Annotated in this window: 46 protein-coding genes (1 of these 46 running past the window's edge); 18 read left to right on the top strand and 28 right to left on the bottom strand. The window is 57.7% G+C overall.

What is annotated here, in order from left to right; genetic code table 11:
- The 3 genes from rpsO to RQ935_RS07825 all read right to left on the bottom strand — a co-directional run.
- Positions 1-36, bottom strand: partial view of a 30S ribosomal protein S15 gene (gene rpsO, locus RQ935_RS07835; RefSeq protein ID WP_282921900.1) — the 5' portion only. The gene continues 234 nt to the left of window position 1, outside the view; only the first 36 of its 270 coding nucleotides appear in the window; it begins with the start codon at positions 34-36; the stop codon falls past the left edge of the window.
- Positions 37-401: 365 nt separating this feature from the next.
- Complete coding sequence (locus tag RQ935_RS07830; protein WP_311497888.1) at positions 402-1,457, bottom strand: zinc-binding dehydrogenase; 1,056 nt, start codon at positions 1,455-1,457, stop codon at positions 402-404.
- A 78-nt stretch (positions 1,458-1,535) separates the two neighbouring features.
- Complete coding sequence (locus RQ935_RS07825; protein WP_311497887.1) at positions 1,536-2,954, bottom strand: cell wall-binding repeat-containing protein; 1,419 nt, start codon at positions 2,952-2,954, stop codon at positions 1,536-1,538.
- 153 nt (positions 2,955-3,107) lie between these two features.
- Between RQ935_RS07825 and RQ935_RS07820 the strand changes: the two genes are divergently transcribed.
- Together RQ935_RS07820 and RQ935_RS07815 are read left to right on the top strand one after the other, a co-directional pair.
- Positions 3,108-4,103 (top strand): bifunctional riboflavin kinase/FAD synthetase, encoded by a 996-nt coding sequence (locus RQ935_RS07820; RefSeq protein WP_311497886.1) that lies wholly within the window; start codon positions 3,108-3,110, stop codon positions 4,101-4,103.
- Between the two features lie 40 nt (positions 4,104-4,143).
- Positions 4,144-5,415, top strand: coding sequence for a CapA family protein (locus RQ935_RS07815; protein WP_311497885.1), 1,272 nt, complete (start codon positions 4,144-4,146; stop codon positions 5,413-5,415).
- A 58-nt stretch (positions 5,416-5,473) separates the two neighbouring features.
- Here RQ935_RS07815 and RQ935_RS07810 read toward each other — a convergent pair whose 3' ends face one another.
- From RQ935_RS07810 to rimP, 8 genes are all read right to left on the bottom strand, one after another.
- A complete protein-coding gene (locus RQ935_RS07810) occupies positions 5,474-6,904 on the bottom strand; it encodes a sodium:alanine symporter family protein (protein WP_311497884.1) in 1,431 nt (476 codons plus the stop codon).
- A 139-nt stretch (positions 6,905-7,043) separates the two neighbouring features.
- Positions 7,044-8,963, bottom strand: a complete 1,920-nt coding sequence (locus RQ935_RS07805; RefSeq protein ID WP_311497883.1) for a cell wall-binding repeat-containing protein — start codon at positions 8,961-8,963, stop codon at positions 7,044-7,046.
- 54 nt (positions 8,964-9,017) lie between these two features.
- Positions 9,018-10,076 (bottom strand): tRNA pseudouridine(55) synthase TruB, encoded by a 1,059-nt coding sequence (gene truB / locus RQ935_RS07800; protein WP_311497882.1) that lies wholly within the window; start codon positions 10,074-10,076, stop codon positions 9,018-9,020.
- Positions 10,077-10,183: 107 nt separating this feature from the next.
- Positions 10,184-10,621 carry a 30S ribosome-binding factor RbfA gene (rbfA, locus tag RQ935_RS07795; protein WP_295027438.1) on the bottom strand — a complete coding sequence of 146 codons (438 nt, stop codon included), beginning with the start codon at positions 10,619-10,621 and terminating at the stop codon, positions 10,184-10,186.
- Between the two features lie 97 nt (positions 10,622-10,718).
- Positions 10,719-13,502 carry a translation initiation factor IF-2 gene (gene infB, locus RQ935_RS07790; protein ID WP_307741457.1) on the bottom strand — a complete coding sequence of 928 codons (2,784 nt, stop codon included), beginning with the start codon at positions 13,500-13,502 and terminating at the stop codon, positions 10,719-10,721.
- 359 nt (positions 13,503-13,861) lie between these two features.
- Positions 13,862-15,097 (bottom strand): cell wall-binding repeat-containing protein, encoded by a 1,236-nt coding sequence (locus RQ935_RS07785; RefSeq protein WP_307741437.1) that lies wholly within the window; start codon positions 15,095-15,097, stop codon positions 13,862-13,864.
- Between the two features lie 287 nt (positions 15,098-15,384).
- Complete coding sequence (nusA, locus tag RQ935_RS07780; RefSeq protein ID WP_307741438.1) at positions 15,385-16,371, bottom strand: transcription termination factor NusA; 987 nt, start codon at positions 16,369-16,371, stop codon at positions 15,385-15,387.
- Between the two features lie 23 nt (positions 16,372-16,394).
- Positions 16,395-16,922, bottom strand: a complete 528-nt coding sequence (rimP, locus tag RQ935_RS07775; protein ID WP_307741440.1) for a ribosome assembly cofactor RimP — start codon at positions 16,920-16,922, stop codon at positions 16,395-16,397.
- A 74-nt stretch (positions 16,923-16,996) separates the two neighbouring features.
- Here rimP and RQ935_RS07770 point away from each other — a divergent pair, with 74 nt between their 5' ends.
- The 4 genes from RQ935_RS07770 to RQ935_RS07755 all read left to right on the top strand — a co-directional run bounded on the left by RQ935_RS07770 (position 16,997) and on the right by RQ935_RS07755 (position 22,352).
- The gene (locus RQ935_RS07770; protein WP_307741442.1) at positions 16,997-18,022 is read left to right on the top strand and encodes a hypothetical protein; all 1,026 of its coding nucleotides are present in this window, start codon (positions 16,997-16,999) and stop codon (positions 18,020-18,022) included.
- Between the two features lie 185 nt (positions 18,023-18,207).
- On the top strand, positions 18,208-18,681 hold the full coding sequence (locus RQ935_RS07765; RefSeq protein ID WP_311497881.1) for a MarR family transcriptional regulator: 474 nt from the start codon (positions 18,208-18,210) through the stop codon (positions 18,679-18,681).
- Between the two features lie 116 nt (positions 18,682-18,797).
- Positions 18,798-19,634, top strand: coding sequence for an ATP-binding cassette domain-containing protein (locus tag RQ935_RS07760; protein ID WP_307741444.1), 837 nt, complete (start codon positions 18,798-18,800; stop codon positions 19,632-19,634).
- Positions 19,635-19,637: 3 nt separating this feature from the next.
- On the top strand, positions 19,638-22,352 hold the full coding sequence (locus RQ935_RS07755; protein ID WP_311497880.1) for an FtsX-like permease family protein: 2,715 nt from the start codon (positions 19,638-19,640) through the stop codon (positions 22,350-22,352).
- A 12-nt stretch (positions 22,353-22,364) separates the two neighbouring features.
- On the opposite strand, the gene RQ935_RS07750 is transcribed toward RQ935_RS07755, so the two are convergent.
- The 7 genes from RQ935_RS07750 to RQ935_RS07720 form a co-directional block, all read right to left on the bottom strand.
- Complete coding sequence (locus tag RQ935_RS07750; protein WP_297587596.1) at positions 22,365-22,880, bottom strand: pilus assembly protein TadG-related protein; 516 nt, start codon at positions 22,878-22,880, stop codon at positions 22,365-22,367.
- Positions 22,870-23,334, bottom strand: coding sequence for a pilus assembly protein TadE (locus RQ935_RS07745; protein WP_311497879.1), 465 nt, complete (start codon positions 23,332-23,334; stop codon positions 22,870-22,872). Before RQ935_RS07745 ends, RQ935_RS07750 begins: the two co-directional genes overlap by 11 nt.
- The gene (locus RQ935_RS07740; RefSeq protein ID WP_295028318.1) at positions 23,331-23,687 is read right to left on the bottom strand and encodes a TadE/TadG family type IV pilus assembly protein; all 357 of its coding nucleotides are present in this window, start codon (positions 23,685-23,687) and stop codon (positions 23,331-23,333) included. Before RQ935_RS07740 ends, RQ935_RS07745 begins: the two co-directional genes overlap by 4 nt.
- Before the next feature lie 82 nt (positions 23,688-23,769).
- Complete coding sequence (locus tag RQ935_RS07735) at positions 23,770-23,955, bottom strand: hypothetical protein (RefSeq protein ID WP_295028316.1); 186 nt, start codon at positions 23,953-23,955, stop codon at positions 23,770-23,772.
- Between the two features lie 30 nt (positions 23,956-23,985).
- Entirely contained in the window at positions 23,986-24,897 is a 912-nt protein-coding gene (locus RQ935_RS07730) for a type II secretion system F family protein (protein WP_295028314.1), read from the bottom strand.
- 3 nt (positions 24,898-24,900) lie between these two features.
- Positions 24,901-25,788 (bottom strand): type II secretion system F family protein, encoded by an 888-nt coding sequence (locus RQ935_RS07725; protein ID WP_311497878.1) that lies wholly within the window; start codon positions 25,786-25,788, stop codon positions 24,901-24,903.
- Positions 25,781-26,854 (bottom strand): CpaF family protein, encoded by a 1,074-nt coding sequence (locus RQ935_RS07720; protein WP_282921931.1) that lies wholly within the window; start codon positions 26,852-26,854, stop codon positions 25,781-25,783. The genes RQ935_RS07725 and RQ935_RS07720 overlap by 8 nt, the downstream gene beginning before the upstream one ends.
- 252 nt (positions 26,855-27,106) lie before the next feature.
- On the opposite strand from RQ935_RS07720, the gene RQ935_RS07715 reads away from it, so the two are divergent.
- Entirely contained in the window at positions 27,107-28,177 is a 1,071-nt protein-coding gene (locus tag RQ935_RS07715) for a macrolide 2'-phosphotransferase (protein WP_311497877.1), read from the top strand.
- A 303-nt stretch (positions 28,178-28,480) separates the two neighbouring features.
- On the opposite strand, the gene RQ935_RS07710 is transcribed toward RQ935_RS07715, so the two are convergent.
- Both RQ935_RS07710 and RQ935_RS07705 read right to left on the bottom strand, forming a co-directional pair.
- Positions 28,481-32,056, bottom strand: a complete 3,576-nt coding sequence (locus RQ935_RS07710) for an ATP-dependent DNA helicase (protein ID WP_311497876.1) — start codon at positions 32,054-32,056, stop codon at positions 28,481-28,483.
- Entirely contained in the window at positions 32,053-35,463 is a 3,411-nt protein-coding gene (locus RQ935_RS07705) for a PD-(D/E)XK nuclease family protein (protein WP_311497875.1), read from the bottom strand. The genes RQ935_RS07710 and RQ935_RS07705 overlap by 4 nt, the downstream gene beginning before the upstream one ends.
- Before the next feature lie 129 nt (positions 35,464-35,592).
- Between RQ935_RS07705 and RQ935_RS07700 the strand changes: the two genes are divergently transcribed.
- The gene (locus RQ935_RS07700; protein ID WP_311497874.1) at positions 35,593-35,814 is read left to right on the top strand and encodes a DUF3107 domain-containing protein; all 222 of its coding nucleotides are present in this window, start codon (positions 35,593-35,595) and stop codon (positions 35,812-35,814) included.
- Between the two features lie 6 nt (positions 35,815-35,820).
- Here RQ935_RS07700 and RQ935_RS07695 read toward each other — a convergent pair whose 3' ends face one another.
- Positions 35,821-36,444 carry a ferritin-like fold-containing protein gene (locus RQ935_RS07695; RefSeq protein WP_311497873.1) on the bottom strand — a complete coding sequence of 208 codons (624 nt, stop codon included), beginning with the start codon at positions 36,442-36,444 and terminating at the stop codon, positions 35,821-35,823.
- A gap of 79 nt (positions 36,445-36,523) precedes the next feature.
- On the opposite strand from RQ935_RS07695, the gene RQ935_RS07690 reads away from it, so the two are divergent.
- The 5 genes from RQ935_RS07690 to RQ935_RS07670 all read left to right on the top strand — a co-directional run bounded on the left by RQ935_RS07690 (position 36,524) and on the right by RQ935_RS07670 (position 43,548).
- Positions 36,524-38,707, top strand: coding sequence for a cell wall-binding repeat-containing protein (locus RQ935_RS07690; protein WP_311497872.1), 2,184 nt, complete (start codon positions 36,524-36,526; stop codon positions 38,705-38,707).
- 120 nt (positions 38,708-38,827) lie between these two features.
- Positions 38,828-40,423: a DEAD/DEAH box helicase gene (locus RQ935_RS07685; protein WP_399532258.1), complete on the top strand. Its 1,596-nt coding sequence runs from the start codon at positions 38,828-38,830 to the stop codon at positions 40,421-40,423.
- The gene (locus RQ935_RS07680; protein WP_311497871.1) at positions 40,423-40,929 is read left to right on the top strand and encodes a transglycosylase; all 507 of its coding nucleotides are present in this window, start codon (positions 40,423-40,425) and stop codon (positions 40,927-40,929) included. The genes RQ935_RS07685 and RQ935_RS07680 overlap by 1 nt, the downstream gene beginning before the upstream one ends.
- Positions 40,930-41,043: 114 nt before the next feature.
- Positions 41,044-42,558, top strand: a complete 1,515-nt coding sequence (locus RQ935_RS07675; protein ID WP_311497870.1) for an aminopeptidase P family protein — start codon at positions 41,044-41,046, stop codon at positions 42,556-42,558.
- 111 nt (positions 42,559-42,669) lie between these two features.
- Positions 42,670-43,548, top strand: a complete 879-nt coding sequence (locus RQ935_RS07670; protein ID WP_311497869.1) for a PHP domain-containing protein — start codon at positions 42,670-42,672, stop codon at positions 43,546-43,548.
- On the opposite strand, the gene RQ935_RS07665 is transcribed toward RQ935_RS07670, so the two are convergent.
- Positions 43,545-45,686: an acyltransferase family protein gene (locus RQ935_RS07665; protein ID WP_311497868.1), complete on the bottom strand. Its 2,142-nt coding sequence runs from the start codon at positions 45,684-45,686 to the stop codon at positions 43,545-43,547. The two genes, RQ935_RS07670 and RQ935_RS07665, sit on opposite strands and share 4 nt — an antisense overlap.
- A gap of 90 nt (positions 45,687-45,776) precedes the next feature.
- Between RQ935_RS07665 and RQ935_RS07660 the strand changes: the two genes are divergently transcribed.
- The gene (locus RQ935_RS07660; protein ID WP_311497867.1) at positions 45,777-46,913 is read left to right on the top strand and encodes an Mrp/NBP35 family ATP-binding protein; all 1,137 of its coding nucleotides are present in this window, start codon (positions 45,777-45,779) and stop codon (positions 46,911-46,913) included.
- Positions 46,914-46,988: 75 nt separating this feature from the next.
- Here RQ935_RS07660 and RQ935_RS07655 read toward each other — a convergent pair whose 3' ends face one another.
- The 4 genes from RQ935_RS07655 to RQ935_RS07640 all read right to left on the bottom strand — a co-directional run bounded on the left by RQ935_RS07655 (position 46,989) and on the right by RQ935_RS07640 (position 49,814).
- Complete coding sequence (locus RQ935_RS07655) at positions 46,989-47,648, bottom strand: O-methyltransferase (protein ID WP_295028657.1); 660 nt, start codon at positions 47,646-47,648, stop codon at positions 46,989-46,991.
- Complete coding sequence (locus RQ935_RS07650; protein WP_004008170.1) at positions 47,648-47,815, bottom strand: DUF3117 domain-containing protein; 168 nt, start codon at positions 47,813-47,815, stop codon at positions 47,648-47,650. The genes RQ935_RS07655 and RQ935_RS07650 overlap by 1 nt, the downstream gene beginning before the upstream one ends.
- A gap of 117 nt (positions 47,816-47,932) precedes the next feature.
- Positions 47,933-48,655 carry a TIGR00730 family Rossman fold protein gene (locus RQ935_RS07645; RefSeq protein WP_311497866.1) on the bottom strand — a complete coding sequence of 241 codons (723 nt, stop codon included), beginning with the start codon at positions 48,653-48,655 and terminating at the stop codon, positions 47,933-47,935.
- 82 nt (positions 48,656-48,737) lie between these two features.
- Positions 48,738-49,814, bottom strand: a complete 1,077-nt coding sequence (locus RQ935_RS07640) for a sugar phosphate nucleotidyltransferase (protein WP_311497865.1) — start codon at positions 49,812-49,814, stop codon at positions 48,738-48,740.
- A gap of 62 nt (positions 49,815-49,876) precedes the next feature.
- Between RQ935_RS07640 and RQ935_RS07635 the strand changes: the two genes are divergently transcribed.
- The 4 genes from RQ935_RS07635 to RQ935_RS07620 all read left to right on the top strand — a co-directional run bounded on the left by RQ935_RS07635 (position 49,877) and on the right by RQ935_RS07620 (position 54,179).
- Positions 49,877-50,458: a 2'-5' RNA ligase family protein gene (locus RQ935_RS07635; protein WP_311497864.1), complete on the top strand. Its 582-nt coding sequence runs from the start codon at positions 49,877-49,879 to the stop codon at positions 50,456-50,458.
- A gap of 15 nt (positions 50,459-50,473) precedes the next feature.
- Complete coding sequence (locus tag RQ935_RS07630) at positions 50,474-51,634, top strand: YhjD/YihY/BrkB family envelope integrity protein (protein WP_311497863.1); 1,161 nt, start codon at positions 50,474-50,476, stop codon at positions 51,632-51,634.
- A 3-nt stretch (positions 51,635-51,637) separates the two neighbouring features.
- The gene (locus RQ935_RS07625) at positions 51,638-52,522 is read left to right on the top strand and encodes an exodeoxyribonuclease III (protein WP_311497862.1); all 885 of its coding nucleotides are present in this window, start codon (positions 51,638-51,640) and stop codon (positions 52,520-52,522) included.
- 148 nt (positions 52,523-52,670) lie between these two features.
- Positions 52,671-54,179, top strand: coding sequence for a peptidase (locus RQ935_RS07620; protein WP_311497861.1), 1,509 nt, complete (start codon positions 52,671-52,673; stop codon positions 54,177-54,179).
- A 317-nt stretch (positions 54,180-54,496) separates the two neighbouring features.
- On the opposite strand, the gene RQ935_RS07615 is transcribed toward RQ935_RS07620, so the two are convergent.
- Positions 54,497-55,453 carry a helix-turn-helix transcriptional regulator gene (locus RQ935_RS07615; protein WP_311497860.1) on the bottom strand — a complete coding sequence of 319 codons (957 nt, stop codon included), beginning with the start codon at positions 55,451-55,453 and terminating at the stop codon, positions 54,497-54,499.
- Positions 55,454-55,562: 109 nt separating this feature from the next.
- Positions 55,563-57,140 carry a YfcC family protein gene (locus tag RQ935_RS07610; protein WP_295028641.1) on the bottom strand — a complete coding sequence of 526 codons (1,578 nt, stop codon included), beginning with the start codon at positions 57,138-57,140 and terminating at the stop codon, positions 55,563-55,565.
- Positions 57,141-57,671: the final 531 nt, after the last annotated feature.

Below are 57,671 nucleotides of genomic sequence, written 5' to 3'. Positions count from 1 at the left end.
GATGATTGCTTGCTTTTCTTCCTTGGTCAGTGCCACAGGTTCTCCTTTTGTACTCGTTGCGCGCAGCGCCCAGGCTTTTCCTGGAGCATCGGTAGCGCGGCCGACATGACGGCTGTACAAGTTTAGCAAACACCCCGCATTCAAGCGAATTTTCTTTGTTTTTCAATAGCGCGGGTCGGCGCGGTATCGCTCGTGGGGGTCTCGCGGGGGACCTAGGGGGGTCACGGACCCCCCCCACGTTTTCGTTGCAAGGCAACGAAAACACACCCCCTAGTCCCCCGCCTGAGTACCCCCACTTTCGCTCAGCCGCGCCGTATTGCGAGAAACGTTGCACTTGCGGGGCGGGTTTTTTGGGAAAACTTGAATTTTTAGCTGGGCGGGCTGTTTAGCTTTAGGGCTGATTATTTGGCAAGAATCAATTTGCCGAAAGGACGGTTGGTTTTGGCTCCAAGGGCTTCGTGAGCTTGGGCGACTTTGGCGAAGGGGTACGTTTCGGCAATAACCGGGCGGATTTGGCCAGATTCGACAGCGGGCCAAACGTATTCACCAACTGCGTGAACCAGGTCAACCTTGGTGTCCGTATCTAACGCGCGAATGGTGGAACCTTGCAAGGTGGCCTGTTTTTGCAAAAAATATGCCAAATCGATTTCCCCGTGTGCTCCCTTTTGCAGTCCAATAACGCTTAAACGTCCTCCGGTCTTTAAAAGATTGAGATTCGATTCCAGCCCTCCGGCCCCGCTGACATCCAAGATCAGGTCAAACCCCAAACAGTCAGTCACGTCCTCGAACGCTTTTTTCAACGATTCTTCGTCACGGTAGTCCGCCACACCGTCAGCACCCAGCAGGGTCACTTTTTGGCGACGGGCTTCGTCCCCGGCGGTGGCCGCCACGTTGGCACCCAGCGCCTTGGCCAGTTGCACCGCAACGGTCCCGACCCCACCGCTTCCGCCTTGAATCAGCACGCTGAAGCCAACTGGGTAGCGCCAGCTTTCCCCGTACGGATCGCGGCCTGCCAGGAAGCCATCGTGCGGCCCATCCATCCAGGTTATCCGTGGTTCCAAGTTGACCAGGTTGTGCCAGGCCGTTACCGCTGCTTCCAGGAGGGCAGCCCCCGCGACATAGCCATTGAGACGCCCTGAGACGGGCAACGGCAAAGCTAAATCCGCGTTAGCGACACAGAACTGCGCTTGTGCCCCGCCCTCGACCAGAGCCACCGCGGCGCGACCCAGCCACGCCGAGTCAACGCCTGGTCCCACCTCCACGACGGTGCCGGCGGCCTCTAGCCCGAGCGTATTCGGTGCCCCGGCAGGGGGCGGATAATGGCCTGCCACCTGCAACAAGTCCGCTCGGTTCACTCCCGCGGCCGATACTTCAATGAGAATCTGGCCGGCACCGACCCGGGGACGGTCGGCCTCGACCAGGACCGGCACACCGTCAACGCCCTGCACTGCCCACATGAAAACCCCCTTGCTTTAAGTCTTTTCCAAGTCTAAAGCAAGGGGGTCGATGAAGTTAGCGAAGCAGCCCCGTGGACGTTATCCTTTGCCGTGGTCGATATAGGCTCCTGTAGAATGCGCTCCAGTCGTGGGAAGGCTCACGTCGCTGGGCCAGAAAAGACTGTAAGGCTTAAAGGTAACAGACGCCCGCACACCGTCGTATCCACGCCACGACTCCATGACAGCCTTGGGATCGGAGGTGTCCGCGAGCAAGACTATGTCAGCCTCGCGCGGATTAGTGGGGGCGCCTGGCCCAATATCCGAAGCATAGGAAATGTCGAATACCGCCGGTTCATCCAAAATGAGCACAGCGTATTCGTAGCCAGCGAGCACTTCGGACAACTCCGGTACATACTGGTGGTTCTCCATCTTGATAAGTTCCTTGGCACTTAGTATCCGAATGAGGCCTTCAAGCTTAAAACCCACGTTATTGGTTATGTAATGCGGATTACCGGGACCATCCGCACCTAAACCAACGCCGGCTGCCATAGCCAAAGTGCTCTGGGGCAGCACACCTTCTCCTCCGATAAACACGATCTTGTTAGCGCCCATAGACACGATTTGCTGGAAAGTACCTCCACCACCGGGGGGTGTCAGCAGGATAAAACCGTCCTTGGATGCCCCCGCCACCATCGCATCTTTCAGGGCGGTTCCCGACGCCACGTAGGCGACCTTTCGGGCCGGATCGTTGGCGGCAAACTTGGCGATTTCTAGGGCTGTGAGATAACGGTTCGCCCCCGCAAAACGTTGGGTCGCCGCACCGTTAGCGATTGTTTGGAGTACTGCGTCGGGAACCGCGCCCGGTCCGCCCAAAGCCACCAATTGTGCGCCGCCCGGCTGGCTCGCCGGCATCCGCATCGCCACGAACTGCTGTGCGGCACTGATGCTGGCCTCGTTCGTGTAGGTGATGATGGGTCCGTCACGCAGCACCGAACCGGCTACCGCGTCGGGGGAACCGGAACCGGCATTTTTGGTCAGATACATCCGGTTGGTGGGGCCGTTTACCTGTATCCAGCGGTCAGCGATAGCCTGTGCGGTCGCATTGCGGTCAGAACCAGCCAGGCGTTCCACGTTTTCTGCGCCGCAGGTTTGCCGGGCTTGCTGGGCAATGCTTTCAGGAACCGCGCCCGGTCCACCCAAGATTACGATGTGGCCGGGTTTGACCCCGCCGAGGTTCAGCTGTTTCCCATCGGTGAGTACCACAGGTCCGTCCCCGATAGTCGCCGCCGGTAGGGCATCCACCGGGTTACGGTTCGCGGCCACATAGACCACAGGCCAGTTTGTCCCCCAGGTGTGCTTGGCTACCGCCAGGGAGGTTCCCACCCCGCTGGGTCCCGCCAAACGTTCATAGTTCAACCCTTCTGCCTGAGACTCGCTGACGGCAACCAGGGCCATCATCGCTAAAGTCAAGGCTCCTACGGTGCCGGAAATGGCTCCGCGCTTTACCCATGCCTGCATGTCTGTACCTTTCCGTTGCAACAGTCGTTACCCAATCAGCCTATTGAGGCAGTTTGGTTAACTGAACACCCAAAAGGGTGAAAGCCCCGCCCTTTCCCCGCGCCGGGACAGGGGGCAAAATCGGAGCGGATAGCGTCATGCTAAGGTTGAGGGGTGCAAATTTTTCGTGACAAACCGTCAAGTTTCGGGCCGAGTGTCGTGACCATAGGTACTTTTGACGGTGTTCACACCGGACACAAGCGAATCATCGAGAAAGTCGTGGCGCTGGCTCACGAGCGCGAGGCGACCTCTGTTGTGTTGACGTTCGACCCGCTACCTCGCCAGGTTCACCATCCCGACCCCAAGAATAAGTTAATTTGTTCCCTGCCAGACCGACTGACCCGCATTGAACAGCTGGGGGTGGACGCGACCTGGGTTCAACAATATGACCTCGATTTTGCAGCCCAGTCCCCCGCCGAGTTTGTCCAAAACTACCTGGTCGCCCCCCTGGATCCCCTGGTGGTCGTCATCGGGGAAGATATGCATTTCGGATCTAAGAACAGCGGAGATGCCCAGACTTTACAGGAACTGGGGGAACAGTACGGTTTTACCGTCGTGACGGTGTCTAACATCGTCGATCCGATTTTTGGACGCCGCTGGTCCTCGTCTTGGGTGCGCGAGCTACTGGCCCAAGGCCGGGTTGACCAGGCAGCTTATGTTTTGGGTCGCGCCCATTCGGTGCGCGGTACAGTCATTCACGGCAAACGGCGCGGGCGCAAACTGGGATTTCCCACCGCTAATCTGGACGCGGAGTTTGTGGAGGCGATTCCCGCCGATGGTGTTTACGCCGGTTGGCTGCGGATGCCTTACCCGCCGCACTCTCAGAGTCCGACTTCACTAGAGGTGGTGCCCGCCGCCATTTCGGTGGGAACTTCCCCGCATTTTGGTGACGTGGGGCGCACTGTGGAAGCTCACGTTTTAGGGCGCGCAGACTTGGATTTGTACGGGGAAGAAGTCGTGGTCGAGTTCGTGCATCGGATTCGCGACAACCTGGCTTTTCATTCTTTGGACGCACTGCTGGAGCGCATGGATCGCGACCTGCTGGAGACGGCCGTGGTCCTGGGGGTTCCGAAATCCCAGCGTATCGACCCCGGCGCGGTCACAGTCTGAGTGAGGCGGATTTGTCAGCTTTGTTTGGTATAAAAGTTCCATGGTAAACAGTGACACCACCCGCAAATTTAGCCGGAAGACCGCAGCGATTCTGCTGGTGATGAGCGTGACCTGGGGGTTGTCTGGCTGCGACGATGCCGCCGGAAAATCTGACGCCAAAGAAATTCCTACCAAAACCTCCCTTTTGAACGTCACACCGAAACCGACCGCAACGCAGCCCCCGGACATCACCTTTACCGTCGCGGCCACGGGCGACGCCCTGACACACGATGCCCTTATGCCCGATGTGTCGCGCGACGCCGCGGGAAACACGCATTTTACAAATTTGATGGCTGGCATCAAACCGTTTCTCGAGGGGGCTGACCTGACGATTTGCCACCAAGAGATTGCTTTTGCCAAGGACGGAGCCCCCTATCAGGGATTTCCCAATTTTGCTATGCCTACGAGCTGGGCGAAAGATATGAAAGACTTGGGCTACGACGGCTGCTCCACCGCTTCCAACCACACGACTGACCAGGGCATTGAAGGCGTCTATCAGACGCTCAATGTGTTGGAAAAAGCCGGCATGGGAGCCACCGGTTCTCGGCGCAGCGCGGAGGAAAAACCTTATCAGATGTACAGCTTGACCAAAGACGGACGCACCATCAGGATTGCTCACCTGTCCTTGGGCTGGGGAAAGCTGGGCGGGATGCCCTACATTAGCGAAAAGCCTTGGCTGGTCAACGTAGACGATATGAGCGACATTCTCAAGTGGGCCGCCCAGGCTCGCCAAGAGGGCGCCAACGTGGTGATTTTGTCGGGCCATAACGGGTTGGAATATGAGTTGCAGCCCTCCGGCTGGGCGCGTAAATGGGCGCAAGAAGCAGCCGATAGCGGACTGATTGACCTCTATATCGGTCATCATCCGCACGTTCCCCAGGGCATTGAGAAGCTACCCGGCGGTGTGGACGGCAAAGGTATGTGGACGTATTGGAGCGTAGGGAATGTCATTTCGGATATGCGTCCCCTGACCACGATGCATACGGATTCGGAACAAATCGCCTGGGCCACGATTAGGGTTCCAGCTCAGGGCAACGCCGAAGTTATCTCCGCCCAGTGGGTGGCAATCGGGCTGGAACCAGATTCACACATGGTGGTGCCGCTAGCCGCGGCCGCGCAGGGACAAACTCCGCCTGGTAGCGCCATGAGCGCGAGCAAAGCCGCGCGGTATCGGGAGTTTTTGCAATCCCTGGTGGGGCCCGAAACTCCTGAACTCACCGAGCCGCCCGCGGTGCCCTCCCCCGCCAAAGTCGAAGTACTGCCTAAGCAATAGGCGTCCCGATTGCTTCTGCATAGCTTTTCGGCTTTGGCACGAGGCCGGTGCGGAAGGGTTACTGGGATTCTTGCAGTTTCGGGTCGCGCTTCAGGTATGCCCTGGTTTCGCGGGCAATCAGACCGGAAGCCAGGATGAGACCAATCAAGTTAGGCAAAGCCATCAACCCGTTCGTGACATCCGCCAAGGTCCACGCCACTTTTAGCTCCGTGATGCAGCCCACGAAAACAACTATGGCAAACAACAAACGATAGACGACGACGGCTCGGAGGCCGAACAAACGCTGTACACAGCGTTCCCCGTAGTAGGCCCAGCCCAGCACGGTGGAAAACGCAAAGAACACCAGGGAAACTGCCACCACAAAGTGGCCCTGGCCGCCGGGGAAACCGATGTTGAAGGCCTGGGCAGTGAGGGGCGAACCATCCAGCGCCTGCCCGTTGGCATCGGTCTCTTGCCAGGCTCCCGTAACGACGATGACCAGCGCCGTCATGGACACCACGATGATGGTGTCGATGAAGGTTTGCGTCATGGACACGAGCCCTTGCCGGACCGGTTCGCGAGTACGCGCCGCAGCCGCAGCAATCGCGGCGGACCCCATCCCGGACTCGTTAGAGAAAATTCCGCGCGCCACCCCGTACTGGAGCGCCACCATGAACGTGGAGCCCACGAAACCGCCCGTCGCGGCACTGCCCGTAAAGGCATCGTGAACAATCAGCGCTAGGGCGCCGGGGATTTTCGTGGCGTACAGACCCAGCACAATCAGTGAGGCTCCCACGTAGAGAATAATCATTATGGGGACAAAAGCCGAGGTCACCCGGCCGATGGATTTCACTCCGCCCAGCAGGACGATACCTGTCAAAGCCGCCATGAACAGGCCGGTCATCCACGGATTCACCCCGAAAGAAGCCTGTAACTGGGTCGCAACCGAGTTCGCTTGGGTCAGGTTGCCGATACCGAACGAGGCAATAATCGCGAAAATCGCAAAGGCGATGGCTAGAGTCCGGCCCAACCACTTCACTTTCGTGACGTGTTCCAGGTAGTACTGCGGACCGCCGCTCATCTCACCTTTGGCATCTTTGGTGCGGAAACGTACCGCCATGAAGGCTTCGGAGTATTTCGAGGCCATACCCAACAGTCCCGTGACCCACATCCAGAACACCGCTCCGGGTCCGCCAATGTGGATAGCGGTGGCGACGCCGGCGATGTTTCCGACCCCGACGGTAGCGGCCAGGGCGGTAGTCAGCGCTTGGTAGTGGGAAATGTCGCCCTCGATGGTGTCGTCGAGCGGTTGTTTCCCCTCGGGACTTTCCCCGGTGCCCTCGTCACGTTTCAGCAGGGCGAGGTGCATGGCGGGACCGAGTTTGCGGAACTGGATTCCCGACAGCCGAATGGTCAGCCACAATCCGGTTCCCAGCAGCAGGGGAATCAGGACAAACGGCCCCCAGACGAAAGAGTCTATGGTGTTGAGAACCTCTAAGAACTTGTCCATAGTTTATTGCCTCAATATTTTCGGAAACGAACTTGTGGCAAGTTTAGCGAGTGAGTCCGGTTATCCATAATTCGGCACCATTGTCCACTATTCGAGACGGGCGACAAGGCCGGTGGATGGGGGCGGTGCTTTCGGCCGGTTACCGCGCTGTCAGCAGGGCGCCAAGCTGGTTCGCCACGCCTCGTGACACCGCCCCGGCACCGCCGGCGATGGTGTAAGAAACCTGCGGATGAGCCTGCACGAAACTTTGCAGGTTCACGTCCAGGGCGGCCGGGCGGCTGAGCAAAATGGCTTGGTTTTTTGCGTGCGCGTAGCCGGAGCCAGCCAAACCATCAGCAAACACGCTACCGGAAGCAATCAGATACCCCGTAGCGTTAGGAAAGAAGTTTTGGGCCAACAGGGTGGAGGTCTGGAAACGATCTTTACCCACGATGTTCTTAACCTCACCCACGGCACTGCCCCACGCCATATCAGCGTTGGCGGCTGTGGCAGCCCTGCCGCCTACGCCCCAGATGCGCAGCTTGCCCCCCTGCTTTACCATCGTATTCGCCAGGTTAGAAATCGCTTGGAGGGTAGTTGGGGGAATGCTGTTCGAGCGGGTAAAGAGGATGACACCGTGGGTGTTTGCCACGGCGGGACCGGCGGCAATGGCGTCGGGAATGTTGGGGTCGCTGGTGGCGTCGACCAGGAAGACGTCAAGAATCTTTGTGCTGGCTACAGTCGACGCGTTTTCCTGAGCCGCCCGAGCCGCGACCCGGCTGGCCGTGTCGAAGCGGTCCTGACCCACCAGGTCGGTAATGGATATCCCCGCTTGCTGCAGTTCAGCGCGTTGGGCAGCCGAGAGTTTTACTCCCCCGCCAACCACATAGAGAGTCTTGCGCTGTGAAGCCTTAATGGCAGAAATCACAGCCGGTTCCACCGGGTTGGACAACGTGAGCAGCACCGTCGCGCCTCGTGCCCCCACCAAAGCCGCCGAACTCAAAGCATCCGGAGCGAGCCGCCCGGTGGTCAGCGCAATCGCGTCCCCGCTGGTCCCGCTGGCTGCGTGCAACGCCAAGGCTGTCGAGACACGGTCGGCTCCGGCAATCCGATTCAATCGAGATTCATAAGGATATTCAGCCGTGTTTCCTGAAGCTGCCCCCAAGGTCACCCCAGTGATGTCTTTCAGCCAAGAAGCTAAGGGAATCACGGAACCAAAGTAAGCACCCTGATCATTGCCCCCAATCAAAGTACCTATGACCTGGTTACCCACCACCAGGGGGCCGCCAGAGTCCCCATGTTCAGTTTTCACACCCGGCCACGAAGTCTTGTAGCTAAGCTGACCTGGAGCGCTGGGAACGTTGCAGTTCGCCGCAAATTCACCCTGTTTATCGCCCTTAACCACCGTGAAACAGGTCGAGACAATTCGTTGCGACGTAGACAGGAGGGCATTAGTGGTGCCGCCCCAGCCATACTCCACCGCCACATCGCCGACGTTGGCTTGCCCGGAGGCTAAAGTGACGGGGGGGATGGTATAAACCGGGGTCTGCAGGTGCATAACCGCGGCATCATACTGGGGGTTGGCTTTGTAATCGTTCACGGCACTGGTCAACTGCCGGGTCGGCCCAAAACTAATGTTGATATATCGGGGCTTATTGGCCACGCAATGTCCTGCGGTCAAAACCCAGGAGGGATCAATGAGCACTCCGGTACAAATTGAACCGGTGTTGTCCCAATTGCTGATACTGATAAAAGCCACCCAGCTGGCCTGCGCGGCGCCTGGAGCAGCCCCTCCTCCAATCATCAAATCGCCGAATTCCCAACCGGGATAAGAATCGGTCGCAACGGAGGGCTGACCACTGGCGGCGGAGGTGAAGTTATCAGGAAGTTCGGGAAACTCGCTGGTCTCATCCGCGGCCGGGACCTCCGCTGCCGCGGTACTGGAAATGGCTGGGGTGTGAGATGGCGCAACAGGGTTGGTGAAACTCATCTGGGCAGGACCGCCGAGCAGGCCCAGAAATCCTAACAAACCGAGCATAACCATCGGCCACCATGATTTGAGATACGTGTTCTGTGTCATTTCTTCACTTCCCCAAGATGAAATCGGCTCCTAACTAGTTTATGTCTTTACTGGTCAGGAATTTGCAGGTCTCAACACCCAAATCGGTTTCAGCTCGTCGTTTTCCAGCTGCACCAGCGCGACGACACGTTTTTCACCCGTGTCTGAGTCGGTCGTCGCTTCGGTCACAGCCAGCAGCGAACGGGTGGATGCATTTTGGATAGGGCTTGTCGTCTCCAGGGCGGTGGCGGCGGCGTCACGGATTGGGCCGGTCAGCGATTGCCCGAAAGACAGCGCCCGCACCTGGGCTTCGTCGCCGGGCAGTGCGGGGAAAATCCCCAAGATTGCCGCATCCAGCCCTAACGGACGCAGCACCCCGCTGCTCTCGACTTCTGTCCCCAGCTCGGACAGGCTTTGCGCCTGGTCCAGCCCGTATGAACCGACCGAAATGCGTCGCAACGCCGTCAGATGCGCCCCCACTCCCAAGTCCGCTCCGAGGTCCCTAGCTAGGGCGCGCACGTAGGTTCCTGCTGAACAGTGCACCAGAAGTTCCGCATCAGTAACGCTTACCGAAGGGTTTGAGTCGGCTCCCGCCACCGTTTCGACGACAGGAGTGCCTCTCAGCTCGAGCCGGTGAATGGTCACCGGACGAGGCTGGATCTCCACGTTTTTGCCGGCACGCGCCAGGTCATAAGCACGTTTGCCGCCAATCTTAATGGCGGAAAACTTGGCGGGGATTTGGTTGACCGGCCCGCGCCACGGCACTAAAGCCGCCGCGATGTCCTCCGGGGATAATACGGCACCCGCACGAGCCGTGACCTGACCCTCGGCATCATCAGTATCCGTAGAGATACCAAACCGCACCCGGGCGGTATAGACCTTGTCATGGGCCGTTAGGTATTGCAAAAGACGCGTGGCTTTACCGATGGCGCAAATGAGGATTCCCGTGGCCAGCGGGTCCAGGGTGCCGGCATAACCGACTTTCTTTTGCCCTGCCAACCGGCGAATCCGTGACGCCACCGCGTTGGAACTCAACCCGCGCGGCTTGTCCACAATGACCAGTCCGGGCGGACAGGTTTCGCCCCGATGCAAATCCGCGGGACAGTCGGGCAAGAAGTCCGGCGCGTCAAACATCGCAGCCCGCCCGGGGAACCTCGTGAACCCACCGCCCCGCGCCGGCCACGTCCCTCGGACCGCACCCGATGCGGGTCCGTCCGTGACCGGACATCAGACCGGAGGCGTTAGGATTCCTGGTCATCTTCGGACTCACGGGGAGTTTTGTAGGGATTGGCTTCCCCGGCATACTGGGTGCCTTTACGGGCGGCCAGCTCGGCATCAGCCGCGCGAGCCTCCGCCAGCGCCGATTCCAAAGCCGCAGCTTGCTGGGGCACCGGATCGGCCACAAATTCCAAGGTCGGAGTCAGGCGCGTGCCCAAATTCTTGCCCACGTGGGAGCGAATCAATCCCTTCGCGGACTCCAAAGCCGCGCCGGAAGCGGTTCGCTCCGTGTCACTACCATAGGCCGTGTAATAGACTTTGGCGTGCTGCAAATCGCCCGTGACCTCGACCGAAGTAATGGTGACGAAACCTAATCTGGGGTCTTTAATCTTGCCAGCCAACATGCTGGCCACCGTGGTCAAAATGTTCGCGGCGACTTTTTCCCGCCGGGTGTCATCCATGGTTTCTCCCATCTTCGTGTGTTGTCCCGGCGCCCCGGCCACGCCTGGCGGTAAAACGCCGCAGGCCGGCCAGGGACCCCGGGTTTGGTTAGGGATATTAATCGCGCGGAATCTCGCGCATTTCCCAAGTTTCGATGCGGTCGCCCACCTGGATGTCCTTGAACTCCAGACCGATACCGCATTCGAAACCTTCGCGAACTTCGGTGACATCGTCCTTTTCGCGGCGCAAGGAATGCACCTCTAGCTCTCCGTTGACGACCACACCATCGCGAACCAAGCGAGCCTTAGAGCCGCGCTTGATGGTGCCCGACTTAATCAAGCAGCCCGCGATGTTGCCGAACTTGGAGGACTTAAAGACCTGGCGAATCTCGGCGGAACCGAGTTCGTGTTCCTCATAAATCGGCTTTAGCATACCCTTCAAGGAGTTTTCAACGTCCTCAATGACCTGGTAGATGACGGAATAGAACTTCATCTCCACGCCTTCGCTGTCGGCCAGTTCCGCCACGCGCTCGGCAGGACGGACGTTGAAGCCGATAATGATGGCGTTGTCCACGGTCGCCAAGTTGACATCGTTTTGGGTAATCGCGCCGACACCGCGGTGAATGATGCGCAAGCCGACTTCCTCGCCCACGTCAATCTTCAGCAGGGAGTCCTCCAGAGCTTCGACCGAGCCGGACACGTCGCCCTTGATAATCAGGTTCATCATGTCGACCTTGCCGGCCTTCAGGGCTTCATCGAAGGATTCCAGGGTGACGCGCTTGCGGCGCTTGGCCAGCAACGCAGCGCGTTCCGCAGCCGCACGTTTGTCTGCAATCTGGCGGGCCGTCCGGTCGTCTTCGGCGACCAGGAAGTTATCGCCGGCTCGCGGCACCGAGGTCAGACCCAGCACCTGCACCGGAGTGGAGGGGGTGGCCTCCTCCACGTTTTGGCCACGCTCGTTGAACATGGCACGCACCCTGCCGTAGGCAGTTCCCGCCACGATAGCGTCGCCGACACGCAGAGTACCGCGCTGCACCAGCACGGTAGCGACCGTGCCGCGTCCCTTGTCGAGGTTCGCTTCAATGGCGACGCCGCGGGCAGGAGCGTGTGGATTGGCCTGCAGATCCAGCACCGCGTCAGCTGTCAGCAACACTGCATCCAACAAATCCTCAATGCCCATCCGCTGTTTAGCCGAAATCGGCACAAACATGGTGTCGCCGCCGTATTCTTCGGGCAACACGCCGTATTCGGACATCTGGGCTTTGACCTTGTCCGGATTCGCGGTAGGTTTATCAATCTTGTTGACTGCCACCACTATCGGCACGTTTGCGGCCTTGGCATGGTTGATAGCCTCCACGGTCTGGGGCATCACCCCATCATCAGCGGCGACCACGATAATCGCAATGTCGGTGACCTGGGCACCACGGGCACGCATCGCGGTAAAGGCTTCGTGACCCGGCGTATCGATGAAGGTCAGTTTGCGGCCTTTATCAGCCTTTTTCAGGGTGACCATATAGGCGCCGATGTGCTGGGTAATTCCGCCATACTCGGTATCAATGACGTCAGTATTACGGATAGCGTCCAGCAACTTGGTTTTACCATGATCGACGTGGCCCATCACCGTCACGACCGGAGGTCGGGGTTCCATAGCCTCAATGTCATCGAGTTCTTCGGCTTCCAAATCAATATCGAAGGATTCCAGCAGTTCGCGGTCCTCGTCCTCCGGCGAAACCACCGTAATTTCGTAACCGAGTTCTGCCCCCAGCAACTTGAAAGTGTCCTCGTCCAAAGACTGATTAGCTGTGGCCATCTCGCCCATGTGGAACAGCACGGTCACCAGCGCGGCAGGATTGACGTTAATCTTTTCTGCAAAATCGGCGACAGATGCTCCGGAACGGATCCGAATCTCTTGGCCATTGCCTTTCGGGACGGTGACCCCGCCAATCACGGGCGCATTTTGCTCCTCGATTTCCTGACGCTTAGCCCGGCGGCTCTTGCCTTTCCGGGATTTGCCGTGACCGAAAGCACCCTGGGTAAAGCCGCGCCCGCCGCGACCGCGAGGCGGCGAAGGCGGACCGCCAAATGCGGGAGTGCCGCCAAAGCCGCCGGCTGCCAAAGCCTCAGGACTGGTGCGAGAACCACGACTGCTCCGTCCACCACGTCCTGCGGGACCGGAGTCACCGCGGGGCGAACCCAGGCGGTCTCCCGGCTTGGGACGCGGACCGCCGCCCTGCCCCGGACGGGGAATCCCCTGGCTCATGCCTTGGGCGGAAGCGAACGGATTGTTGCCCAGCCGTCCCCGGCGCGGACCCGGCTTCGCTTTGATTCCACTGGTGCCGCCGGGACGCGGCATTCCCTGAGCGGAAGCGAACGGGTTGTTGCCCGGACGCGCACCCGGCTTGGGAATTGAGGCGCCGGGTTTGGGAATATCGGGGTGAGCACTGGGTTTCGCCTGCGGCTTGGCAGGGCTGGGACTCGGTGCTGATTTCTCTGGTTTTGGCTGAGGAGTAGCGGAAGCAGCAGGAGAGGAAGCCGCCGGTGCGGGAGTCTCTGCGTCCAAAGTGTCTGGTGCGGGCGCAGTCTCCGGGGTCGGCGACTCCGTAGCGCTGGCTGGCGGCGTCGATTCCGCATCAGCAGCAGGCTCCGCGGCCGACTTCTGACTTTTCGAGGTTGTCTTGGCAGCCGGCTTCTTCGCTTTCGCAGCCGCTTTTTCGGCTTTCTTGGCGGCTTCCGGGCTAAACTTGCCCAGCTTTTCCTTTTCAAAGCGTTCCATCATCCGCTTCACAACCGGGCTTTCCACCACGGAGGATGCAGACTTTACGAACTCGCCGGCATCTTTCAGATACGCCAGCATTTCTTTGGATTCAATACCGAGCTCTTTTGCAAGCTCGTGCACGCGCATTCGTGCCACTTTTCTCCTGTCCTTCGCCACCCCACCCGGCGAAGGGTGAGAATGGATTAATCGTTGGTACTCATCGGGTACTCATCGGGTGCCCAACATCTTCCAACCCGCTCCTAGGTCATTGCGAACACAGTGCCGCGGGATAATGAAATCCACCAGTAGCAAAGTATCCTCAGCTAATAAGTTCATGTGCCGGAACGCGGCTGTTGGAGCCGCGAAAAGCACCGCTCTTGATTATACCCGACTTTTCTCTATGCATTTGAATCGGGGCCTCCAGCCCGGCAAACTACCGGGCAAAAGATTGGGGTGGAACCGTCCGTGACGGCTCCACCCCCTAAGTTATTGGCAGATCCTTGAAATCAATACCAGCCACGGGCACAGAAATTCGCCCAGGCAGCAGCGGGACTGCCGTAGCGACCCTTGATGTAGCTCAATCCCCAGCGGATTTGAGTGGCCGGGTTCGTCGCCCAGTCTGCACCGGCAGAAGCCATTTTGCGGCCGGGATTAGCCTGCGGAATCCCGTAGGGACCACCGGGGCGTCCAGCATTCGTACGCCATCCAGATTCACGAGCCCACAGCTTGAACAGGGGCTGCATCTGATCCGGTCCCCAACCGAACTGACCCAGCATGTCGTAAGCGATGCCCTGCGCAGTGCCGGCTCCCCACGGATTAGCCGCCCGCGCCGCGGCTTCCTGGGCTGCCTTCTCAGCTGCGGCCTTTGCAGCTGTCTCGGCCGCCTGCTGCTCACAGGTTTTCGCCGCGAAATTGTCGGCAATAGCGCTGGTGCCACCAATAGCGGTGAGATGTTTTCCACCCAGGTCTTCCAGCACCGCTTGGGGCGCACAGGAAGTCTGAACCAACACTACCGAAGCATTATTTTTCTTTGCCAAAGGGGCCAAAGTCAGGGCATCGACCGGGTTCTTGCCATTGACCAACAGATAGTTTTGCGAGCCGATAGCTTGCGCGGCGGCCAGCGCGGTGGTGTAACGGTTATCTCCGGCTATCCGGGAAACTTTTTTCCCGGTCAGTTCTTCAACCTGAGCTTTAGTTTCCTCGCTCACGACCGCGGTGCCACCAATGATTGTGATGCTTTGGGGATTCAACTCAGCAATAGCCTGAGAGCCGTATTTGCCCAGCTGATCCGGCTCAGCCAACAAGAGGTTCGCTTCCAGATTGGCCGCGTAGGACGTGGCGGCCAGAATGTCTACCTCCGAGTTGCCGTTGGCGATAACCACGGGAGCATCCGCTTCGCCTTCCAAAGCGACTTTCGCGGCCGACTCGTAACGGTTAGTTCCTCCCAAAGAGGGAGCATCCGGGCTCATGACCGCAGACTTGTCATCGTTTGCTGCCTGCAGTGAACCAATGAGGCCATCAGGCGACTTATCGCTGACCAACACTGAACTCAAATCAGTTGCCTCAGACACCGCTTTTGATGTCTCATAACGATCTACACCAGCCAAACGAACGCTGGCACTGACAGTTTGATTTGTAATAGTTGCGGAACCCCCATCTTCCGCATTGGCAATCGGGGTAACCCCCGCTACTCCGATTCCAGCAATTGCAAATGAACTTGCCATCAGTTTAGAAATATTCATGATTGACCTATTCGACCGGCTCATTTGACCCAGCCAAATGCCCTCCTCATTTATTGAACGTTTCGCGACCCCACGCCGCGACGATTGATTATAACGTTTTGGTAACAACCATGTCCATTTTGGCGATTTTAAAGGCTTTCAACTGCGGATATACCTTCACAAGAGCGGTCCCCAACGTTGCCGCGCCTCCCCCGGAAACGCCGGCGCGGCCCTTGTGCACAGACAATTCAGCCCTCCGGGAAGAACCTCGGAGGGCTGGATGCGAAACCCCTCGCGGGGTTGAAAATCTAGGCCGGTGCGCCACCATTTTCGGTGTCGGAATGGATGTCAATCCCCCAACCTGTCAGGCGCGAAGCCAGGCGGGCATTTTGACCTTCCTTACCGATAGCCAGGGACTGTTGAAAGTCCGGGACCACCACTCGCGCCAGCCGCTTGGCCTCATCGATGACCCGTACCGAAATGACTTTGGCCGGGCTCAAAGCATTGGCCACGTAAACCGTAGGATCTTCGGCCCAATCCACGATGTCGATTTTTTCTCCGTTGAGCTCGTTCATAACCGCCCGGACGCGCGAACCGTTCGGGCCGATGCACGCCCCCTTGGCGTTGATACCTTTTTCGGTCGCCCGCACGGCAATCTTGGTGCGGTGTCCCGGCTCGCGAGCCACGGATTCGATGACGACTTCTTCCTTGTCGATTTCGGGCACTTCGCGTTTAAACAAGCCCTGCACCAAGCCGGGATGAGTTCGAGACAGCTCGATATGCGGGCCTTTCAAGCCACGCGACGCCGCCAAAACGTATACGCTCAGCCGCACTCCGTGCTGGTATTTTTCGCCAGGGACCTGTTCGGCCGGTGGAATAATGCCTTCCACATCTCCCAGATTCACGGTAACCAGCTTCGGATCGCGCCCGGAAGTCACCACTCCGGAAACGACTTGACCGACACGATCCTTGAAATCTCCCAGAACAGCTTTGTCTTCTTCCTCCTGGAAACGTTGAATAATCACGGATTTCACCGTGGCTGCGGCGGTACGTCCAAAATCTTTAGGAGTAATCTCGGACTCACCCAGCTCGTTGCCGTCCTCGTCCAGCTCCTTCACCAAAACTCGCACCTCACCGGTCTTGCGATCAACCTCAACCCGTGAATGATCTTTTTCAGCACCCGGCTGATTGCGGTATGCCTTCAAAAGCGCTTGCTCGACCGTGTCGATAAGCGAGTTCATATCCATGCCCTTTTCGGCTTCCACCAGGCGCAATGCAGACATGTCAATTTGCATGATTCCTCCGTATTGATTTGTCGCTATTTATTTTTTCGCCCGTTGCGCTGGGACCCCCGAGGCTTCCCAAACAAAATAACGGTACGTACCGATTCTATGTCCTCAAAGGGATAAACCGTAACGTCTCCATCGTCATTTACGCTCAGCCCGGTTTGCATAACGTCGGTCAAGATTCCGGTGTGGACCTGCCCGCCGATACGCACTTCTACATCCTTACCGAGAGCCCGGCGCGCCAGCCGCAGATTCGTCAGCGCGTGTTCGGCGCCAAGCGTGGAAATCTCAAGGGTATAGGCACCTGGCAGCGGATCGTTTGCGTCCAGAGCGGCACCGATGGCGCGGCTCGCTTCCTCCAGCTGCGCGCTACCCAAATCGGCCTGCCCATCGGGTAAATCCAAACCAATCGCCACGACCCGCTGATGTTTCGGGCCGGTGAGGGCAATTTTTTCCAAATACAATCCGGCAGCATCTATGACCGGGCTGATGACCTGGATAATTGCGGCGACACTGGGGTCTGCCGAGGTATGCGGCTGAGCTTCTGTCTTTATCTGCAATAGTCTCCCCTTTTTTTCATTCCCTCAGAGTTGCCTGAGCGGGTGGATGGGGCGGGGTATGAAACAATGGGTTTATGTTTTTATCCCCGTCCCGTTTCCTGAAACTAAGTCTATGGCTTGTGGCGGGGTTTGCGCTGACTGGATGTGGACTGCGCCTGGACACTCCCCCCGATGCCCTGCCGGAACTGGATGCCGGCCAAACCGGGATTTCCGCCGTTTCACGCGCGGAAGCCGCCATCGGCATCGGCAGCGAAAAGATGGCAAACGACGCCTCACTAGCCCCCGGGGTGCGTGAAGTGATTGGGACGGTACGCGAGCTATCCGCGACCCGTCTAGCAGCCTTGGGTGGGGTCTGGCAACCGTGGCCGCAGGGAACCCCGGAGGGCGCCGACCCCGGACCTCAACCTTCCCCGGCTCCGGGCAGCGTGGAGGACCTGATACAACTCCTGGTAGATACGGCCGCAACATCCTGCCAGGCGGGGGCACGCGCTCCCCACGCTAACGACGCGCAGCTCCTTACGGCCTTGTGCGCCGCCCAGCAGCTGGATGCCTCTCACGTGGCGGGAGCCGCGGGACACAAACTTCCCGAACCAACAGTGCCGGTAGACTCACTGGCAGGGACGAACCCCGAAGGTTCCACTGAACCCATAGCCGACCGGAAAAACCTGCAAAATCTTAAAGAAGCGCAGACCGCTCTGGATTTTGCTCGTTTCCGTATGGAAGTGGCGGCCGCTCATCTGAGCGGGAATGACCGGCAGTGGGCTTTGCAAAGGGCGGATTCCCTAGCTTGGGACGTGCAGTCGCTGGTGGACGGGGGCGTGGAAGACGTGCGTGCCGCCCAGTACGCTTTGGATTTTTCCCAGATTAAGACAACCCCGGACGCGATTCGTCTCATCAATCAGGCTGATGCCGATGCTTTCGCGGCTCACCTAAAGATTATCGAACTCATTTCGCCGACCGGCGCGGCCTCGAAAAAATCACCAGACCAAGCCCTGTCAGCGTTACGTCAACCCTGGATTAGCGCCGCCAAAGGCGATGTGACTTCACAAAATCGTTTCGGCGTTCCCCCTTCGCAAATTTTTGTGCAGCTATGGCCATAACCTGTGCAAACGTCAGTTCCAGTCAGGTTTTCCACCCGAAAGGGCACGACATATTAGCGAAGGGCCACCCTAAAGAAAGATTAAATTATTAGTAAATATATAATCAAAAGATTGGAAAACTGCACGGTTTATAGCACAATAACAAAACAACCATTAGGATTACCGAGTTCCGAGAGGCCTTCACGTTGGTTCGCACCGATTCTCCAGACACACCGGACGCTACGCCCGAAGAAATCTGGGAAGACTTTTTTAAGTTTTCCCAAATGCTCAATTTAGAGATTGACTATGCTCTCAAGGAACAATGCGGCTTCGACCTGCCTCAATATTCCATCTTGACGGCTTTGGCTAACGCTCCGGAAAAGAAACTGCAGCTCGGTGAACTTGCCAGACAAACAGTATTTTCACCCTCTCGATTGAACTATCGACTCGGTGAGATGGAGAAAAAGGGCTGGCTGAATCGGCTATGCCAAGGTGCGGATAAACGCACCCGCAATGCTTGCCTGTCAACCAAAGGGTTGAACGCTTACGAAGCCGCGGCGCAAGTTCAGATGAAAGTGGTACGTGAACTGTTTGCTGGCCGGGTTTCGCAATCAGATTTAAACGCGATGCGCCGCGTGCTATCCAGTATGCGTACCCACCTGGAAAAACCGGAACCCTAGAGACCTCAACCGACTCAGGGACGCCTCGGGGTTTTTTCAGGGTAAACCCCCATAGCCTATTAGTTTCGGGCTGGCTACGCTGGATTTCAGTTAAGAACTCTAGCGAAAGGTTGATTATGTCCTCCCCGAATAGCCCCGCCGACACCCCGTTTACCCCGGTGACGCCCCCCACACCACCGGCCTCTGCCGACCCCGAAACGGGCCCCTCCCCCCTTGTGACCAATGCGGAGACGAACATCCCGACTGTCCCGGTCGCCGTACTGCGCGATGTCACCAAGGTTTACGGGGAAAAAGGCACGCGAGTTGAGGCGTTGCGCGGAATCAACGTAGATATTAACGCCCGCGAATTCACAGTCATCATGGGCCCCTCCGGTTCCGGAAAATCCACGCTGCTGCACGTCCTAGCCGGTTTGGACGCGGTCACTTCCGGTTCCATCACGGTCAACCGCGTGGACATCACCAAGCTAAAAGACAAGCCCCTGACCCTGTGGCGCCGCGACAACTTAGGGTTCGTGTTCCAGTCGTTTAACCTGGTTCCGACCTTGAGCGCGGGGGCCAATATCGAACTGCCGCTGCGCTTGGCGAATAAGCCGATAGACCGGCACTGGTTCGACCAAATCGTCACCGGATTGGACCTCACCACTCGGCTGAACCACAAGCCTTACGAGCTGTCCGGCGGCCAGGTACAGCGCGTCGCAGTCGCGCGAGCCCTGCTGTCCCGCCCCGCCATGTTGGTCGCTGACGAGCCGACCGGAAACCTGGACACCGCGTCTTCTGCTGAAGTCCTGAACCTGCTGCGCGCGGCGGTCGATAACTTCGGGCAAACCGTGGTGATGGTGACCCATGACCAGCACGCCGCCACGACCGGGGACCGGGTCTTGATTGTCCGTGACGGAATGATTGTGCACGATTTGCATCACCCCGAACCCGCAGACATCGCAAAGGTGGCGTGAGAGATGAAAGGAATTCTGCGCGCAGATTTGCGCAAGAACGTGAAAAGCTACACCGCCACTGCCTTGGCGATTGCCTTGGCCGTAGCGTTTCTGTTGACCTGCCTAGGGTTGACTGAGGGGCTCAAGATGACTTTGGCCCGCAACCTTACGGAGGAAGCTGCCGGTGCTGACCTGATTGTCAAGGCTCCCAACGGAGTTCCCTACGACGGTGAGGGACCCGAACCGGACTACCTGCAAAAGGTCGCGGATCAAGCCCATACGGCTCACCCGGAGTGGAAAATCCTGACCCGGTCTGCCATGAGCGTGGATTTGTCCGCAAATCGCAAAACCGTGTCTGCCTCGGTATTGGGGCTGGGCAATCCCGTGTTCGACCCCAGTTCGGTCGTGGAGGGAAAGCGCCCCAGCTCTGAAACTGAAATCGGTGTCGAGCAGTCCAACGCTAAGACTCTCGGGGTTAAAGTCGGGGATACCCTCAACGCAGGAATCTACGATCTTGCCACCGATGACACCAAGACGGTGCCACTCAAGGTCAGCGGTATCTATAAAGCCCGTCCCGGCGCGTTCCCCTCCACCTATGTTTCCGATTCCCTGGTGAAAGCCTGGGCTGGGGACGATTATTTGGCTGACATCTTGCTGGTTTCGGGGGTCGGCTCCACAAACCTGAAAGCTGCCGCGGCCGAACTGAAACAGTTGACCTCCCACACTGCCGACGCAGATTACTATGAGGTGTTCACCGCGGATCAATACTTGGATCGTGCCGTGGATACCATGATGGGCGGGGAAGATGTCCTGCTCGTGTTGGCCTTGGTGTTCCCGCTCATAGCTGGCGTTACCGCCATTATTGTCGTGTCAGTAACCTACAACGTGCTGTTTGCCCGCCGGCGGCGCCAACTGGCTCTGCTGCGAGCGGTCGGTGCCACCTCCGGTCAGCTCCGTTCCCTGGTGGCCCGTGAGACGTTACTGGTAGGCGCCGTTTCTGCGATGATTGGGGTATTGGCAGGTGTGATTTTTTCGGCCATAGCGTGCCGAATTGCCAACCTCGCCGACACTTGGGGTCAGGCATTCACCGTTTTGAACTGGCAAAGCCTGCTGGCGGGATTCCTCTGCGGTACCGTGATTTCTTTCCTGGCCGGGTTTGCCCCGTCCCGCCGGGTCGCCCAGGTCACCCCGATTGAGGCTCTGGCGACGGAAGACAAGCTCAGCCGGCGGCGCAAGCACCGGACGGTTCGCGCCATTTTTGGTTCCATTCTGTTCTTTGGCGGCACCGCCACCATGGTCTACGCCACCCTGAAGAACCATCAGTTGATGACGAGCGTCTCGGAGCAGGGAGACATGGATACCTACACCTCCAACTTCTTCCTGACCGCGATGTTTGCCGGAATGATTTCTTTCCTGGGGCTGGTCGTGCTGACTTCCATCGTTTTGCCCTACGTGACTTCCGCTTTGGGTGTTTTCAGTTCCCCCGCGGCGGTGACGTGGCGTTTAGCGGCGGAAAATACGGGTCGTAACCCGCGGCGTACCGGAGCTACCGGCGCGGCCTTGACCTTAGGTATTACCTTGATGGTACTGCTGCTGGTCGGGGCGGCCTCGGTAGACGCTACCGGCAAAAAAATCATCGACGAACATACTCCGGTAGACCTGCAACTCGTTTCGGAGGGCGAACCGCTGAGCCAATCCACCATCGCCAACGTGAAAGCCACTTCCGGTTTGGAACACACCATCGCCGTAAATGGGCTGCTGGGCAGCGCTGTTCCCTGGGACGAGTACGAAAAAACCCAGCAATTATTGTCTCAGCCGGAAAAGCTGACCCAAGACGAAAACGGCGGCTGTATCGTTGCCGCAACGAACGAGCCTTGTGACCCCGACGCGGATACTCAGGAAATGCTGTTGGAATCTAAGGATTTCTCGACCATATCCCACAGCCGCATTCCCGTGATTGCTCCCGGCCACGTGGGAATTCCAATGTTGAGCGATGAGGAAGTAGGCAAGCCTTATGCCGTCCGCAGCGGAGAGAAAGTGCTGAAACTCACGGCTGAGAAAACTCCCCTGGATTTCGTGTCCGTGAACCCCCAGGATTTGGCTGGCCTGGCCAGTTCCACCCAGGTGGTTCGTCCGGCACAAACCGACGCCGACCAGGAGCTTGAGCGTAATGCCACGGTGCTGGCGCCTCGAGTTCTGCTGATGCGGATTTCTCCGGATTGCAGCTTTTCTGACATTGAGCAGCTCGCTTCGGATATTCCGGCCGCCTCCGAGCAGGACGCCTACATCAACGGTTCCGCGCCCGACCGAGCCATGTTTACCCAGATAACACAAGGGTTGATGTGGGGCGCTTTCGCGATGCTCGGGGTATCAGTCCTGGTAGCGCTAGTTGGAGTGGCGAACACTTTGGCTCTCTCGGTGATGGAACGCCGGCGAGAAAATGGGATGCTGCGCGCCTTGGGCATGACGAAGGGACGTTTGCAAGGAATGCTCGCTATCGAAGCGCTGTTGACGGCCCTCGGGGCGCTGGTCGTAGGCGTATTAGCCGGTTTGGGTTACGCAATAGCCGGCATCAACGCCCTGCCGGTGACGGAACTGGCCTCCGCACAAGTTATTGTGGTACCTCCGCTAGCTATCGCGGCCGCGGCGCTGACCATCGTGGTGGCGCTGTTGGCTTCGATTGGTCCGGCGCGGGCAGCAGCACGGGTCACGCCGGTCGAGGCGCTGGCTCACGACTGAGTGGGCGGGCGGCTAGCCGAAGCTGGCCTTTAGCGAAGCCGCCCCGGTAGCTGTGAGTTCGACCTGGGTCAGGGAACTGATGAGCGGAACCACCAGCGGAATTTTGCCGGTGGCCTGCAAAGTTACCTGTACCCGGGTCGAAGCCACATCTACGTCAACCAGGTCAATTCCCTGCAAGCCAGAGTTCGTGCCTATTGCCGCCCCTGAGAGGTATTCGGCAGCGCGTTCCGAGGCGTGATTCGGTTCGATTTCCAGGGGGACGCCGTCAACAATTCCATTTTGATAGTAGGCAGCATCCGCGATGTTGGAAGCTGCCATCGATGCGGTCTGGTCTGCCAAACGCTGCAAGCGCCGCTGTTCCAGATAAACCCCGGACAGCGCCATGCTCATCAGGATAATCACACAGAGCAGCACGCAAGCAGCCAACCCCAACAGCATGACGCGGCCGTCCTCACCACCGAGACGGTCGAACCGGGCGGAAAGCCGATGCAGCACCGCACCGTCCTTGTGCCATTTCCTAAGCCCCATGCTCGCCCCACTGAATCGGATGATCCGCGCTCAGCGGCAAGGAAGCGGGAAAGGAACCCTGTAGCATCGTTCCCACCAGCGGCAGGGGGACTTCCACACTAACGTGGACGATACCGCGCGAACCCGCGGCAGGGCACGGTCCAGTCACACAGTCCAGAGTGTAGTGGGCCTGTCCCGCCGGTAATCCCTGGTCAGCGGCCGCCATCTGCACCGCCAAGTTGGCCGAACTGACCCCTGTTTCGGGATGCAGCGTGAGGATACGCGCCGCTCCGGCTGCCCCGGCCTCGGCCGCGTACAGACCAGATTGAATCTGAAAGAAAGCCAAAATCAGGTACACCAGCGGTATCAGGAGCATCATGGTGATGCCCACAAACTCTAAGGTAGCCTCGCCGGATTCCTCACGAACCAGCCGCTGCACCAACCTCGATGCTTTTCGATGATGCCCGCGCCTCACGGCCCCTCCTCTATTACCGCGTGCCCCACCGCGGTCAAGTCCCCCGCTCCGAACAGGCCAATAACCGGCATAGGAGCCTTCACCCGTACCTCCATTACTTCCAGGTCTGAGGTGGAGTAGGGGCCGCTGAGCGTCGTCAGAGTCACGCGCTCGGCGCTGACCGTATGCACGTAGTCGGGACCCAAAGTCGAGGCAAGAACACTGCGTACAGTGTCATCGGCGGCGCTCGCGGGGGCACCCGCCAGCGCTGCCGCGTGCGCCCCTGCCCCGGCCGCATCAATCAAAGTCGTGTGCACCCACAGGGCCAAAGCCAGCTGCATCAACCCCAGCACCAGAATCAGTACCAGCGGCATGACGAGAGCGAAACTGGCCGGCTCCGAACCGGACTCCCCCCGCCAACGCGGCCACAAGTGCTGACTGCGGGATACTCGGCACTCAGAGAGCCGAGACATGGGCTATGGCATCGTTAAACAGATTCGTTAAAGCGGGCAAGGCTACCGCCGACAGAGCCACCACCAGACCCGCGGTCATCAGGGTCACCATCACCCAGCCGGGAACGTCGCCGTCCTCGGCCTGCAGGCGGGTGTATACAAATTTTCGCAAGGCGCGGAGTTTTTGCATGTTTTTCCTTTCGATTGTTTTTTTGACTATTTACAGCTGCAGAGCTACCAACCCGGGATAGAGAGCGAAAACCACGGTGAGCGGCAAAATTAAGAACACGACCGGCACCATCATGAGGACTTCTTTCTTTCCACCCTCCGTGAGTAACTGGGTTCGCGCCACCGCTCGTGAATCCGCCACTTGGGAACGCAGCACGCCCGCCAAGGGAGAACCGCGTTCCAACGCGGAAACGATAGCATCAATGAGGTGCGCAAGGATTTCGGAATCGTTGCGGGCTCGAGCTGCGGTCAAACTGGGGGCCAAAGAGTCTCCGTTATCAGCCGCGGCCAAGATTTTTTCCAACTCCTGACCGGCGACATCGGTGCAGCGGGCGGATACCCGGTGCAAAGCTCCATAGAGAGGTTCCCCGGCTCCCACCGCCAGCGCCAACAGCTCGATGACATCGGGCAGTTCTTGATTCAAATGCAGTTGGCGACGCCGCGCCACGCCCGTAAGCCGATAATCGGGAATCAGTAATCCCGCCAACACAAAACAGGTCAACATCACGAAAGCCCCTAAAATCGGCAAGGTTTTCCCCAAAAATCCCAGGAGGCTGACGATCACCGCCACGCCTCCCAGAGACAGGGCCCATCGCAGCTGGGAGCGACGAAATCCGCGCACGTCCCTGGGTAAACCTGCCAGTTGCAGTCTGCGCTCGACAGAATCTTTGGAGGGACTGATAAACGTGAGAAACCTGGTCAAGCCGTTATGGAGGAAAGAGCCATCCGGCAATCCAGCACCGCGAGAAGCCGCCATCACAGTCAGGTCGGCCTGAACATAAGGAGTGATTCGCCAAGTCGGAAAGGAGCCTTGACCAATCCAGGGCCCCAGACATACCCCGATAAGCCCACTCCCAGCAATGATAGCGAGGCTGCCGACAATCCAGGTCAAAGAGTTCTCCACGGTCTACTCCCGCATCGTGCGCGGACTGACTTCCAGGCATCCCAGCCGCAGCATCAAAATGTACGCCAGCGCCGAAACTAACGCCCCCACCAGCAAAATCATGGAGCCGACCGATGTGGAATACACCTCTAACGTACCCGGACGACTCAACAGCAGTGTCAAGATAATCCATGGGGAAGCGGCAGCCAGCCGCGCCCCGGTCACGGTCCAAGATTGGCGTGCCAGCACTTCCCCACGAGTTCGTTCCTCCGCACGGAGCATCGCGCCCAAATCCTCCAACAGAACTACCAAGTCGTTGCCCCCCACTTGTGCAGCTAAACGCAATGCTTCGACGATACGATCCCCCACCGGATCGGCCAGTTCATGCTTCAAAATTTTTAGGGAGGCATCGAGGTTACCGCCCGCTCGATAATCGGCCGCGAAATGGGCAAAAGGCACTCGCAGCGACTTTGGGGCTCGGGCGGCGACTTCCAGGAGCGTTTCACCCAAACTCAGCCCAGCCCGCACCCCGGAAACCAGATTATCCACCAGGTTCGGCCAGGCTTTGCCGCGCTGACCCTGCACGGAATGCAGTTTGCTCTGCAGTCCCAAAAATGGCAGATACGCGGCTAGCAACCCGGCCAACCACCCAACCATCACCAGTCCGGTGACCAGGGTGAGGCAAATCCCTGCCGATACCCCCGCCAGGAGGGACAGCGCCAGGAACTGTTCCAACCCAATGCGTGTTCCGCTCACCGCGGTGATGTCGTTGAAGCGGGTACGGCACTGTGCCCAATAGCGTTTCAGGGAGTTCTCTCGGTGCGCCGAATGCCGTCTCGGCACCAACGTCACCAGGAAAATCCCGGAAACCGCACTGAGGGCTGCCGCCAGAGTCAATAGGGAGCTAGTCATGGGGTGTCTCCCGCCAGATAGCCGCCAACTGGCTGGCCCGAGAACCGAAGGCGGAAAGAAAATCGAAATCCGCGGGGTTCTTGGCTGGCTGAGCACCATCGGGTGGCGCACTGTACAGCGGGTGCGCCGCGACCTGACCGTCGCGCAGGGTCCCGTCTAAAGCCAACACTTCCGTCACAGCCCGGCTGCCCTGCCAGGTTCCGCGCAACTGGACCACCAGGTCTATGGCTCCCGCCACGGTCGGCACCACGAATGCTGCGGTCACATTCTCTCCCGCCAGCAGCGGCAGGGTAGACAGTTTCGTAATCGCCTGGCGGGCGGTGTTGGCGTGAATCGTGGACATGCCGGGGATTCCGCAGTTCAGAGCGATGAGCATGTCCAGGCTTTCAGCACCGCGAACCTCCCCGATAATGAGCCGGTCGGGACGCATCCGCAGGGTTTCTCGAACCAAATCTCGCAGAGTAATCTCGCCTTGGCCTTCAATCGAAGCGTTCCGGGTTTGCATCGCCACCGCGTCCGGGGCTTTCAGATTCAGTTCCAGCACTTCCTCGCAAGTGATGACGCGCTGGTCAGGAGGGATTTCCCCGCACAGGGCACGGACCGTGGTGGTTTTCCCCGATTGGGTCGGCCCGGCCACCACGATATTCAGGCCGATGCGCACCGCTTCGGCCAGAAAACGAGCCATCCACGCGGGCATCATGTTGAGCCGGACCAGGTCCCGCACCCGCACCGCTTTCGCACTGTGCTTACGGATATTGATAGACCAGGTGGCTGTCACGGGCGGAATGACGACGTGCAAACGTTCTCCGGTTTCCAAGGTGGCGTCCACGCAGGGGTTGACAAAGTCCAGATGCCGCCCCGAAGCTCTCAGCATCCTCTCCACCAGGGCTTCCACCTCGTCTTCAGCCAGCAACAGGTTGGTCAGGTGGGCTTGTCCATCGCGGGAACAAAACACCTGGGAAGGACTGTTCAGCCAGATTTCTTCCACCGCCGGATCGTCCATCAGCGGCTGCAGCTTCCCGTAACTTAAGCCCAAGTCGACAACTCCCTCGCGTCTGAGAGCCAATACAATTACGGTCAGTTTAAACGCTTTTTTTACTGCTATAGTGCAAGGGTCCCCGTTCAAAACGGTAAATTCTCATCTTACATTCATGTAATCTTCAGGTTTTTCTGAGGTTTGCCATAGTTTTGCCAAAAATCGACGTAGGTTTCCCGGCTGGTCACGCACCCCGCCGCAGGCGGGGCTTTAAATGGCCAGATTTCCGGCTTTCCGGAGCGGTCTGACGGTTTGTCCCCCAGGGTGACATAAAATTGAGAGATGAGCGATACCGATTTTCTGACCTTGGCGGCTTTGGCCACCGTGGCAGTTCCAGACCTTGAGGTTGAGTCCCTGTGCCCACCGCTGGGCGAAGACACTGATTTTCGCTGGGTCGGTGTCCTCGATAATCACTCAGCCCGGTGGAGTATCGTCGGCGCTAAGCATGTGGATGCGGAGGTGGCTCTGGACAAGCAGCAAAAGATTTTAACCATGCTGGCCAATTACCGCGATGCACACCGACTTCCTTTTGATGTTCCCCGTATCGAAGGTAGCGCCACCTCGAAAGACGGGACCTCTATCTTTGTTTATCGCCAGTTGCCAGGCAATCCCTTGGAGTTCAACGAGCTGGCAGAGGATCCGGACCTGTTGCGCGCCTTGGGCAAAGCCATCGCGGCGCTACACGAGATTCCCGCCAACCTGGTCGCTCACGTGGGCTTCCCCACCCCCAGCGTAGATGATATCCGTGCGGACCTGCGCAAAAACCTCTCCCGAGCGGTCGCGACCGGTTTGGTTCCCCCGGTTCTGCAGGCTCGTTGGGAACAAGCCCTTGACGAAGATGCCTGGTGGCATTTCCATCCCACGTTTGTCCACGGCTCCCTGGAACCCCAGCATGTCCTGGTCGCGGATTCCCGAATTTTGGGGATTTCCGGTTTTGCCGAGGTCAGCGTGGGCGACCCCTCGCAGGATTTGTCCTGGGTTGCTTCTGAACTGACGGATGAGGCCGTGGACTTAGTCTTTGACGCGTACCATTTGGGACGCGCGGAGGGATCAGACCCGTTCTTGCGTCAACGTACCGACCTGTATATTGAGCTGGCTCTGGTCAATTGGCTCAATTGGGGGGTTGACCAGGGAGATGCCTCGATAATTGCCGATGCCCAAGATCTGTTGAACGAGCAGCTGGAGCGGCTGGAGGGAGATCTGTCACTAACGGGCCGCCCTCTCTACGAGGACCAGACCACCAGCATTCCTGACCGTAGCCTAGACGGGAGCGAAACCCCCTCCGAGCGTACCGCGGAGATTGCCGCGGAGTCAGATACCCAGGTTTCCTCACTGCCCCCGGATGAAGCCTAAGGCCGGGTAGATTCGGTTTTCCTTCAACACCGGGGCGAACTTATCGGGTAAGGGCAGACCTGGATACGCGCGCCCGGTTTTCCCCGCAACACCGGGACGAACCGCTCCGGACACCGTCCTGACCAGCCTTTCTCTACCGTTCCTCAACGGCACGAGACTGGGATAGGACTTCGTCTCTTCCTCATTCTCAGGTGGCGTTTTCCTCGGAGTGACACGAGACCGGGGCGGCCCCCGCGTCCTTCTGCCGTCCCCTCCTCCGCGAAGCCGGGGACGGCACGCGTCTAGGGCAATCCGGCGGCGGCCTCAATATCCAAACTTTTCTAAAACTTCGTCGGCCTCCTTTCCACGGTCCGTCAAGTTACTGACCAAGAGATCCTGACTGTAGTCGGATATGCCCAGCTCGTCGAGGATGTCCTGAAGGGTGAGCAATTGGCGCTCCGGGTCGTCCTCATTGAGAAACACGTAGGCACACACGATGTCTTCCGCGGGGGTCTGGGGATGGGCCTGTAACCAGTAAAGGCGATAGATTCCCAGCTGGTGCAGCCACTGAGAATAGTCCTTCGGGGTCGGGCGCCGGCCGGTCTTCCAGTCGAGAATCCAGATTTTCCCGGTTTGCACCTCCTCAAACTGCGCGTCGATTCGCAGCGGAATCACGGCGCCAGCCCCTTCCCCAACATAGAGTTCACCATCGAATTCGACTTGTGGACGGCGCAGGCGCCGCAGCAGTTCCAGGTCAGCGTAATGCTGTTGCCATTTGTGCAGCAGCTTGCGCTGGTCTGGAGTGAACCCGTCTTCCATTCCGGCATCAAAAATGAGCGCGTCTTCGTTTTCGAGCTGGCTGGCAATCCACGCGTGCATATAGGTTCCCAAACGAGCCGCCGCACTGGGCTCCTGCGGTAGGGGACGCAGGCGTTGGAGCAGGTACCCCTCGCTGTCTTGCGCCAAACGCGCCATCCCGGTGGCAGAAATTCGTCCCAGCAAATCGCCCGTTCCCAGGCGCGTTTGCGGCTGGTGCAGCAGTTGACTCAAGCGGCGCTCCGTTTCTTCTGCGGCGTCCTGACTGACTCCGTCGGCAAATATGCCGCTGGCCAGAGCATCCTCGGTAACTTGATACGCATGAGCCAAGTCCTGGCGAGTCTGGGTCCACGGCAGGGCCGGCCAAACGCCTCCCTCGAATCGGTCCTGATTCGGATTTTCGGTTTTTTCAGGGATGGACGTGACTTCGGTTTCAGGCCATTCGACGCTGGGGAGCGCAATTCCCAATCGGGTGGCCTCCTGTGCAAACGTCTCAGCGTTGAACGGAGTCAGCAGGTTTTGGGCTTCAGCTGTGCTTTCCCCCGAGGTCTGCACGCTCGGCGCAGCGGATGGGTCTTGTCGGATGACGTCCGGCCCGTCCGCCCCACCCGCGACATCAGCATCGGTGAAGATGCGTTGGTGCGGGTCTTGTTGCACCAGGAAAAACTTGCTGGGCAAACGTTCTGTCTTGGTTTGCCGCTCAAACCAGCAGTGTCCCAGCAGCAGCCGTGATTTGGCACGGGTGAAAGCCACGTAGGCCAACCGAGACTCTTCTCGCAGGGTGTATTGGCCAGCCTCTTCCCGATATGACTCCAGCAGACCTTTTTTCGATGACACTTTTCCTTTCGCGGTCAGAACCGTTTGGGTTTTCAGTTCCAGCTCGGGCAGATGAGCCCGGTCGCTGCGCAGTGGATAGGGCAGAACGTCGCGTCGCATCGCCCATATTTCGCCTTTGCTGGAGGGGAAAGTGTTTTTGTTCAGGTTCGGGACGGCCACCCAATCCCATTCGAGGCCCTTCGCGGCGTGCATGGTGATAATCTGAACCGCCGCATTATCAACCTCGAAGTCCAGGTCAGCGAAGCTGGCTTCCTCTTGTTCCCCGGCACTCAGCCAGTTAAGAAATCCACTCAACGTTGCCCCGGGAATCCGCCCAAAATCACGAACCAGGTTTAAGAACTCGACATAAGCCCCAGCTTGGCACGGGGAGCCAGGCAGCTGTTGCTCAATATCCAAATCGAGCAGTCGATGCGCCAAACGCGTCAACACTAAGGGGGTTGCGAACGCGGCGTTCTCCTTGAGTTCCGTGAGAATTCCACGCAGTTTTTCCAATCGCATGGCAGCCTCAGCGGAGACTTCAGCACCGCCCTCCATCACAATCTGGTAAGGAGTGAAACGGTGCGGATTTCGCCCCACTGCCTGAATATCGCTCAATCCCAATCGATATCTATCAAGCAAAATTAGCAGGCTGGCACCTTTTTCAGGATCATCAGTGACTTCCAAAGCGGCCCGCACCAAACGTACCCCCGGATCTTCCAAGACACCTTGCATGCCCCTGGTTTGATAAGGAATTCCAGCTCGGCGCAGTGCCTCAGACAAGTTAGGAATAGCGTTTTTCGCACGGCACAGTATGGCGGCAGTAGGCAACTTCTCGGTGGGTGTCCCCTCACTTTGCAGCTTGACTCGCTGGGCTTGCCATAATCGGAAAAAGTTCACCACCGCTTGACTTTGCTCAATGTCGGTCAATGTCTGGATTCCGTAGACGATGCCGGGGCTCGCTCCCGGTCGGGCCCGCAGAGGTTTACTGGCGGAGGGCTGGAGACCCTGATTCCGGCGGGCTTTCCCACTCGCGCCCGGGGAAGGAGCCGTGGTCAGTTCGGCAGAAATGCGGTTAGCGACTTTGAGGATGACTTCGTCGTTGCGCCATGAAGTCGACAAGGTTCGGGTGAGCAGCTGTTGCGGATCCGAGCAGAATATGTCGCCAAAGTCCTCCATCGAAGCTGCGGAAGCCCCTCGCCAACCGTAAATGGCTTGATTCGGATCGCCCACCGCGGTAACCGCGCAATCGCGGAAAATTCCCGAGAGAAAACGCATCTGAGCCACCGAGGTGTCTTGGAATTCGTCCAGGAACACCAGCTGGAATCTCTCCCGCTGACTTTCCCCGACGACCGGCAGTTGCTCGACCAAACGAACCGTTTCCCGAGTTTGGTCAGAAAAGTCTGCCATCATGAGTTCCTGTTTGCGTTCGTTGAAAGCCTGGATGACTCCTGTGGCGTTACGTCCGAATTCCATAGTATTGAGGATGGTATTCAAATGGCGCAATGCTGTCCCGTTGAGTTCTGAACCTTCGGAATCACGCAGGTGTTCGGCAACAGACAGATAGGAACGGTAGGTCTGTTTCATCTCAGCCAAATCTACGAGATGCGAATTCGTATCGTTAGCCAGGGACAGCAGATTTTTTATCAGATGTTCAGTGTTTTCACCTTCGCGTTTCACCCCCAGCGCGCCCGTCCAGCTTTGCACTACGTCAGTCATGATTTGGTACCTGGCGGCATCAGTGATGGTGGTGAAACCCGATTCACGCCCGACTAACGTGCCGAATTCGGTCAGGAGGGTTCCCGCATAGGAATCGTATGTCGAGACACTGACCGGGTGGCGCAGCAGTTCCGGGGTCATGCCCCGCTGAGCGAGAGTATCGAAACGTTGGCGCAGTTGGTCAAGGTCAAAGTCTGCGGCTTTTAACACCGCGGTAACCTCCGCAGTTTGCTGCCGATTTTGCACTGACTCCATGAGACTCGCGAAGCGTTCCAGACGCAACGCGAAACGGGCCGCCATTTCCCCCGCTGCCTTGCGAGTAAAGGTTAAACCGAGGATGGATTCAGGAACAATACCAGCATTGATGACCCAGTAAACCAGCCGGTTCGCGATGGTTTCCGTCTTCCCGCTACCGGCCCCGGCTACCACCAGGAGTTGTCCCCGCGGAGCCGTAATTACCGCGGATTGTTCCTCGGTCGGCGGATTAGCCCCCGTCAAAGTAGCCAGGTCAGCCGCTGAGAACAGTTCTTTCACTTGTTTGGACGTAGTCATCGTTTTCTCACTTCCACTCCGAGAGGATCCCCTTCGCCCCAAGCATCGAGGAATTCAACTCGTGACAAATTCGGTCCGCTGAACGCCTCCACTGCTAAGTCCACACGGTCTTGTAAATAGTCCCGCAACGGCATGGTTTCCGGATCGGGCGCTCCCGGAGCTTCACCGCGTAGCCAGGCCAGCGGATTGAGCAGAATCTGGCGCTGTTCAGCGGAGAACCGTTTGGGGAGAGTAATCGTTTCCGTTCCCGGCACCAGGGCTTTTTGTACCCAGATTTTGGGATCTCGCGGTTCTTCGATGCCTTGGGGGTTAAGCGGGGCGTCCGAATCCGGTGGCACCAGAAGGGCGACAATTTCCGCCAAATCGCAGGGATGCTGCTGGCCTAACGCAGAGGCGTTATAGGCCGCCTGGTAGAGAGCTAACTGCAGATTGCCGGCCACCTTTGCAGCACTGAATTTATAATGAGCTCCGGTCTTATAGTCGATTAAGATGACTTGCCCGTGTGCAAACATCACCCGGTCGATACGGGCGTTGTACACCAGGGCGCCGGCCCCGGAACTGGCTGGCAACCGACCGGGATAACACACCTCAAAAAGAGACGGATACTGATGATTGACCAAGAAAGTCGCCAGGGGCACCAGGCAGGTTTCGACTCGGCGACGGAAGTTCCATTCCATCCAGGTGTCTCCGGTCAGGGGTCCCAGCAGACGACGCGTCTCCTCGCGCAGTTCGGTCAGGACCTGGTCATACTCCAGATCGTCCCGCGGCCCGTGGTCCTTCCACCAGTATCTGCGTCCCAGAATTTCGGCGGCTGTATGAACAATGTTTCCGATTTTGTTCGACGCGTAAGGATCATCTTCGTCGTTAGAGTAGCCTGACCAGCTCAGCACATTATCCAAAGGATTTGCCAAGGCACGTTCCAGGCCTGAGGCATAGATGTGAACTTCGGTGGATTCCGGAGTGGCTCCGCTAACCGGCAAGACGCCCATCCAATTGTCCGGGTGAGCGGCAAGACATTCCCCCGCTGCCAATTTCGCCAATAGCCCCGCGGCGGTAGGGGCATCGATAGTGGGAGTTCCCCAACTGGTTTCCCCACCCAAGCAGGCCGCGCGCAGGTAAGCCACAAAGTCACGCAGGTTCGTAGGCAGATGCCGATGCTGTTTCGGCTCCAACTGCAAAGTTTGTACCAGCGGCGTGAGGAAGGTGGAACGTCCTACTCCGTCTTGAACGGTGGTGCCCAAAATTAAACGTTCAGTGCAACGTGTCAGGGCGGTAAAGAAATGCCGGTATTCGTTTTGCCAGTTCCACAGGTAACCGGCACTGCTGGAGCTTGCGGGGTCGCCGTGATTATCCAGCTCGAACATGGAAGTACCCAAAATTGAACCCGGCCAATGCAACGTCGGCCAGATTCCGTCGGTCAGTCCCACCACTGCCACCAGGGGCCAGTGCTGTGAGACAGCGGCTGCGGCTGACACGACAGTGACCGCGTCTCGCACCAGATGATGAGGGGCAACGGTGCCGGTTGGAAGATCGCGAGCCAACATCCCCTGTGCGAAGTCCGCCGCGGTTTGGCCCGGATTTCGAGCCTCGAACCAGTCCGCCGCTTTGAACAAATCCATCACCAAATCCAGGTCAATTTGCAGGGTGGAACGCACCATGGGCACCAAACCGGGCTGCAGGGCTCGAGCCTGGAGGATTTCGGCACGTCCCAGACCATCCCACAGTTTCCACAGCAGCAGCTGCACCGATCCCGGATCGGCTTTCCATTGCTGCCATCCCGCTTGGAGCGCTTGCCCCAGGTCAACAAGCTGGTTCGCATCAGCGGATTCGGAGGTAATCTCAGCCAGTGTGCGCCCCGCGAAATCCTGACCGGAAATCACCGTACGCAAAAACTGACGGATGTAAGGCAGGATTCCAACTGTGTCGGACTCGCTTTGCTCATCATCAGCAACAGTCTCGGATTCCATTGCGGAGGGGGACCGCTGTTCACCGTCCCCGACTTCCCCCGGAGGCAGCAATGTCAGGTCGTGCAGGAAAGAGTCGAGTCGCCGCATTCGCCACACATCCCAGCCCACGAGGGCAGAAGAAAGCAATCCGACCAAATCCAGGTCCGAAAGCCCTACCTGGTCAGGGGTTTCCACACAAACTGCCTGTATCATCTGAAGCAGGCAGCGGGTTAGACGCCCTTCGTTGAGCTGGGCTCCGGCCCCCGGAACTACCACCGGTATGTCCATGTTCTCCAAGACTTCCGCGACTTGCCGGGCTTCCAGGGAAGAACGGGTCAGAACTGCCATCTGAGAATAATTCAGAGGGTGGGCCGAGAAAATATGGGCGTCTTGCAGGAGCGTTCCGATTTCTCGGTATTGGGCCGTGTCGGTGGGCTTTTCCACCAAGATAACGTGGTCTTGACAGTCCGAAACGCAGGTTGATTCTGGCTGTGCCGAGTCCGGGGAGGACTCCCCCGTAGCGTTCCACAAGCGTGCGCTGATGCCGTGTACTCCCAAGCGATTCACGGCTGTACGCCACACTCGGCGCAACGGTGCAGGGACGTGTTCCCGGTTCAGCAGAATCTCGGTGACGGTTTTGCCGGGAATCGTCTCTAACTGTTGCCACAGTCTCTCGCACAAGTGCGGACTGGCCCCGCGATAGGTGTTCACGCAGGTTTCCGGCAGGGTACAGGCCACGAGGGCGGTTCCATGCGTCGCCCAGAGAGACAGGATGTCTATCATCAGCCCGTTGAAGTTTTGCAGATCATCGACTCCCACCAGTTCCGGAACCGGGGCTCCCGCCTTCAACGCCAAGAGGTATTCCTCAAAAAGTGAAGCCGTGTCCAGGGGCCAAGCAGATTGGCGAGCCTGCAGGCGTTGGGCCTCCCGGTCGGTTTGCATGGCCTGAATGAGCTGGGTCACTAGGGGATGAACCGCCGGTGGTGCGGGGTCTGATGAGGCCCCGCCAGCAAAAGCCCGGACGCGGAAAATCCCGTCCACCAAATCGCGGCGGAAACCTTGGGTTTCCAGGGCTGAACGCAGCTCCTCTTCGAGGGGCATTTCAGCCAGAAAATCCTGGATTTGGACCATCACCTCAGCATCGGTGGCCAGTCTAACCTCAGGCAGTCCTCCCTCTCTGCGCCATTGATTGAAACGTGCAAAGATTTCCGCCACGAAACCTTTGCTGGCACCCATGGGACAGTGCGGATCCTCAGATTGCGCCCGAATCTCTAAGGCTCGCTCGCTCAACCGGCGGGCGGTACCCGCGTTCGGACTCAACACCAACATTCGGGGATTATCCACTAGCAGCTGGGCTAAAAGCGTGGTTTTCCCGCTAGCCGGAACGCCTGCCACAAGCACAGATTCACCGTCATTAAGCGAGTGGCGAACTCGGCGCGATAAGTCATCGAAAATCTCCATACCCTGAGAGTATCAGCACCCCCGAAGGCGAAAATTGGAGACTATCAAACTCGCTCTCTCTTCGAGCGCATAATTCCCGCTCACCGGGCAAAACCCCTAGAATGAAAGGACAGTCGGAAAGGAAAATTAATGGAAATCAAAATCGGAATGAAATCCGTAGCGCGCGAAATCGCCCTCGATATTGACAAATCCCCCGAGGAACTGCAAAATCTGCTCAAAGATGCCATCGCCACAGGGGAAATCATTGATTTGGTGGACAAGCGCGAGTCGCACACCCTCATCAATGCCGGCAGCATCGCCTATGTCGAGTTTGCTCCGGAGCGTCAAAACCGGATTGGCTTCGCCATCTGATTTCCTTTAGAAAGTCAAACCTAAGTCTTCCATCCTGCGGGAATGCTGCTTTTGGATTTCCTCGACCTTGTCGTTGACCTCTACGCCTGCGGGCAGGAGCAGCGGGTAAGCATCCAGGATAGCTCTGACCCCGGCTACGGCCTCTCCCGCAACGCGACGCCCCCACATGGACAGGCGCGACTCTACCGTCGGGTCAGCCGCGATTCCGTCACGCAGCCGTGCCCGCACCCATTGGGTCAGTCCTGCAGACCCGGAAACCCCCAGAATTTCAATCATGTCAGCCCCGACGAACTGAGCTGCCAGATTCTCCATATCCGCTAAAATCCCCACAAAAATATAGCTTTTCACCATGCGTTCCCACCAGTCACGCGGGCGGGTTCGCAGCTCCATATCGTCAAAAAATCCCACGTACGGCTGGGTCAAATCCGCCAAATCTAAGCCTCGCCGGTTAGCAAACGCTTCCAAATCATCGATGGCGGTCACAAACGAAACCCCCATCCGCGCCAACGCCAACTGATCAGCAAAATCGGTGGTCTGGGACACATCCCGAGCCAGCCTCGCGTACGCCGTAATTCGCGTGAAAGCCACCAAACCCAGCATGTGTGCCGTGCGTTCTTCCGAAATTTCCATAGGTTCATTCTAGGCGCTGCGTTGCGGTAGGGCATGCGAAACTCAAGACAGTGCCTAGAAAAGTTGTCAAAATAGGGGAATGGGGATTTCTTTTTTTCTGAACTTGGAACCAGCCGGGGCTCGTCATCGGTATGCCGCTCGCTTTTGGGGCGATAGCCGCCTGCGGCGGCGGGCCGGCGTGACGCTGGCAGTTGTGGGGCTGGCCGCGACCGGGCTGGCAGCGGGTAGCCCCGAAGCAACTTTTGTGCCGGGCCAGCCTGCCGCGGCACAAGCGGCACCGGGGAACAGTGAGACGGTGGCTCGCGCCGAGTTTGAGGCCTTGTGGGACTTAGCAGACAAAGTCACCCCCTTTTCTTCCGGGACGGTTATCTCTTCGTGTACCCCCGGCACTGCACAGCCTGAGGCTGTCCAAAAAATGCTCTCGACCTGGAACTATTTCCGCTCGCTCAATCGCCTCGCCCCGGTCAGTTTGCCTGCCCACTACGCTCCACAAGGTCCGGCACAAGCAGCAGCCCTCACCGCTGCGGCAGGCCCAATCGCCTCAGGAGCCCCCGATTCTGTTCCGGGCGTGGTGTGCCTCAACGAGGACGTGAAACTCGCCTCGCGTTCTGGGGTCATTGCCCGGTTGGACGGTATCGTCACCCCGGCCACGGAAGTCTTGCGATATATCACCGAAGCCTCGACCGCGAACACCAATGACAACCTGGGGCATCGGCTCCAGATGTTTTCGCCGGTTCAGGCAAACGCTGCTATCGGAGCGGTTTCTATCGGAACCTCCGGCCCTACCGCCACTTCTATCCAGCTTTTCGACACGACTTATGAGGGCGCCGGAAGGCCCGTCCACCCCAGTTTTTGGGATTCCACGAATCACCAGCCGCCGAGCATCGCGTGGCCAGCGGCGGGGTATTTCCCTTCCCGTATCCTGCCTACCGGAGCGGGCGAAAATGTGTCCCGCTGGTCTTACTCGGGTCAGTGCGCCGATTTGCGGGCTGCCGAGGTCCGTGTGAGCGGCCCCGCGGGAGATATTCCGCTGCAGGTCATTCACCGTTCAGAACCCGGGGTCGACCCCAATCTAACGCCGTGGGAATACGGCGGATATGACACGATTTTATTCAAAGTTCCCCTGAATCAGCTGATTATTCCCGACTTTTACAATGTGGCGCCCTATACCGTCAGTATTTCTAACATCCGCACCGCTCCAAACTGTCAACCGGTCCCGTCCTCAACCAGCTACCAGATAAACCTGTTTAACTCCGATTGGCCCGCCGACCCCAACGGCGACGCAGATCAAGACGGGGTGATTAACTCGCTGGATCCCCGCCCGCACATCCCTGACCTGCACGCTGACCGGATTGGCGGAGCGGATCGATTCGAAACTTCCGCTGCCATCGCCAAATTATCAAACTCACGCCCCGCGGTGGTTTACTTGGCTCGGTCTGATGTTTTCGCTGATGCCCTGGTTGGTGGAGTTCTCAAGGATGGCCCGGTACTGTTGGTCCCTCCCGACACCTCTCCCGTGTCCCCGGTCATTTCCGAGACTCTGCGCGCTCTGGGACCCAAGCAAGTGGCGGCTTTGGGGGGAACCGGCGCTATTTCAGACGCTCGGCTCTATGAACTCGCCGGGGGGCACGCCGCTTTGCGGATTGGTGGAGCCAATCGAGTCGATACTTCCGTGATGATTGCCCGCCGAGCCTTTTCGAAAGCAAATTCTCTCTATATTGCCAACGCCTACGGACCGGGCGGCAGTGTCTCACCGGACGCACTGACCGGAGCCGCCTTGGGAGACGGACCTATCGTCCTGGTCGATTCGTCCTCCCCCGCTATCGCCACTATCCGTCAACTGGCGACAGACCTGCAGGTAGACCGGGTAGTGGCCCTGGGCGGGCCAGCGGCCGTGTCGGACGCGGTATTGCAAAACGTAGCCAATGGCAAAGCGACAACCCGTCTGGGAGGCCAGAACCGCTACGAAACCTCGCGGGAAATCGCTTTGGAATCCGCGCGTCTGCAGCCCTCAACCCACGCCTACCTAGCTCGCGGAGACGTGTTTGCAGACGCGGTTTCGGGAGGCCACCTGCGCAACGGGCCAATTTTGCTGGTGCCACGCGGATGCGGAGCCCTGGACAAAAATACCATGCACACCTTGGCGAAACTCAACGCCTTCCAAGTAACGGCCCTGGGCGGATACGCCGCAATCTGTGAAGAAACCTTACACAGCGCGCTGGAATGGCCAGACTATGTCAACCACAATGTCACCGAGTTCTAGGCTTTTGCCTGCGAAATGGTGAACCAGGCAGGAAAACCACATCCTCCAGCCGGCTCGGTTTACAATGAAAGATATAGGCAAACGACTTTTGAGCACTGACAACGATAAGGAAGATACACATTGAGGAGCGAAAATACCTTGGAAACCGCGGGAACTGACGAGGAAGCCGCGGCGGACATCACCGGTATTAATGACTTGGAAGCGAACCAAGACAAAACTTTCGCCGATTTTGATGTGGAACCCGAAATCGTTGCGGCTTTGCGTGATCAAGGCATCATTCATCCGTTTCCGATTCAAGCCCTGACCTTGCCGGTCGCGTTGAACCGCCAGGACATTATCGGTCAGGCCAAAACCGGCACCGGTAAGACTCTTGGATTCGCCATTCCGATCCTGCACGACATTATCGGTCCCGGCGATGAAGGCTGGGACGAGATTCCGGATTCTGGAGCCCCGCAAGCCTTGGTGGTCCTGCCCACCCGCGAACTGGCGAAGCAAGTCGCGGCGGAGATTCGGGCAGCAGCGACCCATCGAGTTGCCCGAATCCTAGAGATTTACGGTGGGGTCGGATTCGATTCCCAGGTCGACGCGCTGCGCCAGGGCGTCGAGGTAGTGGTGGGCACTCCGGGACGTCTGATTGACCTGATGAATCAGGGCACCTTGAAACTGGGGCGGGTGCGGACCTTAGTTTTGGATGAGGCCGACGAAATGTTGGACATGGGTTTCCTGCCTGACGTGGAAAAACTCATCTCCCAGATTCCCTCGCGCCGCCACACCATGCTGTTTTCTGCCACTATGCCCGGCCCGGTGGTGGCTCTGGCGCGGCGTTACATGTTCCAGCCCACGCATATCCGTGCCGCCGATCCGACTGATTCTTCACAGACCGTGCGGCAGGTCAAACAAGTCGTGTACCGGGTGCATTCCCTGAACAAGACAGAAGTCGTCGCCCGGATTTTGCAAGCTCGAGGTCGCGGCTTGACGATTATCTTTACCCGCACGAAACGGATTTGCCAACGGTTGGCTGACGATCTCTCCGAACGGGGCTTCGCCACCGGCGCGATTCACGGTGACTTGGGTCAAAATGCACGAGAGCGGGCTTTGCGGGCTTTCCGTCACGGCAAGGTGGACGTGCTGGTTGCCACCGACGTAGCGGCGCGAGGCATAGACGTGGATGACGTGACCCACGTGATTAACTATGAATGTCCCGAGGACGATAAGACCTATATTCACCGCATTGGGCGCACCGCTCGCGCCGGCAACAAAGGCAGCGCCATCACCTTCGTGGACTGGGAGGACCTGACGCGGTGGCGAGTCATTAATCGGACGCTCGACTTGAATTTTCCCGACCCGCGAGAGACCTACCATACCTCTGCACATCTCTATTCCGACCTGGACATTCCCACGGACGCTACCGCAAACTTGCCGCGGTCCCGACGGGTTCGCGCCGGTTTGGAAGCCGAAGAACTGGAGGATTTGGGTGGACGCGACCCGGGCAGTTTCGGGTCGCGCCGTGGCGGGAAGGGCTCCGGTTCAGGACGCCGGAAATCTGAGAAGGGCCGCGGTCCGCACAAGAACAACAAAAAGAAGCACGGCCTCAAAGACGGCGGAAAACCCGCGGATCGCGGGGCCGCCGAGGAATCTGCAAAGAAAGAACGTCAACGTAAACGCACTCGTCGTCACAAGTCCGACAAGGCTGGAAAAGGTAAGGGGGTTCGCTGATGATTGATCACCTTTCTCCCTATGAAGGTGTCATTTTTGGCGCTTTAATAGGATTGGGCATCCTCTCGATGCTCTCGGCTGAAGAAAATACCCAGACCGTTGGGGCTTGCCTGTTGGCAGCCGGTTTTTGGGGCGGAGTCATTGCCCTGGTGCGCGCCCTGGTGCATCGCGAACCCGGCGGATTGTATGTCATCTCCTTTGTCGCAGCACTGATTGCCGGTTTGATGAAGTTCTTTGTGTTTTCCGACCTGGGCAAAAATGGCGGAAACCGGGTCATTTGGACTTTCATAATCGGCATCGGACTCGCCGGATTAGTCGGCACAGCTTTGAACGCTTTAATTCGCAAGCCCCCGGAAGACCCGGAAGCGGCCGCGAAGCAGGCCTCCCCCGACCTTGACGAATCCGAGGAAGCCGCTCCTCTGCACGGAATGGATGAAGCCGTGGAAGAATCCGCCGCGACGACTGACGAAGTTCCCCCTGAGGATTCCGCCCCGGACTTGCCCTAATCGCACCACACGCCTGTCACCCGCCGGGCCTAGGACGACGCTCGAACAGGGATATCAGTCATGGTGAACGGGAAAACAGCCGCGGGTTGCCGCCGAGCGCGTAGACTTGAGGGCATGAGTGATCAAAAAGATACCCGCGGCAAGAACCGCTCCCGTCAGCCCCAGTCCAAAGAGTTTAAGAAGTTTATCGGCGAGAACTGGGGTCCGCGTCCCACCGATGGCTACGAACGGTCTAGCGCTGCCCCCTACGCGCTGCGCCGCCGCGTGAAGCTGGGGGAAAAGTTTAAAGGGGTGAGGCTGGTCGTTCCTGCTGGTGCCCTGGTGGTGCGCAACAATGACTGTGACTATCGATTCCGGCCGCACTCCGCGTTTTCCCACCTGACCGGCTTGGGAACTGACTTGATTCCCGATGCCGTATTGGTTTTGAACCCGGTTCGGGAAGGTGAAACCGGTGAAGGCGAAGGAACCCACACCGCCACCGTCTTTTTCCGTCCTCGCGCGTCACGCGCTTCTGAGGAGTTTTACGCAGATTCGCGTTACGGCGAGCTGTGGGTTGGGGTGCGTCCCTCGCTGGAGGAGTTCGAGCGCATGTGTGGGATTCCTTGTGCCCACCTGGAGACACTGCCCGATTTATTGGCTAAAGATGCTGGTCAGGTCCAGATTGCGATGATTTCTACCTCCGATTCCCAGGCCGCGGCAGTGGTGAATCAGGTTCGCGAGCAAGCTGGGATTGACCCCGATGCCGCCAAGGACCTGGACAATTTACTGGAAGAAGCAACTTCTGAACTGCGCCTGACTAAGGACGATTGGGAAATCGAGGAGATGCGCAAGGCTGTCGCCGCTACCAAGGAAGGCTTTGAAGAGGCGATTCGATCTTTCCCGCGGGCGGTGAAACATTTCCGCGGCGAGCGCGTGGTAGAAGGTGCATTTGGAGCGCGGGCTCGGGAAGTCGGTAACGGCCTGGGATATGACACCATTGCGGCTTCCGGGGAACACGCCGCTACCCTGCACTGGATCAACAACGATGGTGTGGTGCGGGAAGGCGATCTCATCTTGATCGACGCCGGAGTGGAACTCGATTCGCTTTACACCGCGGACATCACCCGAACCCTGCCGATTAATGGTCATTTCAATGAAGTGCAGCGTCGCGTTTATCAAGCGGTCCTGGATGCTGCCGACGCGGCTTTTGACCAGGCGAATCAGCCGGGATGTATTTTCTCCGATGTCCACAGCGCCGCGATGCGCGTCATCGCGCAGAGGCTTGACGAGTGGGGTCTGCTACCGGTTTCCTGGGAGGAATCACTGCAGGAGGACGGTCAGTATCACCGCCGGTGGATGGTGCATGGCACTTCACACCACCTGGGCATTGACGTTCATGATTGCGCCCAGGCACGCCGCGAAATGTACAACGGGGCCAGGCTGGAACCCGGCATGATTTTCACCATCGAGCCCGGACTGTACTTCCGAAAAGACGACTTGGCAGTTCCCCCGGAGTATCGGGGCATTTCCGTGCGTATCGAGGACGACATTTTGGTGGGACCCGGCGGCAAATGCGAGCGTATCTCACAGAATATCCCCCGCACCGTGGCTGACGTGGAATCCTGGATTGCCCGCGTGCAGGCAGAATAGCGCCGCGACTGTCCCGAGTTCGGACGGCTCCGGCTCTGTTTGAAGCTCACGAGATTCCCCGTGACCCCGCACGCCAGGCCGGCTTCTCCGGCGAATCATTAGGATGTGGATATGGCCTTGAAAATCGATCCCCACGTGCATTCCGCGCTCTCCGATGGCACGGATACTCCACGTGATCTGCTAAACAAGGCACGCGCTGCCGGGTTGGATGTCATCGGGGCAGTCGATCACGATACGTTCGAGCACTGGGAGCCATTTCGCGCCGTCTATGCCGAGTTAACGGCCGAAGGGGCTCATCCGCCCGCGATTATTTTAGGTACGGAAATCTCCACGAGCGTGGACCGCTGCCCTATTCACCTGCTGAATTATCTGCCGGATCCACACCGCGACAGCGTCCGAGCAATATTAAAAAATGCCCACCACGATCGCTTGGAACGCATGCGGCGCATGGTCGCGAAAATCAACCAGGATTATCCGCTGACGTGGTCAGACGTGCAGGCAGAGATTACCGGATTGACCCCGGGTCGACCGCATATCGGCGATGCCCTGGTGCGGAAAGGCTACTTTCAGACCCGCTCCGAAGCGTTCGAAAAGGTCCTCAATCCCGGCTCCCCCTATTACGTTTCGCGCCCCATTGTTGACAGTTTCGCCGTCCTGGAGGCTATCCGCGCCGACGGCGGGATACCCGTTTTGGCTCACCCGTTTTCGTTGACGCGCAGCAAACGGAGGCTGGACCCCGCCATAGTTCGGAAACTCGCTCAAAACGGCCTGCGGGGCATTGAAGTCAACCACCGCGAGCACGATGCTCCCGCCCGCCAACTGGCCGCAGATTTGGCCCGGGAGCTAGATTTGTTTGTCTCCGGGGCTTCGGATTACCACGGGGCGGGCAAGCCTAATCAGCTGGGGGAAAACACCATGCCCGAAGCCAGCCTGCGCCAGATTCTCGCCGCGGGTGCCAGCCCACTGTTAGGCGAACTGCCGCTGAGTTAGGAACCGCTACCGGGCTTGGATTGGAACTGCTGCAGTGCTGCTTGAACGGTCGCGGCATAGATATCTTGCCCGGCGGGGCCGGGGTGAACCTCGTCGCTGGCCAAAAGGTCCGTATGACCGGCGATAGCACTGTCCCAGCTGGCGACTTTCACCCGGTCAGGGTGGGCGCCAGCCAGGGCATACATGGTCTGGTTCGAGATTTGAATCCACTCCTGGGAGGCCCGGCCGTGACCGGTCACAAACACAAATTTCGTCTGCGGGAACTCGGCGAGTAGAGCTTCGCCATCTTGAACTCGAAACGTCGAATTCGTGGCGAGAGCAAAGACTACGTAGGGACGTAGCGTCCCTTGGGCTTGACGAGCCCGCATGATGCCCACACCTGCCGCTGAGCTGCGTGATACCGCCGCGTCTATGGTGGCACCGGGCAGAGTTTGGACGAGTTTCGGTGCCGCAGCCAAAGTCACCGAGTCCCCAATAATGTCGACTTGGTCCCCGGAGATTGGCTCACTAGCTTCAGAAGGCTTGGTTGACGTGGTTGGCTTAGTTTGGGGAGTTGGCTCGGATGGTTTTTCCTCCGTACCAGTTTTCGAGTGGTGGCTGTCCCCCGGCTTTTCGTTATGAATAAAGTTCGCCCCGGCTTCAACAAGTTGCTCGGCAGCGGTTTTTTCTGGAGCTATGGCGATAGAGATGACCAGCGGCAGCACCGCGACCACAGCCGCCGTCCAAACCAGGGAGCGCCGCCACCACGACACCCGCAACCGGGAGGAAACCGCCGGGCTCACGGCCTTTTGCGAACGCGGCGCAAACCAACGTTTCCAGGTGACGATTAAACCGTTGTGCCGCATGGGTCTTTCGACATACTTGTAGCTCACCGATGCCGCCAATATCGACACCACAGCAATAATCACCAGCGCCGCCCACTGCGGCAATCCCCGCCAGAGGCTGTTGACCAGCATGAACACTGGCCAATGCCACAGGTACAGGGAATAGGAGCGCACACCTAGCCATTGCAGGGGAGGCCACGACAAGAATTCGACCAGGATCTGACCCGGTCCGCTCACGCCGGAGACTTCCTCCAAACAAGCCTGAATAATCCCGATGGTCAGCACGCTTACCGCCAACACTCCCCACGGATAGGTGAAGGGGTCGCTGTCACGCAGCATCAGGAAACTGACGAACACCCCAACCATGCCTACCCAAGCCGCCAAACCGCGCAACCGGACTGTGGAACGATCCAGGTAATGCGGGGTGTTTTCCAACGCCAAGGGGAACAGCAAAGCCAAAGTCGCCCCCAGCATCAGCCCGAAAGCGTGCGTATCGGTGCCTTCGTAGATGCGGGTCAGGTTCCCGCCCCCGGCTTTTAACACCGCCATTTCGCTTACAGAAGCCAAGGCCAGCAGCGCGGGCACCAACCACCGATGCCGGGTGGGAATCAGGAAAGCCAGCAACAAAATCAGGGGCCACACCAGGTAAAACTGCTGCTCCACCGCCAGAGTCCACATATTCGCGAGGAACTGGGGGTTGGTCCGGTCAAAATAGGAGCCCCCAAAAGCCACATTGACCCAGTTGTAGGTATAGGTCAGGGTTCCCAGGACTTGATACCAGATGCCCACTAGGAAATCCCGGTTTACCAAGGCTGCCAGCGGCACGGTCACCAGTACGGTCAAGGTTACGGCGGGAACCAGTCTCCGGAAGCGCCGGAGCCAAAACGCACGGACATCGATGCGCCCCGTGAGGCGCTGTTCACGCGCTAACAGGGCCGTAATCAGGAATCCGGACAGCACAAAAAATACGTCTACCCCCAGGAATCCTCCCGGCAGCCAGTTTGGAGCCACGTGGTAAACCAGCACCGCCAAAGCTGCCAGTGCTCGGATCCCATCCAAGCCACGCAGCTGGTAGCGAGGCATTTTCGGGTCTGTTGAAGCGGAGTCTGGTGAGGATTGTAAAGTTGTCTCGGCCTGAGGGGATATGGCGTTGTGTGGGGACACGCGGGGCTTTTCCTCGCTGGTTCCAGAGACGCTAACGCGGATTTCTCCCGATACTGCTGGTTGCTTCGGGCGAGGGACTTGCGGTGGAGGAGGCGGTGCGGCGGGGTGGAGATGCCCACTGGACTGGGACTTGCCGAATCCGAAAAGCACCTTACCCCCTCATCACTGCCGCGTATATAACAAGGGTTAAGCCTATCGCCCTAGTGTGAAAAAACCCAGCGCTGGCATTAGCATGAAGGTATGACATTACCCACTACAGATGAACTGATGAAAGCCCTGGAGAAAGTCATTGACCCTGAGATTCGCCGGTCAATCACCGATTTGGATATGGTCCAGGAACTGAAAATTGACGAATCGGGCCATGTTTTTGCCCGCATCGCCCTGACTATCGCGGGGTGTCCCCTGCAGGCTCAGATTGAGCAGGATGCTCGGGCGCGCCTGGCGGAAGTTCCCGGCGTGACTTCCGTGGAAGTGGAGATGGGTGTCATGAGCCGCGAGGAACTGGACCGGGTAAAGGAAAAGCTGCTGGGAGCCAGGCCGGTGATTCCTTTTACTCAACCGGACTCCCTGACCCGTGTCTACGCCATTACTTCTGGAAAAGGCGGGGTCGGCAAGTCCTCGGTCACCGCTAACCTAGCGGCCGCGATGGCGGATTCCGGCCTGAAAGTGGCGGTTTTGGACTGCGATATTTACGGATTCTCGATTCCGCGCATGCTCGGGTTGGAGGACGCGGCCCCCACCCCGGTGGGAGACATGATGATGCCACCCACCGCTCACGGGGTAAAAGTGATTTCGATGGGCATGTTCGTTCCTGACGGACAGCCGGTAGTATGGCGCGGTCCGATGCTGCATCGGGCTTTGGAACAGTTCCTGTCCGAGACTTTCTGGGGAGATTTGGATGTGTTGCTCCTCGACCTGCCCCCCGGCACCGGCGACGTGGCGATTTCGGTGGCACAGCTGCTGCCGAACTCGGAAATCGTCGTCGTGACCACCCCGCAGCTCGCGGCGGCCGAAGTCGCCGAACGCGCCGGTTCGATAGCTTCGGGCACGAACCAAAAGGTCGTAGGGGTGATTGAGAATATGAGTTACCTGACCGGCCCGGACGGCTCTCGTATCGAGGTCTTTGGAACGGGCGGCGGCGAGCAGGTGGCCTCTCGGCTGTCTCAGATCTTGGGTTACGAAGTTCCGCTTTTGGCACAGATTCCTCTGGAAGTCGCCTATCGGGAAGCCTCCGATGGCGGTGAGCCTCTCTCCACCAGCGAGGCCGCCAAGAACGGACAATCCGTAGCCGGGGCGGCTTTGCGTTCCGCGGCCGCTACTTTGAGCAAACGGGCACGCAGCCTCAAGGGTCATCGTTTGAACGTCACCGTGAAATAGCGGCAACATCGAGCCTGCAGGGCGGGTCTGGAACGCTCGATTCCCGGCCCGCCGTAGGAGCGTTCCGGAGGGTAATTAACGGTTTTTAATTGCTACCAGCAGCCCGTCTCCGACTGGCAGCAGGTTTGCAGTCCATTCTTCGGATTCTTGAATGTGACGCAGCACTTCGCGCATCGCCACGGTGTCCGGCTCACGCCGAGCGGGGTCAGCCACCGAGTCATTGCACATGGCGTGGACTATGACCAGTAGCCCTCCGGGGCGCAGAGCCGGGCTTAACAGTTCGACATAGGCTTGGGTTTCGCCAGGATCCCCGTCCACCACAGCCATGTCGTAGGCTCCCCGACTGAGGCGCGTGAGGACTTGCAGGGCGCGTCCCGTGATCATGCGTACTCGCGTGAGTGAGATACCCGCTCTCGTCAGGATTTCCTTGGCGACCGCGTGGAGCTTCGGGTCGACATCAATAGTGGTCAATACCCCATCCGCGGGCATTCCGGCCAGTGTCCACAGGGAGGACACCCCGGTCCCGGTACCGATCTCCAGCACGGACCTAGCTCCAGAAGCCCCGGCCAACATTCGTAGTGTCGCCCCTGCTCCGGGGGATATCGGCACGGAACCGAGTTCTCTGCCTCGCTGCCTGGCGATGGCTATAGTTTCAGATTCCGGTAAAAAATCTTCCGCATAGGACCAACTCGAGGTCTTATCGATGGAAATTTGAGACTCGTTAAAACGCGGCACTATTTCAAAAACTTCTCTAGTTCCTTAGCTAAGGTAGCGACTTCCTCATCGTTGAGTTCAATAACCAAACGACCGCCCCCGTCTGCAGGAATACGCATCACGTTACAGCGCGGTTCTTTAGTGACTTCCAGGGGTCCGTCCCCGGTGCGGGGTTTCATGGCTGCCATTTGTTCCTCTTTTCAAAAACGGCTTTACCTCTCTATTATACGGGAAGTTCCGGCATTGATAGGGAATTATTTTCAGACAGGTATTGCAAATGCGCCGTTTAGCGGGCTCAGCTTCGGTCAGTGTGTTTTCGGCAAAGTGTTCTGTATCACATAGAGAGCTTCTTCGGCGGTGTCAACCACCTGAATAATGGATGCGTCCGCGGTGCTAGCCATCCCTTCCTCGACCAGGCACTTACGAACCCATTTCATCAGCCCGTCCCAATACTCGTGCCCGACCAGCACAATCGGGTATTGCTGAATTTTGCTGGTTTGACGCAGCGTGACGCATTCAAAAAGTTCATCCAGAGTCCCGAAACCGCCGGGCAGAGCCACGAAGGCTTGGGCATATTTCACGAACATGGTCTTGCGTACGAAAAAGTACCGAAAGTCAATCCCCAAATCAACATACTCGTTGATTCCTTGCTCATGAGGTAACTCGATTCCCAGACCGATGGTCATTCCATCGTTGCGGCGTGCCCCTTTGCTGACCGCCTCCATCAGCCCCGGACCGCCACCGGTGATGATGGAGAACCCGGCTTGGGCAAAAACTTTGCCGATTTCCTCGCCCAGGCGATAGTACATCGTGCCGGGTTCGACCCGCGCGGAACCGAACACGGTGATGGCTTTACCGACATCCGCCAGAGACTCGAAACCGTCGACGAACTCCCCCATGATTCGCAGGACTCGCCACGGGTCCTCTTCGGTCCACTTCGGATCGACTTTCGAGCGCAGCAGGGCCTGGTCCGCCAGTTCCTGGTGCAGCACCCCGCCCCGGGGACGCCGGTTAAAAAAAGTCTTCATGCGTAAATCCTTGTTTCGGTTCTTTCGCCCGTGGCCTCCGGCCCTGGCTTTTCTGCCGATTTTTCCTTGCTTGGCAACCGTATCACCAATTATCAGCAGCGCCGGAAGCAACTTTAACGTTTTGGGCAAACTCTTGGGTCGTCACCAGCAGCTGACCTGCGGATTCCACCACCACCGCGCCGGGGATTCCGATAATCGCGACACCTCTCAGGTTTTCTGCCCTCACCAGGGCGGCGGGGGCGGCATCGGTATAGACCGGGATTTCCGGGCTCAGATTCGCCAGTTCAGAGGCGTTACTGACGACGCGGCGCACCGCTTCCCAATCGCCCACGTCTGACCATCCCAAGTCCGGGCGGGCCGGCACCACCGCAACTCGTCCGTCTCGTGCCAACGGTTCAGCCAACACGGTATCAATCGGTGCCGCAACGACACCCTCCCACAATGCAGTTTTCGCGTCCGAACTCAACGTTTCCCATCCCGCGGCAAGTTTTCGCACCGCTGCGCCTGACCCTGGCACTCGTGCCTCCAAAGCATCGAGCAGCACATCACTGCGCACCACAAACATACCCGCGTTCCACAGGTAGTTCTCGGTCGCCAGCCAAGCGCTGGCGGTGGTTGCATCCGGTTTTTCCGTGAAGGACTGCGCCCGACGAACCCCGCTGAGTTCTCCGTCCAGGTCGGGTCCCACCTCTATATAACCGAACCCGGTCGCCGGTTCGGTCGGCGCAATCCCGATGGTCGTGAGCCATCCGGCTTTGGCAGCTGGGACAGCCCGGGCGAGGGCTTCACAAAATGCCGCAGGGTTTGCAATGAGATGGTCTGCCGCGAAAGACCCAACCACGCAGGTTCCGTCACGCTGCTCTATCAGAGCAGCTCCCAAAGCTATGGCCGCCATAGAATCGCGCGGACTAGGTTCCGCCACGCAACGCACCGGAACCGACAAGTCCAGAGCAGTGACTTGTGCGGCTAAAGCCTCTTGGTGAGGTGCGCCGGTTACGAAAGTCAAGGATTGACAAATCGGCGCCAAACGTGCCGCGGTTTGCTGCACCAGGCTTTGCGTCCCGTTGATGTTTAGCAGGAACTTTGGCTTCGCAGCTGTCGACCAGGGCCACAGCCGCCGCCCGTATCCCCCGGCAGGCACTATCGCATGAATTTCCACAAAACAAATCCTACCGGAGGCCAGGCGTGAGTTTTTGCGTTGAACAGAGTAGGCTTTACCCCGTGTATCTACCCCCTCGTAAAGAAGGCCAGGTTTATTTGGGCATGATTATTCCCGTGCCCGAACCCTATGCTGGCGAGCTGCAGAAAGTCACGAAAACTGACGGCGTACCCCCGCACGTCACCGTCGTGGAGCCGCGCGCGGTGGATCGCGAACAAGTCCCTGAGATTCAGGCTCAGGCTGCTGAAATCTGCCGGTCCTTTTCACCGTTCGTCATCAGCTTCGGCAACATCGGAGATTTTCGGCCCGTGTCCCCGGTCGTCTATATCGAGGTGCAGCGCGGGCATGAGGCCTGCAAAGAATTGGCGAAACGGCTCCGCTTCGGCCCCCCGGACACCGAGTCACGCTTCCCCTACTATCCGCACATCACCTTGGGGACCAACGTCACCGATGAGGACCTGGATCGGGTAGCGGCCCTGTCGAAGCGTTCCCACGGCTTTTTCATGGTTGACGGCGTTGATTGTTCTCTCATTGAACCGGACCATGTCGAACAGTTGGCCATCCTCCCGCTGGGCTCGGGAATACCCGAAAGTGTCACCGGCGAACTGCCCAAAATTTTCGCCCACCCTCAGTTACACACTTGAAAGTGCGGAGGCCCCGTGACGAAGCAACTTGATTCCCCGCCAGCCGAGCCCGCTGCCCCCGAGGGAGTGGTGGAACTCATGAAGGCCTTCATGGAGTGGCTCAACACCACGCGATTTATGCGGGCTTACCTGCGTTATCAAAACGCCTCCTCGAACCTATTGGCTGGCGGCATCGCCTATACCGCCCTGTTTTCTATGGCGGGGATAGTGACCCTGATTATCATGACCGCGCAAGCCATGATCTTTGCTTTCCCTCTGACCAGTCACACGATTTTTCAGGATGTCAATCAATGGATTCCCGGAGCGATTAGGATTGATGGGCAGCCGGGTCTGATTGACCCCGCCGCGATTGCGACACCCAGCTTTACCTGGGGAACTTTGGTGGCTTTGGTCGTGTCCATCATGGCGGGAATCCGGGTGGTCGCGGCTTTGCGCGTCAGCATCCAAACCGTTTTCGGACTGCCGCAGCGCCCCGGGGCAGGGTGGAAAAATGCGCTGCGGGATGCGTGTATGTTCCTGGCTTTGTGTCTCGGGGGGATTTTGGCTTCGGTTTTGGGTTCGGGTTCCATCGTTGTGGTTCGTGCCTTGCAGCGCCGGCTGCCGCTGGCTCTGCCGGTTCCCCCCGGTCTGATAAATGCCGGAGCTTTCGTCCTGACCAGTGTCTTGACAACTTTAATTCTGGCTTTCACACTGCGCTACCTGGCTTTGGTGCGGGCTCCGCGCCGCGATTTGTGGATTGGGACGGGGGCATTGGGATTTTTGTCTACGGCTCTGCAGATGTCAGGAGCCTACCTGGCCGCCAGCGTACCCCCCGCCTACGCCCCGTTTACGCTGGTGTTGACCATTATCCTGTGGGTCAACGTGTTGGGCCGCCTGTTCTTGTATATGTCTTGCTGGATTGCGAACCCCCCGGCGGCTCCGGCACCGGTGGCGGACTTCCCGCATTTTTCCGAGCGTCCGAACTTCGTGACGGTTTCGGCTCCCGCCAGTTTGTCCTGGCCCCACGATCCGCTTTCTGGCCGGATATGGTCCCCCGCCCAGGAAGAAGCCGCTTGGCGTTTGTCTCAGCAAGTCATTTGGGGCAGCAAAAATCGCCGGGAAACCGCGGCCGACAAACCCCTGTCGGGACATCCGGTGACCCCCGGCACTGCGTCCCGGAAACTGAATCGGAGGTAATACATGAAAGTAACCACTGTCAATGTCAACGGTGTCCGGGCGGCGTTCCGCAAAGGGTTTGGGGACTGGCTGGATAATGACGATTCGGATTTGCTGTGTCTGCAAGAGGTGCGGGCCACTCCACAAGACACCGCGGACTTGTTCGGTCCGGCTTGGGACGTGCATGTATGGCCCTGCCGGGTGAAAGGGCGCGCCGGGGTGGCGCTCGGGGCTCGGCGCGATTCCGGCTGGGAGATTGATTCGATTACCGAAGGGCTCCCCCCGGATTTTTATGCAGAGATTGGCGGGGAACCGGACGTAGATTCCGGACGCTGGCTGGAAGGTGAGATTCACGGACCCGACGGGGCGACGTTTACCCTGGTCAGCGCCTATCTGCATTCCGGGGAGCTGAACACGGAAAAGCAGGAACAAAAGCTGGCTTACCTCAAACTAGTTGGCAAGCGGGTGGACCAGCTGGGAGCGCGCGCTGTGGCGGGAGCGGGCTCCAACACGCCGCAAGAGGCCCTGATTTGCGGGGATTTCAACATTGTGCGCACCGCCCGCGACATTAAGAACTGGAAACCTAATCACAATAAAACCTCCGGGGTCATGGATGAAGAGATTGCGTTCTTGGACGCATGGATGGCCGACACGCTTTCCGGGCGGGACGGTCTGCCTTGTGTAGATGTAGGACGAACCTTGGCGGGAGACACGGACGGCCCCTATACCTGGTGGTCGTGGCGAGGTAAGGCTTACGACAATAACGCTGGCTGGCGCCTGGATTATCACATGGCTACCCCCGGACTGGCCGGAAAAGCCCAATCGGCCGCGGTGTATCGAGCCCCGGCTTACGATGCCCGTTTCACGGATCATGCCCCGCTCACGGTGGCCTACAATTTCGCGGAGTAAACTCACACATTCAGTTGTTTTTAAGAATTGTTCGGTCATTTCTTACAAATTTCTAAGAATGTGGGAAAAATGACGATACGTGGTGTGAATCGTCTGGGAAATGTCTGAAAAGACCCAGGCGAACTAAGAAAAAGGAAATACAACAAATATGAAAACTACTCACTGTGACCCCCGGTTGTTGACTCGTTTCACCAACCGTGCTCTGGTTATCGGCTCCTCAGCCGCTTTGACTCTGGGACTGGGCATGACCGGTTTTGTCCCGGCTGCTTTCGCAACCGAAACCCCCACTCCTGAGGTTCCCTCCCAGGAATCCCCTGCGGCGCCCAACCCGGTTACCGACCCGGCTCCCAGCGACGCTGATACTCAAAATCGACCGGCTACTGACCCGGCTGCAAACGACCCTACCGCCTCCGCGAATCTGGCGACTCCGGTTCAGGCTCCACCTGCTCCGGCCGTTGCTCCGGCGGATCCCGTGGAACCGAGCGACCCCGCCTTCACGCTCACAGATGTTGATGACAGCGAAATTCCACCGTTGGAGTATGGCTTCGAACCTAAAAGTACGTATGGCGATGCCCTGGGAAAACTCTCTGCGGAAAAAGACTACACGACTCAGCACGATGACACCCTAAAGGTATACTCCGGGGACACCGTGGATATTAAAAGCAATCTGGATATCAACGTGGGACTGCATGCACTGGAAGGTTGGCAGGAAAAAGTTCAGCGAGCTAAAGCCGGGAATCTGACATACAGTGAAGCCGGTTCCGGCTTTCAGACGATTATTTTGGTTCCGGAATACCTGGAGATGCCCAGCGACCCGCGGTCTTACAAACTGGAGACCCACAACGGAAACAAACCTCCGCTGTATCGGATTGTCAGCGTGTTGCGTTCGACAAAACGGCTGGCTATTACTTTGGCTTTGAATGAGTTTTATGAAACAGGAGATAGTAAAGAAGGCGCCTACTTGCGTCTGAAGGACGGTTTCAAGGCCTACGCAAATAAACCGCTGGGCTTGGTTATCTCTGGGGTCAAGGTTAAGGACAAGATATCCCCCGAGGGAACCCAGGCCACATTGGAGTTCAACACTGCGGGATACCTGTACATCGGCGGATTTAGCAGCATAGATCGACGTGAAAAGGCGAGGTATTTTAGTAATTTCAGGGGACTGTCTAGGTCTTGGTATACCCTGCAAGGCCAGGAAAAGGGCAGTCTCATCGGTAACGGCACCGATTCCACCCGCCCCCAGAGTCGCGGTATTTCCCTAACTATGGACATCAAGCCGAAACCCATTCCGGCAGAACCCGAGAACCCGAATCCGAATCCGCCGGTCATCCCGGATACGCCGAGTGTCGTCCCCGGTCCCGTTCCGGGAGGGACTGTGGTTCCTCCCAGCGAGCCCGTGCCTCCGGTGGCGGGTGTTACTACCACCCCGACTGAACCTCAACCTCCAGTGGCAGGGGTCTTTACCCCGGCAGCTCCCGAGCCCCCCGTGGCGGGCGTGACTACCCCGGCAGCTCCCCAGATTCCGGTGGCGCAGGTGCCAGAAAAGGCTTTGGCAGCTACCGGTTCGTCTGCCGAAACGCTGGCTGGCGGAGCTATGATTGTGTTCCTCGCCGGCGGAGCCATGATGGTCGCGTCTCGCCGCCGGGCCCGCCGCTAACAGCTGACGTCACTTCCCGAGGAAAACGCCTCGGATTTCACACCCAGCACCCAAGCAGGCAGAATCATAACCTAACAGTGTGTTGGTCGAGGTAAACCTCGACCAACACACTTAATTATTGTAAATTTAGTGACGCCTAGAGTCGCTAGTCTCTACAGGAAAATAACAAATAAATGGGCAAGAACATGGATACCCACACTTGGATACATTATCTATCATGTTTTTTCAACGCTGTCGCCAAGCAAATAACTAAACAAGAGGATGCCAGTTACACGATTAAACGATAAACGATGTAAATCCCACCATGAAATATCTGGCTACATAGAATGCCAAAAATCTGAAATAACTTCGTTTCGACTGGTTTTCCCGGTCTTTTTCAAAATGTTGTGAACATGGACTTTCACAGTAGTGAGCTCTATAAACATAGCCTCAGCAATCTGACGATTGGTTTGCCCTTGCACCATCCTCAACAAGACCTTGTTTTCAGTAGGTGAGAGTTTATATTTGCGGGTAAATATGGCAGCTTCATTAGCAATGATATCTTCATCGGAAGCCCTCTCCCGAGAAGGAGGCTCGTTGATATGCAGTCTTAGTATTCCCAATCCTCTAAAAGAGATATACCAGGAAATAAAGAGAATAAAGAGGTTCTCGATAAAGTTACGCTCCGGAAGGAATGGTTCTTCCACCGATGAAAGAGAAGGAAGAATTATCATAAAGTAGATATTCCAAAGAACGGTTCCAATACACAGTATCCCAGAGACTATAAATAGAATCAAATGCTTCTTAAGTAAAAAACGTTTAATGGTATCTTTACAAACAAAATAATAGATGATGAGGAAGCATAACAATGACATGAACCCTACAGCCCTCATTGAGAAAAATATAAATTCCCTCCGCATTCGTTCTGGTTCTGCTACTAAAATGATCACACTGAGTGCCACGAATAAAAGCGCCGGGATTGCAATCCAAATTGGCCGCAAACTTAGATACATAAATGCGGTGTACCACAGGAGGCATATCAGTGCACAACCTAGCATGATGGACTCAGGAGGGCTGGAAATTACAAAAATATCCACGAATCTCCCGGAGGGATTTTCTTCTGCCATGTAGGGTCTGAACATCAATGCGACATCGAAAAAATAAACAACACTGAAAATTGATGCACCGAGATAGGTTTTCCGCCTCGAGACTGTGTAGGCAGAAAAAGAAATTGCTCCCGCAAAAATGGAAAGCATCATCACTCCCTGAGTCAAGTAAAACAACCACGTACTCATGAGAGCTCCTCACCCTAGCAAAGCATCCCTCTATTTTACCAACAAGTTGCCTACTGCTGCGCCTTGACTGACGCCGCAGTAGGCAACCTGAACAAAGGACTTCTTGGGTCTAATGGCCGTAAATCAGCGTTTGGGCGACAAGCATTCCGCCGCCAAATACCAAGACGAACACCACCATAGGCCAAACAAACTTCAACCAATGGCTGTACTTCATGTCAAGCATCTGCAAAGTAGCCATCACCAGGCCAGTAGGTGCTAAGTACAACATAGCGTACTGACCCCACTGGTAAGCGCAGACGATGATCCAACGCGGAATACCAACTGAATCAGCTAACGGAGCCATAATCGGCATGGACAGCACCGCCAAGCCAGAGGAGGACGGTACTACGAAGCCAAGGACAAAGAAGATGAACATCATGATGATTATGAACAGCGGACCACTCATTCCCGAAACCAACTTCGTAGCACCATACAGAATGGTGTCTGAAACGTAGCCCTCTTTCAAAATCGAGTTAATGCCACGAGCCAGTCCAATAATTAAAGACACCGCAACGAGCGAAGAAGCCCCGTTCGAGAAGGCATCCACGAGTTGTTTTTCGGTGAGGCGGTCCTTACCAAACAGTGACAATATCATTATCGCAATCGTAATAGTCAAGAAAGACGCAGCCATCAATGGGAAGTACCAACCCCGAGCCATGACACCCCAGACCATAATCGGGAAACCTGCAAAAAACAAGACCAGGATAATTTTGCGCTTCCAGTTGAAGGGAACATCTTCCTGGCTCATCATGCCCCACTGCTTTTCATAGGAATCCCGGTCTTCATAGGTGTAAGAGAACTCGGGATTTGCCTTGATTTTTTTGGCGTACCAATACAGGTAACCTATGACTACTGCTGCCCCTACTACACAACTTACCGCGCGCCACCAGATGCCCTCGGTAAACTGAATGCCTGCAGCATTAGACGCAATCACAACAGAGAATGGGTTGACGGTTGACATCGTAGTCCCCATGGAACCAGCAAGGAAGATAGCCCCTACTGCGATAATAGAGTCGTATCCCATCGCGATAAAGATAGGACACATGATTGGATAAAAGGCCACAGCTTCTTCTTCAAGACCACACAGAGTGCCTCCAACTATCATGAACAGAGACATCGCGAATACGAGAGCAAACTCGTGTCCTTTGGTTTTCTTAGTCAAGGCCATCAGACCAGACTCGAAAGAACCGGTAGCCCGAACCACACCAATGAGACCTCCAAGGACAAAAATGAACACCATGATGTCCACTGCCTCCATAGTGCCATTCACCATGGCCTGCGGAATTTTTTCAAGACCAGCAGGATTAGACTCGAGTCTTTCGTAAGTGTCAGGAATAGAAATCGGTTTTCCAATTGCTCCGTTGGCAAACTGTTCGTACTTGATGTCTACCCCGAGTTTGTCCAGGGCCTCTTGATTGCCGGGAACAGTACTGACTTCCCCTTGTGGACTTGTGATTGAGAAAGCTTGAGTCTCCTTATCATAGGCCAGTTTCGAGTACTGACCTGCTGGTACGAACCAAGTCGCAAACACCGCAATAATGGTGAGAAAGAATAGGATTGTGAACGCGGTGGGCACGTTCAAACGAAAGCCTTTTTTCGGTTTTTGCCCAGTTTCGCTCGCAGTTTTTCCGTCGGTAACTCCAGACATACTGCATCCTCCTTGTAGTTTTGTTGTGAAGTTTGGTACCGTCTCAAAATTAGAGAGGCCGAGTAGCATCTTTGCTAGAGAAAAGTTTGCCAATCCGATTTAGGTTTGTAAACGAACTTACACCGCTCTCTAAGGATGATTCGTGTTTATTTCTGGGCAACCAACACGTACACCCACTCTTAACCTAGTTTGAACAGGTATCTTACATGTGTTCTAGACAGACTGTTTGCGAAGAGAAATACCGTCACTTCACTCGATTGATAGTAGCCTTCCGCCGTAAAGGTGGAGTCCGGTAGCATCGTACGTGCGAATCCCAGGGAAGGATCTTTATCATCCTCGCCTTGGGTCGTACAAAAATAAGCTGGTGGGGAAGGAACTAAGTTCCTCCCCCACCACTGGCGGTATCAGGTGACAGGCTACTTTGGTAGTTTGCTTGGAAACTAGACCTCGATGTTTCCACCGCTAGTCATGCACATTTTCTTGTAGCTGTGCTGGTTGATGTCATCGGGTCCACCGTAGTTCCCACCTGGG

Source organism: uncultured Mobiluncus sp. (assembly GCF_963511525.1).
Lineage (GTDB): Bacteria > Actinomycetota > Actinomycetes > Actinomycetales > Actinomycetaceae > Mobiluncus.
The sequence above is the reverse complement of the archived record's forward strand: the minus strand, read 5'-3'. Positions and strand labels throughout refer to the sequence as shown.

Coding starts and splice junctions, on each gene's coding strand:
- RQ935_RS07785 (WP_307741437.1), bottom strand. CDS start 15,097: ATGAATATTTCTAAACTGATGGCAAGTTCATTTGCAATTGCTGGAATC.
- RQ935_RS07830 (WP_311497888.1), bottom strand. CDS start 1,457: ATGTGGGCAGTGCAGGGCGTTGACGGTGTGCCGGTCCTGGTCGAGGCC.
- RQ935_RS07710 (WP_311497876.1), bottom strand. CDS start 32,056: ATGACTACGTCCAAACAAGTGAAAGAACTGTTCTCAGCGGCTGACCTG.
- RQ935_RS07620 (WP_311497861.1), top strand. CDS start 52,671: ATGAAAACTACTCACTGTGACCCCCGGTTGTTGACTCGTTTCACCAAC.
- infB (WP_307741457.1), bottom strand. CDS start 13,502: ATGCGCGTGCACGAGCTTGCAAAAGAGCTCGGTATTGAATCCAAAGAA.
- RQ935_RS07770 (WP_307741442.1), top strand. CDS start 16,997: ATGTTTTTATCCCCGTCCCGTTTCCTGAAACTAAGTCTATGGCTTGTG.
- RQ935_RS07725 (WP_311497878.1), bottom strand. CDS start 25,788: ATGACTAGCTCCCTATTGACTCTGGCGGCAGCCCTCAGTGCGGTTTCC.
- RQ935_RS07615 (WP_311497860.1), bottom strand. CDS start 55,453: ATGAGTACGTGGTTGTTTTACTTGACTCAGGGAGTGATGATGCTTTCC.
- truB (WP_311497882.1), bottom strand. CDS start 10,076: ATGTTTGACGCGCCGGACTTCTTGCCCGACTGTCCCGCGGATTTGCAT.
- RQ935_RS07805 (WP_311497883.1), bottom strand. CDS start 8,963: ATGACACAGAACACGTATCTCAAATCATGGTGGCCGATGGTTATGCTC.
- RQ935_RS07750 (WP_297587596.1), bottom strand. CDS start 22,880: ATGGGGCTTAGGAAATGGCACAAGGACGGTGCGGTGCTGCATCGGCTT.
- RQ935_RS07760 (WP_307741444.1), top strand. CDS start 18,798: ATGTCCTCCCCGAATAGCCCCGCCGACACCCCGTTTACCCCGGTGACG.
- RQ935_RS07625 (WP_311497862.1), top strand. CDS start 51,638: ATGAAAGTAACCACTGTCAATGTCAACGGTGTCCGGGCGGCGTTCCGC.
- RQ935_RS07695 (WP_311497873.1), bottom strand. CDS start 36,444: ATGGAAATTTCGGAAGAACGCACGGCACACATGCTGGGTTTGGTGGCT.
- RQ935_RS07755 (WP_311497880.1), top strand. CDS start 19,638: ATGAAAGGAATTCTGCGCGCAGATTTGCGCAAGAACGTGAAAAGCTAC.
- RQ935_RS07670 (WP_311497869.1), top strand. CDS start 42,670: ATGGCCTTGAAAATCGATCCCCACGTGCATTCCGCGCTCTCCGATGGC.
- nusA (WP_307741438.1), bottom strand. CDS start 16,371: ATGCAAATTGACATGTCTGCATTGCGCCTGGTGGAAGCCGAAAAGGGC.
- RQ935_RS07810 (WP_311497884.1), bottom strand. CDS start 6,904: ATGGACAAGTTCTTAGAGGTTCTCAACACCATAGACTCTTTCGTCTGG.
- RQ935_RS07735 (WP_295028316.1), bottom strand. CDS start 23,955: ATGCAAAAACTCCGCGCCTTGCGAAAATTTGTATACACCCGCCTGCAG.
- RQ935_RS07825 (WP_311497887.1), bottom strand. CDS start 2,954: ATGCAGGCATGGGTAAAGCGCGGAGCCATTTCCGGCACCGTAGGAGCC.
- rbfA (WP_295027438.1), bottom strand. CDS start 10,621: ATGGATGACACCCGGCGGGAAAAAGTCGCCGCGAACATTTTGACCACG.
- RQ935_RS07660 (WP_311497867.1), top strand. CDS start 45,777: ATGACATTACCCACTACAGATGAACTGATGAAAGCCCTGGAGAAAGTC.
- RQ935_RS07610 (WP_295028641.1), bottom strand. CDS start 57,140: ATGTCTGGAGTTACCGACGGAAAAACTGCGAGCGAAACTGGGCAAAAA.
- RQ935_RS07680 (WP_311497871.1), top strand. CDS start 40,423: ATGATTGATCACCTTTCTCCCTATGAAGGTGTCATTTTTGGCGCTTTA.
- RQ935_RS07675 (WP_311497870.1), top strand. CDS start 41,044: ATGAGTGATCAAAAAGATACCCGCGGCAAGAACCGCTCCCGTCAGCCC.
- RQ935_RS07740 (WP_295028318.1), bottom strand. CDS start 23,687: ATGCCGCTGGTACTGATTCTGGTGCTGGGGTTGATGCAGCTGGCTTTG.
- RQ935_RS07645 (WP_311497866.1), bottom strand. CDS start 48,655: ATGAAGACTTTTTTTAACCGGCGTCCCCGGGGCGGGGTGCTGCACCAG.
- RQ935_RS07715 (WP_311497877.1), top strand. CDS start 27,107: ATGAGCGATACCGATTTTCTGACCTTGGCGGCTTTGGCCACCGTGGCA.
- RQ935_RS07815 (WP_311497885.1), top strand. CDS start 4,144: ATGGTAAACAGTGACACCACCCGCAAATTTAGCCGGAAGACCGCAGCG.
- RQ935_RS07690 (WP_311497872.1), top strand. CDS start 36,524: ATGGGGATTTCTTTTTTTCTGAACTTGGAACCAGCCGGGGCTCGTCAT.
- RQ935_RS07700 (WP_311497874.1), top strand. CDS start 35,593: ATGGAAATCAAAATCGGAATGAAATCCGTAGCGCGCGAAATCGCCCTC.
- RQ935_RS07705 (WP_311497875.1), bottom strand. CDS start 35,463: ATGGAGATTTTCGATGACTTATCGCGCCGAGTTCGCCACTCGCTTAAT.
- RQ935_RS07650 (WP_004008170.1), bottom strand. CDS start 47,815: ATGGCAGCCATGAAACCCCGCACCGGGGACGGACCCCTGGAAGTCACT.